This is a genomic window from Streptosporangium sp. NPDC002607 (genome assembly GCF_053592655.1).
In genome coordinates, this window is sequence record NZ_JBSFWD010000031.1 from 57,672 (window position 1) to 112,962 (window position 55,291).

A 55,291-nucleotide genomic window follows, 5' to 3' on the forward strand; every position below is an offset into this window, starting at 1 on the left:
GGGCTGATCGGCCTGGTCACCCCGGAACTGGACAACCCGATCTTCCCGGCGTTCGCCCAGGCCATCGAGAAGGCGCTCACCCAGCACGGCTACACCCCGGTGCTCTGCACCCAGCTGCCCGGCGGCGCTCCCGAGGACGAGTTCACCGAGCTGCTGATGGACCGCGGGGTCAGCGGCATCGTCTTCGTCTCCGGGCTGCACGCCGACACCACGGCCAAAATGGATCGTTACACCCGGTTGACCGAGCGCGGACTGCCGATCGTCCTGCTGGACGGCTACAGCGAGCGGATCGATGCCCCCTTCATCTCACCCGACGACCGGGCCGCGGCGCGGCTGGCCGTTCAGCACCTGGTCGACCTGGGACACGAGCGGATCGGCCTGGCCGTGGGGCCACGCCGGTTCGTGCCGGTGATCAGGAAGATCGAGGGGTACCGGCGGGCGATGGCGCAGTTGCTGGGGGCGACGGAGGTCGATGAGCTGATCTCGCATTCGCTGTTCTCGGTGGAGGGCGGGCAGGCGGCGGCGGCGCAGCTGCTGGCGCGTGGCTGTACGGGGATCGTGTGCGCGTCGGATCTGATGGCGCTGGGGGCGATCCGGGCCTGCCGTGACCGGGGGCTCTCGGTGCCGGGGGAGGTGTCGGTGGTGGGGTTCGACGACTCGCCGTTGATCGCGTTCACCGACCCGCCGCTGACCACCGTGCGCAAACCCATCGGCGCCATGGCCTCGGCGGCGGTGGCCACCCTCCTGGAGGAGATCAACGGGGTCCGCGCCAAGCACGTCGAGCTGATGTTCCAGCCCGAGCTCGTCGTGCGCCGCTCGACCGGTTCAGGCCCGCTGGTCAACCGCTAGGCACGCTTGTCGTGAAAGGTCCGAGATGAACAGCGGTCACGACGTCGTCGTCATCGGCGGCACCGGGGTCGACATCACCGCCTACGTGCCCTCGCTGCCCCTGCCGTACGCCGACACCTACGCGGTCCCTCCGGTGGTGGACCGGATCGGCAACACCGGCAGCGGGGTCGCCCTCGGCTGCCACGCGCTCGGGTTGAGGGTCAGGCTGGTCGACCTGATCGGCGACGATCCGCAGGGCCGCTTCATCCGGGCCCATTTCGAGGCCAGGGGTGTGGAGGCCAGCTGGGCGCTCGCCCCGCAGGGGACCCGGCGCAGCATCCTGCTCGTCGGCCCCGACGGGCGGCGCACCTCGCTGTTCGACCCGCGCGCCGCGGCGGGCGAGCGGCTGCCCAGGGAGCTCTACCTGGACGCGGTCCGCGCGGCCCGGCACGTCCACGTGTCGATCACCGACTTCTCCCGGCACGTCTACCCCGACCTGGGCTCCGGGTCCGTCTCCACCGACCTGCACGACTGGGACGGCGAGAACGACCACCACAGAGACTTCGCCTACTCCTCCGACCTGGTCTTCCTGTCGGCCACCGCCCTCGGCCCGCGCCGCGACGAGGTCATGCGCGACATCCTGGCGCGCGGCCGGGCCAGGGCCGTGGTCTGCACCGAGGGTGCGGAGGGCTGCCACGTCCTCGACGAGAACGGCCTGCGAGGCTTCCCCGCGGCACCGCTGCCGGGGCCGGTGGCCGACAGCAACGGCGCCGGGGACGCGTTCGTCTCCGGCGTACTGTACGGCCTGCTCTCCGGGCGCTCCCTCGACGACTCCATCCCCCTCGGGGCCCTCGCCGGGGCCCACGCCTGCACGTCGGAGGGCACCCACGAGAACCCCATCAGCGAGCCGGACCTCCTCGATCGTGCCGGGTGACCCTTCTCCGACCGGGAGCTCCACGCGGGCCTGGTCGCCGCGCGGATCCCGGCGGCCGGCCTCCCCGTCGCGGCAGACGTCCGACTCGCCGGCACACCGTTCCGCGGACAGGGAAGGCTCTACGATCGACCCATGACGCTGACGGTGCTGACGGGCGCGGGGATCTCCACCGAGTCCGGGATTCCCGACTACCGAGGGCCGAACGGCGTGTGGCGTAAGGATCCCGATCACGAGAAGCTCGTCACCTACGACCACTACATGGCCGATCCGGAGATCCGGCGGCGCTCGTGGCTGATGCGCCGCGACAACCCCGCCTGGCGGGCCGAGCCGAACGCGGCACACCGCGCCCTGGCCGGCCTGCCCGACACGTGGATCATCACCCAGAACGTCGACGGCCTGCACCAGCGGGCCGGGTCGCCGCCCGAGCGGGTGCTGGAGCTGCACGGCAACATGTTCGGCGCCCTGTGCACCGCCTGCGGCGCCACCTCCACCACGCGGGAGGCGGTCGAGCGGATCCTCGCGGGCGAGAGCGACCCCGCCTGCCGCGACTGCGGTGGCATCCTCAAGACGGCCACCGTGATGTTCGGCCAGGCCCTTGACACGGCCACCCTCACCCGGGCGATCGAGGCGGCCGAGAAGTGCGAGGTGTTCGTCGCCGTCGGCACCTCGCTGCAGGTGCAGCCCGCCGCCTCCCTGGTGGGCATCGCCGTCGGAGCGGGCGCCCGGCTGGTCATCGTCAACGCCGAGCCGACCCCCTACGACCATCTGGCCGACGAGGTGATCAGCGACCCCATCGGCGTCGCGGTCCCCCGCCTCTGCTCGTCTCTCGCCTGACGGAGGGGGCCGGCGGACGACCCCCGGGCGGGGCGCCGTGTCCGGTGAACGGGAGCCGTCAGGATCGAACGGAGGAGGATGACGGCCATCCGCCGGGTATGCCCCGGGCAGGCCTCACACGGAGATGTTGACGACGCTGGTGAGGATGACCGCCGAATCCTCGGCGGCCTCAAGTGAGTGACGTCGCTGCGGGATCGGGGTGGCCTGGCCCGTGCTGACTTCGACGCTCTGCCCCTCCTCGACGATCCGTACCCGCCCGGACAGGACGTGCAGGCTCGCGGCCGGCGGGGCGTCGTGGTCCCCGAGGACGGTTCCGGCGATCAGCGCGATGACCGCCTGGCGTAGCGTGCCCTCGTTGAGGTAGGTGTGGGCGCTACGGCCGTGCGCGCTCTCCCTGGCGAGGGCGAGATGTTCCTCGGCGAGAGCCAGTACGTCGATCATTGAGGTTTCCTCCCGGTCGTTCTGAGCCTGCCCTGGGTGAGGAATGCGCAGCGCCAGGCGGAGGTAAAGTCATCCGTCCCGGGTGGGGGGCCGTTCGCCGAAGCGGATGGCCCGGAGCAGGTCCGCGGCGGGACGGTCGAGGATCGTGACGCCTGTGGCCGGGGGGAGCACGCCGCCGCGGGCGCGCTCGATGAGCACCCGCCAGCGGCGGCAGTGCCGGGCGAAGGTGGTGCCCGTGACGACCCGGCCGCGCGAGAGTTGTCCCTCGCGGGCCGCGCTCGGCTCCACGTCGAGCAGGATCAGATGGATCTCGCTGCCGACCCCGCGCGCCAGCCAGGCGAAGCCGTACAGGATGTGCGGCCAGGTGCCGCGGGTGTGCGCGACGACGCCGTGCCCCCGCAGCAGGGCGCGGGCGATCCGCGCCACATGGGTGGTGTGCACGATCGGGGTGCGGGCTCGCGGGGGGATCGGGCCGAGATAGCGGGCCCACCAGTTGCGGGACTGACGGGAGTCGATGACGCGGACCTCACCGGCGCGGACCGGTTCCCTCTCGTCGCCGCGCAGCCCGTACAGCCGGTCGAGCAGGGTGCTCTTGCCCGCACCGGGGAGCCCCGCGAGGAGCACCAGCGTCCCGGCCGGATAGTGCAGCTCCTCGACGGAGGACTGGCCGGCCGATGTGGTGGCCATCGGGTGCACCTCGCAGGAAAGGGGATTCCCCCCATCATGCGTCCCGGGGCACCGCCACGGTGGAATCCGGTTCGCCGCCGATTCGGCGGGCACCGGAGGGGACTGCGCCCGGGCGGAGGAACACCGGGAAGGCGGTACCTGCGGGAGACCGTCGGTGGGCATGCTCGCTCCTCGAATGCGCTCGGTCATTCGAGGTCTCCTTCACCCGCACCTCGCGGGCAACCGTCCGGGGACGCCACAGGGCGTCCGTACTGACCGGGGCGGTTCTTGGGAAGTACTCCCCTCGTTCGTTCAAGGGTAGGGGAATCCGGGCGGTGGCGCGGTCACCGGAAGGAGACTCTCCGGTAAACGCGCGGCGCCGGCACCTTTTGGCGGTGGGGTGCCGGCGCCGCCTGCGAGGCCCAGGGCCCTCGTGCCCGTCGGCCGTCCGTCAGTAGCCGGAGTTGCCGGAACCGGAGCCGTGGGAGCTTGAATGTGAGGGCGAGGGCGCGGGGGAGGCGCCGCCGGAGGGGGAGGCCGTCGGGGTGGCGGCGCCCGCGGGCCGGATCAGGCCGAGCAGGCCGTGGGTGCCACCGTCGCTGCCGGCGCTGAACCACAGGGAGCCGGCGCCGCCGACGGCGTCCGTGCCGGGTTCCAGGTCCCACAGGCCGCCCAGGGTGATGGGCCTGCCGTCGGCGGAGCGCAGCGGGCCGAGCGGGCGGCCGTTGCGCGGGTTGTAGGCGTTGATCCGGCCGTCGCCGAAGTTGCCGACGAGCAGGGCTCCGGAGTGGGCGCCGAACCCCTTCGGGGCCGGCGTCATCGCCCAGGGCGCGTTGAGTGCCCCCCGCGCGGCGAAGCGGCCGACGAACCGGCCGGAGCCGTTGAACTGGCTGATGAACCCCTTGCCCTGCCCGGCCACCGACTTGCCGGTCTCGGGGTCGCGCTTGGCGTACGCGACGAGGATGGAGCGGCCCACGACCTCCACGTTGAACGGCGCGTAGTCGTCAGGCAGGCCCGGGTCGCGGAACGCGCGACGGCTGGTCATGATCCGTTCGAAGTCGCCGTCGAAGACGTGGATCCGGTTGCCCGCGAAGTCGGCGGCCAGCAGCAGCGGCCCCTGGTTGGTCTGGGCCAGGGCCAGGCCCTTGAAGTCGGCGCCCTTCACGAACGCGCTGATGATCGCGTCATCGGGGTCGGCCTCGGCGTTCCAGCCGGTGATCGCCCCGCTGGGGCTGGCGAAGATGAACGTCGCGGGTCCCGAACCGCCGGGTCCTTTGACGACGAACTCCTCGCCCATGTTGACGACCTGCCCGGTGGGCCTGCCGCCGGGGACGCGGACCTGGGTCCTCTCCTGCTTCACGGTGCCCGCGCCGCCGGAGTAGACCGTGGCCAGGCCGCTGCCCGCGGCCGAGACCCAGAGGGTCTTGCCCATGGCCAGTCCCCACGGGTTGATCAGTGCGGGGTCGGTGACCGCCGCCCGTCCGCTGACGTCCGAGACCAGGTTGGTGACCGAGAAACGGCTCTGCGTGCGTTGCGTTCCGGCCTGCGCGTGGCCGGTCCAGGATTTCGCCTGACCGGTTCCGGCTCGGGCCTGTTTCGCTCCGTTCTGCGCCTGCTGGGTTCCGGCGGACGCCGTACCGGCGACGCCCACGACCAGAACCGTGGCGCAGATCGTGACGATGCGTACTCGCATTCATGGCTCCTCTGTGAGGGAGTGCCTTTCGCCGCGAGATACGCGCGGGGTCCGTACCCGGTTCAGCCCGTTTCCCGGTGGCCGGGACCGGCGAGGAGCCGGCCGAGCGGAAAAGGGATGGCCCATGGCCGCCGGGTAGGGCGGCCATGGGCCTGATCTCACGAGCGTCACACCGGGTCACGGCCGGCTCATGACCGCGGGCGAGCCAAGGGAGGACAGGCACGCCCGCGGAGTCCTGCCGGCGAGCTAGCGGCGGAGGGCGGCCGCCTCGGTGGCCAGCTTCTCGATCCGTGCGTAGTCACCGGTGGCGAGCGCGTCGGCGGGGGTGAGCCAGGTACCGCCCACGCAGCCCACGTTCGGCAGTGCCAGGTAGTCGGGGGCGGTCGCGAGCCTGATGCCGCCCGTCGGGCAGAACCTGATCTGCGGCAGCGGGCCGCCGAGCGCCTTCAGGTACGGCAGGCCGCCGGCGGCCTCGGCCGGGAAGAACTTCATCTCGGTCACCCCGCGCTCGGCCAGCGCCATGACCTCGGACGCGGTCGCCGCGCCGGGCAGGAACGGCACCCCGCCGGCCGCAAGGGCGTCGAGAAGTTTCGGGGTGGTTCCCGGGCTGACCAGGAAGGCGGAACCGGCCGCCACCGAGGCGGCCACGTCGGCCGGGGTGCGGACGGTGCCCGCGCCGACCACCGCCTCGGGGACCTCGGCGGCGATGCGCGCGATGGCGTCCAGGGCGGCGGCGGTGCGGAGGGTGACCTCGATGGCCGGCAGGCCGCCCGCTACCAGGGCACGGGCCAGGGGGACCGCGGTCTCCGGGTCGTCGATCACGACCACCGGGATGACGGGGGCGATGTCGAGCAGGCTACTCACACGTACTCCAGGTTGGACAGGTGTTGGTTCAGCCACGCCGCCGCGCCGACCAGGGCGGGCTGTGGGGCCACGATCAGCGTGGTGGCGATGCCGGAAAGGTAGTCGTTCAGGGTGGGGGTGGCTTCGAAGCGGCGGCGGAAGTCGCTGGAGCGGACCCGGTCCACGATACGTGGCAGCACGCCGCCGCCCAGGTAGACCCCGCCCCGGGCACCGAGGGTCAGGGCGACGTTGCCGGCGAAGGTGCCGAGCATGGCGCAGAAGACCTCGATGGTCTGCGCGCACAGCGAGTCGTCCATCCGGGCCACGATGTCGGAGGCCGACAGCCTCGGCGCGTCCACCCCGCGGACGAGGGCGAGCCCCCGGTGCAGGCGCGACAACCCCGGCCCGGAGAGCAGGTGCTCGGCCGCCACGTGCTCCATGCCGTCCGCGCGCAGCGCCCGGACGATCTCGTGGTCGCGCTCGTCGAGGAGCGGCATGGTGACGTGGCCGCCCTCCCCGGGGATCGGCACCCAGCCCTCGGCGGCGGGCACCAGGCCGCCCACGCCGAGGCCGGTTCCGGGCCCGAGCACGGCCTTGACGCCGCGCGAGGGCTCCGGGCCGCCCAGACAGACCAGGTCCTCGCCCCGCAGGTACGGCAGGGACGCGGCCAGGGCCTCGAAGTCGTTGAGCAGCCAGGCGTTCGGGATGCCCAGCTCGCTCACCGACCCCGTCCACCCGGCGTTGGTGAGCCGGTAGCGGTCACCGTCCACGGGTCCTGCGATCGCGATGCACGCGGCTCCCGGCCGAACTCCGCCCGCATGGTCTGCGAGATAAGCGGCTACGGCTTCGGGAAGGCCGTCGTGTTCCGCGCCCGCGAGCACGGCCACCGTATCGGGCTGACCACCGGCCTCGGTGACCAGTCCGAACCGGGCGTTGGTGCCGCCGACGTCCGCGACGAGCCAGGGAAGGCTCACATGATCTCCTTCGCGGGCCGTACGGGGGAGACGGTGTGCGCGGTCATGCCCGGCCGCCGTTCGCGACGGCCTCGGCGTGGCCGTTCAGGGGGAAGATGCCCGCGCCGCGCTCGGCCGGGCCCGCCGCGCGGCGGAAGGCGCCGAACAGCTCGCGGCCGGTGCCCACCCACTGGGCGTCGGTGAGCGGCGCGCCATGCGGGGACCGGGCGGCCAGCTCGTCGGCGGGGAGCAGCAGCTCCAGGGTGCCGGCGGCGGCGTCGAGGCGGATCGGGTCGCCGTCCAGCACCAGCGCGATGGGGCCGCCGTCGGCGGCCTCCGGCGACAGGTGGATGGCGGCGGGGACCTTGCCCGACGCGCCGGACATGCGGCCGTCGGTGACGATCGCCACCCGCTGTCCCCGGTCGAGCAGCACCGCCATCGGCGGGGTGAGCTTGTGCAGCTCGGGCATGCCGTTCGCGCTCGGTCCCTGGTATCGGATGACCGCGACGAAGTCCTGCCCGTCGAGCTCGCCCGCGTCGAAGGCGCGCAGCAGCTCCAGCTGGTCGTCGAAGACCTTGGCGGGGGCCTCGATGACCAGGTGCTCGTCCTTGACCGCGGAGACCTTGCTGACCGCGCGCCCCAGATTGCCGTTGAGCATGTGGATGCCGCCGTCGGCGGAGAACGCGTCGGAGACCGGGCGCAGCACGTCCAGGTCGGTGCTGCCCTCGGTGCGCTCCTCCCAGACCAGCTCGCCGTCCTTGAGCTCGACGGCCGAGCGATAGTGGTCCAGACCGCGCCCGGCGACGGTCAGCACGTCGCCGTGGAGCAGCCCGGCGTCCAGCAGGTCGCCGATGAGCACCTGCATGCCGCCCGCGGCCTGGAAGTGGTTCACGTCCGCCTGGCCGTTGGGGTACATGCGGGTCAGCAGCGGCACGACCTTCGACAGCGCGGCCAGGTCGTCCCAGAGGAGTTCGATGCCCGCCGCCGCGGCGATGGCGACGATGTGCATCGTGTGGTTGGTCGAGCCGCCGGTCGCCAGCAGCGCCACGCAGGCGTTGACTATCGCCTTCTCGTCGACGACCTCGCCCACCGGGGTGTACTCGTCGCCGTGCGCGGTCAGTTCCACCGCCCGCCTGCCCGCCGCCTTCGTCAGGGCCTCGCGCAGCTCGGTGCGCGGGTTGACGAAGGTCGAGCCCGGCAGGTGCAGGCCCATGACCTCGATCATGACCTGGTTGGAGTTGGCGGTGCCGTAGAAGGTGCAGGTGCCGGGGGAGTGGTAGGACTTCGCCTCGGCGTCGAGCAGCTCGTCCCTGCCGACCTTGCCCTCGGCGAACAGCTGCCGGGTGCGGGCCTTGACCTTGTTGGGCAGGCCGGAGGTCATCGGCCCGGCGGGGACGAACACCGCGGGCAGGTGGCCGAAGTGCAGCGCCCCGATCAGCAGGCCGGGAACGATCTTGTCGCAGACGCCGAGCATGAGGGAGGCGTCGAACATGTCGTGCGAGAGCGCGATCGCGGTGGCCATCGCGATGACCTCGCGGCTGTAGAGCGACAGCTCCATGCCCGCCCGGCCCTGGGTGATGCCGTCGCACATCGCGGGCACGCCGCCGGCGAACTGCGCGACGCCGCCGGCCTTCCGGACGGCCGCCTTGAGGATCGCCGGGTAGGTCTCGTAGGGCTGGTGTGCCGAGAGCATGTCGTTGTAGCTCGACACGATCGCCACACCGGGCTTGACGCCTGCCCGCAGGTCGCGCTTGTCGCCTTCTCCCACGCCGGCGAAGCCGTGGGCCAGGTTGGCGCAGCCCAGGCTCGCCCTGGCGGGACCGCGCCGGCGGGCCGCCTCGGCCTCGGAGCGCAGCCGGGCCAGGTACGCGGTACGGCTGGGGCGGCTCCGCTCGACCAGGCGGTCCGTCACTTCTTGGATCACGGGATGCATCCGGCCTCCTGCGTCACGGTCGGTTCGGTCTGTGTGCTGTTCCCGGCCGCTCAAGCCAGTCCCTCCCCGTGCCAGGTGCGGCCGCTGCGGCCGACGAGTTCGTGGGCCGAGGCGGGGCCCGCGCTGCCCGCCGGGTACGGCTCGGGGGCCGTGCCCCGCGACTCCCACTCGCTGATGATCGGATCGATCCACCGCCAGGCGGCCTCGACCTCGTCGCGCCGCATGAACAGGGTCGGGTTGCCCGCCAGGACGTCCATGAGGAGTCGCTCGTAGGCGTCGGGCACCCGGCCGGTGAAGGTCTCGGCGAAGCTGAGGCCGAGCGGGACCGGCTTGAGCGCCACCTCGCCCGCGCCGGGCTCCTTGGCCATGATGTTCAGCTGGATGCCCTCGCTCGGCTGCAGCCGCAGCACCAGCCGGTTGGGCGTGCTGCCCGGGAAGATCGAGTGGGGCACGTCCTTGAACTGCACGACGATCTCCGAGCAGCGGTACGGCATCCGCTTGCCGGTGCGCAGGTAGAACGGCACCCCCGCCCAGCGCCAGTTCTTCACCTCGGCGCGGATCGCGGCGAAGGTCTCCACCCGCCGGGAGGCCTCGGTGGGGGCGGTGCGGTCGGGCTCGTCGAGGTAGCCGGGGACCCGGGCGCCGCCGGACTCGCCCGCCGTGTACTGGCCGCGTACGGTGAAACGGTCGACCTCGCCGCCGGTGACGGCCCGCAGCGACTGGAGGACCTTGACCTTCTCGTCGCGGATCGACTCGCGGTCGTTGCGCGAGGGGGGCTCCATCGCGACCAGGCAGAGCAGCTGGAGCAGGTGGTTCTGCACCATGTCGCGGAGCGCGCCCGCGTGGTCGTAGTAGCCGCGCCGGCCAGGGGTGCCCACGGTCTCGGCGACGGTGATCTGGACGTGGTCGATCCAGAGGGAGTTCCAGATCGGCTCCAGGAACGCGTTGGCGAACCGGAGCACGAGGAGGTTCTGGACCGTCTCCTTACCCAGGTAGTGGTCGATGCGGTAGACCTGCCGCTCGTCGAAGATGGCGCCGACCTCGTCGTTGATGCGCAGCGCGCTGGTCAGGTCGCGCCCGAGGGGTTTCTCCAGCACCACTCGTGAGGCGGGGGTGACCAGACCCGCGCGGTGTGCCTCCCGACAGAACGGGCCGAACGTCATGGGCGGGCTGGCCAGGTAGAAGACCCGGGCGCGGTGCTCGTACCCGGCGAGCAGCCCGGTGAGCCTCGCCCACCCGGTCGGGTCCTGGCCGCCGATGTCGACGCTGACGTGGTGCAGGCGGCCGAGGAAGCGCTGCCAGGTGCCCGGGTCGTCCACCGGCACCGAGTCGCGCACCTCCGCGTCCACCTTGCCGCGGAAGTCGGCGTCGTCGAGCCCGCCGCGGGACATCGCGATGACGCGGGTCGCGGGGGCGAGGAGGCCGTCGCGGTCTGAGTGGTAGAGCGCCGGGAGGAGTTTCCGCATGGAGAGGTCGCCTGTGCCACCGAAGACGATGAGGTCGGCGGGTTGCGGGGTCTCGGACATGGGGGAGCGCTCCGTGATGATCTACCGAAATTAGGGATAGATCGGACAGTAGCCATATCTTGCGCTCTACACAAGCCGAGTTTTGTCATTTGAGATGAGAAAGTACGACGTTTTCATTTCCTAAGCAGGTGTGGTTCACTTAGCCGATGCCTCGACGTCCCGCTGCCGCGCTGGCCACCAGCGGTGAGGTGCTACGCCTCATCCGCTCCGGTGAGGCGGTCACACGCGCCGACATAGGGCGCGTCACCGGCCTGTCCAGGCCGGCCGTGTCCCTGCGCGTCACCGAGCTGCTGGAGCAGGGCCTCGTCGTGGAGGACAGCGAGGGCCCCTCCACCGGAGGCCGTCCGCCCACCCGCCTGGTCCTGAACGCCTCGGGTGGCCTCGTCCTGGTCGGCTCGCTGGGCGCGAGCCGCGCGCAGGTCGCCGTCTGTGACCTGGCGGGCGAGGTGGTGGCCCGCGCCGGACTGTCCGTGGACGTGGAGGAGGGTCCTGACGTCGTCCTCCCACTGGTCATGCAGACCTGGAGTGAACTGCTCGGCGACCGCCCGGCCTCCCTGGTCCGCGGCGTCGGCCTGGGTGTCCCGGCCACCGTCGAGTTCGCGGCCGGGCGCACCGAGAGTGCCCGGATCATGGCCAGCTGGACGGGGGTGGCCATCCCGCCGATCATCGCCGAGTGCTTCCCCGTTCCCGTCCTCCTCGACAACGACGTGAACGTCATCGCCATCGGCGAGCACCGCGCGATCTACGCGGGTGAGGCCGACGACCTGCTGTTCATCAAGGTCTCCACCCGGATCGGCTCCGGCGTCATCGCCGGCGGCGAGATCCTGCGGGGGGCGCTGGGCGCCGCCGGGGAGATCGGGCACATCCCGGTCCGCGACGGCGGGGGAGTGCTCTGCCGCTGCGGCAACATCGACTGCGTCGACTCGGTCGCCAGCGGCACCGCGATCCTGCGCGAGCTCCGTGCCCGGGGGTACGAGGTCAAGACCATGGCCGACGTGGTGAGCCTGGTCCGGGCCGGCGACGCGGAGACCATGACCGTGGTCCGCAACGCCGCCCGGATGCTCGGCGAGGTCGTCGCCAGCGCGGTCAACCTGCTCAACCCCGCGGTGGTCGTGCTCGGCGGCGACGTGGCGGAGACCTTCCAGCCGATGGTCTCAGGGGTTCGCGAGGTGATCCACCGCCGCTCGACGGCCCTGGCGACCCGTAACCTGCGCATCGAGCGCAGCCGTCTCGGCCCGGGCGCCGGGATCATCGGCTGCGCCCACATGGTCCTGGATCACATCCTCTCCCCCGAGGCCGTCGACTCCGCGGTCTGGCAGGCGGTCCGCCCCGTTCGCTCCCTGGCCTGACAGCCCTCGGCCTGACGAACCGCCCCGCCGGGCTCCGCCGCCTGGCGGTCAGGCCATCGGCGATCAGGTGCCGGCCAGGACGAGGCAGAAGTCACCGGTCGGGTCGGTGTAATGGCCGATCATCCCGAATCCGGCGGTGACCAGCTCTTGCCGCAGGCCCTCAGGGCGGAACTTGGCGCTGATCTCGGTGCGCATCTCCTCCCCGGCCACGAAGGAGACCCGCAGGCCGAGATCGGGAATCCGCACGCGCATGGCGCGGCTCGCGCGCAGCCGCATCTCGATCCACTCGTGCCGCGCGTCGTACAGCGCGACGTGCTCGAAGGCGTCCGGGTCGAAGTCGGCGCCCAGCTCCCTGTTGATCACGTGCAGGACGTTCCGGTTGAAGGCGGCGGTCACCCCGCTCACGTCGTCGTAGGCCGCGACCAGCCGGTCGGTGTCCTTGACCAGGTCCGCGCCGAGCAGGAAGGTGTCGCCGGGGCGTAGCGTGGCGCGCAGCTCCTTCAGGAAGACCTCGCGTGCCGCCGGGGCGAGGTTGCCGACGGTGCCGCCGAGGAAGGCCACCAACCGCCGTCCGGTACGGGGCAGCAACGCCAGGTGCGCCTCGAAGTCGGCGCAGATCGCGCGGACGGTCAGGCCGCGGTAGCGCCAGGCGAGCCACCGCGCGGCGTCGCCCAGGGTCGCCCCGTCGACGTCCACCGGGGTGTAGACGCGCAGCGTCCCCGTCGCGGAGAGGGCGTCGAGCAGCAGCACGGTCTTCTCGCTGGTCCCCGAGCCGAGCTCGACCAGGGTGTCGGCGCCGGAGCGCGTGGCGATGTCGAGGGCGTGCCGGCGCAGGATGGCCAGCTCGCGGCGGGTGGGGTAGTACTCGGGCAACCGGGTGATCCGGGAGAACAGCTCGCTGCCGGCCTCGTCGTAGAACCACTTGGGCGGCAGCCACTTGGGCGTGGACGTCAGCCCGGTGCGGACGTCGTGTTCGAGTGCCTGGTGAAGGTGGTCGCGGCCGAGATGGTCCACCAGGTGTACGGCTGACTGGCTGACTGACACGGGGCCTCCTGGGGCTGTGGGTCACGGGTCCCGCTCGCCGGTCCGTGACCGGGGTGCTGTGCTTTCCTGTGGTCCGGCTCCTTCCTGTCGTGGTGCTGCCGCGGTGCTGTCGCGGCCCTGCCACGGCTCTGTCACAGTGGCTGGACGCGCACGCCGTCCGCGGAGGCGAGGACCAGGGTCCGATCCGGTACGGCCTGCCAGCCGGGCCGGTCGTCCAGCGGTTCGCTCGCCACGAGCACGCCGTCGCGCGGGTGGTCCCCGAGGTGGAGGAAGAGCGTGTCGCCCCAGGCGGTCGCGGCGATCGACCGGCCGTCGCAGGCGAGCAGGTTCAGCCGGGCGTCGGGATCCTTCACCCCGGCGTGGGTGACGACCTCCATCAGGGCCTCGCCGAGCGGGTCGCCCGCGCGCCGCCGGGTGAACACCGCGGCGGCGAGCCACGCCGAGTCGCAGGAGCTCTCCGCGTCCTCGGCGAGTTCCCTGACCGCCTCCCGCGCCACGCGGCCGTTGTGGCTGAGCAGCCACGGCCCGTCGGCGAAGGGCGCGGTCGCGCTCTCCTCGATCGGCATCCCGGCGGTGGCCGACCGTACGGCGGCCAGCAGGCAGCCGGAGCGGGCGACCCGTGCGAGGTCCGTCAGGTTGGCGTCCGCCCAGATGGGGACCGTACGGCGGTAGCGGACCGGCTCGGCGCGGGAGGCGTCGTACCAGCCCATGCCGAAGCCGTCGGCGTTGACGGTGCCGTAGCGCTGCAGGCGCGGGGCGTGGGACTGCCGGAGCAGGCCGTGGCCGGGCTCGTGGATCAGCGAGGACAGCGGACGGGGAGCGCCCAGCCAGGCCGCGTGGCGGCACATCTACCGCTGCCCCGGTGAGCGCCCGGAGAAGTGCTCCGGGGAGTGGCCCGGGGATTCCCCTGGTGAGTCCTCGGGGAAGGCCGAGCGGGCACACCGGAAGCCGGAGAAGATCTGCCTGCGGGCAGGACGGTCCCAGTTCCTGAACGTGGTGCGGGCCACGGCCGGGTCGGACGCCCAGGATCCGCCGCGCAGCACCCGGTGTCGAGAGTCGAAGAACACCTCGCTGTACTCGGGGTAGGGGAAGCTGCGGAAGCCGGGATGGGGCAGGAACCACGAACCGGTCCACTCCCACACGTCCCCGATCATCTGCTCGGTGCCGTAGGCGCCCGCCCCCGCGGGGAAGGCACCGAGCGGTGCGGGCCGTGCCGCCCTGTGCCCGAGGTTCGCCGTGGCGGGCCCGGGATCGTCGTCCCCCCACGGATATCTCCGCGCCCGCCCGGCCTCGGGGTCCCAGCCGCAGGCCTTCTCCCACTCGGCCTCGGTGGGCAGCCGCCTGCCGGCCCACCGGGCGTAGGCGTCGGCCTCGTACCAGCACACGTGCTGGACGGGCTCGTCCATGGGGACGGGTTCGGTCCGGCCGAAGCGGGTGCGCCACCAGGTGCCGCCATCGGCGATCCAGAACAGCGGGGCGAAGGCGCGGCTCCGCTGCAGCCAGAGCCGGCCCTGCGGAGACCACCAGCGGGGGTCGTCGTAGCCGCCGTCGGCGATGAAGTCCGTGTAGGCGCGGTTGCCGACGGGGAGCCTGTCGATCCAGTAGCCGGGCAGGTCGAGCCGGTGGGCCGGGCGCTCGTTGTCGTAGGCCCACGACAGGGTGTCGGTGCCCATCGTGAAGGGACCCGCGGGAACGAACACCTCGTCGGTACCCGAGGGCCGGCCGGGGGGCAGTTCGCCGTCGCGGACCAGGCCGGGTGCACCGGACAGCTGCAGGGTGGCGAGCATCGTCTCGTCGTGCTGGTGCTCGTGCTGGATCACCAGGCCGAAGACGAAACCGTCCCGGTGCAGGGGGTCGGGACCGTGCGGGTCGATCGCGTCCAGGACGTCCAGCACCCGGCCGCGCACGCCCTCGATGTAGCGGCGCGCCTCCATCGGTCCCAGGATGGGCAGGGCCGTGCGGTTCGCGCGCGGATGCCGGAACGCGTCGTACAGGTCGTCGATCTCCGGGCGGAGCGGGGTGATCCCGCCGGCCTGCCGCAGCACCCACAGCTCCTCGTAGTTGCCGACGTGCGCCAGGTCCCACACCAGCGGCGACATCAGCGGCGAGTGCTGCCTGACCAGCAGGTCGTCCTCGGCGTCGGTGTAGGCGGTGGACCGGCTCCGCGCGGCGGTCAGCCCGGCGGCGATCCGTTCCTTGAGGTCGCTCATCAGATACCTCCGTGCTGGAGATTCCGCTCCCCGGTCCCGGGCAGGTCCCGAGCCGGCCTTGACGAGGGCGTCAGATCCGTCCTTCCTGGGCCAGCCAGTCGGGCAGGCGCCGTTCCGGCCCGCCGGCCAGGTTCAGCAGGTCGGCGGCCGGGGAGCGGCCGGGGCTCACGTGGCGGTTGGCGAACGCGGCGACCTCGCAGACCAGGGCCGGTGTCGCTCCCAGCCTCGGCAGCGCCGCGAGGGCGGCGCGGAAACAGGCGTCGGCGGCCCTGCGCAGCAGGGGGTCGGCCAGGCCGCGGCGTGCCGCCCGCAGCCACATCCCCGCGCACGGCTCGGCCGCGGCCAGCGCCGCGTCGGCCGCGCGGTCGTCCGTCACCAGGGCGTGGGTCACCGCCGCGCACACCGGCCAGCTCGCCGGGTGCTGGGCGTCGAGGTAGCGGATCTCCAGCCAGCCGCGTGGCCGTACGGGCGGGAAGAGCGTCGTGGCGTGGTAGGTCAGGTCCGCCAGGGTCGGCGGCCGCGCGGACGCGGTCAGCCGGTCGCGGAAGGTCGAGCCGTCACGGACCGGGCGGTACCGCGCGTCTTCGGGACTCTCCGGGTTCTCCGGGTTCTCCGGGTTCTCCGGGGCCTCGCGCACGGCCATGAGGCGGGCGTTGAGCAGGTACTCGGCCCAGTCGGCGGCGGGGTCGCCGCCTGTGGGGACAGCGGCCGTGCGAGTGCGGTCGAGCCGATCCCACACCGCCTGGCGGCCCGACATCCACCCGCACGGCCGGCTCCCGCTGAGCGGCGAGTTGGCGAAGGCCGCCACCAGGACGGGACCCAGCAGGTGGGCGCGCTCCCACCGGGTCGCGGGTCTGGTACCCAGGTCCAGATTGACCTGGATCGAGGCCGTCGAGCACATCATCAGCGCCCCGTACGGCATGCCGAGAAACTCCGCCATCGCCTCGTACCGGGGCAGGCGCAGCTGCCGCCACGCCGGCCGCAGCGGGTCGAGTCCCACCCCGGCCGGCACCAGGCCGGCGTCCCGCAGCGCTCCGCGCGCGGCGGCCACATCGGCGGTGAGGCGGGTGATCGCGTCGGGCAGCGAGCCCGGTGGCCCGGAGAGCTCCAGCTGGCCGCCCGGCTCGAAGGTCACCACACTCCCGCCGGGTAGCGGCGGCAGGACTTCGGCGATCCTGGTCCACGGAACCTGGCGGGCGGGAGCCGTGCGGTCGAAGACCAGGAACTCCAGCTCGACGCCCAGTTGCTCGCCGGGGGAGGCGAGAAAGCACTGTCGGGCGAAGGCCTCCACGTCCGAGGCGTTCCGGATCAGCGTGTTCTCGGTCGCCAGACCAGTCATCCCCGTCCCCTTTCAACATTTATCTGCGGATCTACAGACTTGTACGATGTTCAGGGGGTGGGCGGTGTCGGTGAGTGACGACGATGTGGCGCTCTGTTCCGGCTCCCGGGCGTCGCGGTGCCATGTCCGGTGAGACGTTCGGAGAAGCGGTTAGGTGCCTAGGGGGAAAGTTCCCGTTATGGGCGATTTCGACACATTTCTCGATCCGGCCGGTCGCCCGCCGCGGCGTCCGTGACCGGGCCGGAGGCCGTGTGCCGCCGGCCGCGCCGCTGTATCGCTGTGCCGCGCGGTGTCGTCAGCGGTCCCCGAATGGGTGGCCGCCGGGGAGAAGCGCCGAGACCTCCTCCGGGCCGGGCGGCTCGGGCCAGCCCGTGGCCGGTCCGGTGCCGGAGGGGGCGGGGCCGGAAGACCGCAGGCCGGAAGACCACAGGCCGGAGAGGCCGAGGACCGCGCAGGCCAGCCAGTGCTCGCCCGGCTCGTGTTCGCCGCGCAGTGTGGGGATGACCGTGCGCGGGACGATGACGTTGGTACCCGGCAGGGGGAGGACCAGCTCCCCGCTCCGGGTCCCGCGGAGATCCTCGATCACGCACAGCCCGGCGGGGGAGTCGAGGCGGGCGTGGCCGGGGCCCTCGGCGGTGCGGTGCGCGGCGGGGTCTCGGTCGACGGCGAACGCCCCCTCGGCCGACAGCAGCCCGCGCCCCGACCGCAGGCGGTGCACCCGTACGTGCCACGGAGGACGCGGGAGCAGCCAGGTGTCGACCTCCACGTCCGGCCATGGTGTCCAGCGGGCGTGGAGCAGGCCGCCGGGTGAGGAGAAGTCCTCGGGCACCTCGCAGGGCCGCCAGTGCGTCCCGTCGTCGCTCAGCGCCAGGGTGCTGTCGAAGGCGCCCTGCTCCAGCCCCCACGAGCCGCCCGGCACGCTGAACCCGAAGGACGTCGAGTAGGCGAACTTGGCGTACTTCGCCGCGCCGTGCCGCACCCACGTGTGGTGCTGCCCCGCGCTCAGCATGACGACCTGCCGTCCCCGCTCGCACCGCATCAGCGCGACCCCCGCCTCCGGCTGGACGCTGGTCGCGGCGAGTTCCCGCGCCGCCTCCTCATCGGCCGTCCAGAAGGGATGCCCGGCGGCGAGTGCCAGCGGCAGGAACGCCTTCAGCGCCCAGTACGGGGAACCGGGGGCGTTGTACTGCTCGGCGAGAGCGGGCTGGGCGTAGCCGTATCCCAGGGTGAGCAGGCCGCCGGAGTCGCGGATCGGCCGTCCAAGCCACCAGCGCAGATGCCGCATCAGATGCCCCTTCACCTCCCCCCACGGCAGGGCCTCGACTCCGGCGAAGGCGAGGGCGCCCCAGAAGGCTCCCTGCGCGAAGCGGTAGGTCAGACTCCGGCCGAAGGGCACGGCGGCTCCCCCGGAGGTGAACCAGTGCTGGAAGTCCAGCGCGAAGGCCGCCGCCCGCTCACGCAGGCGCCCGGCGCGGCCGGGATCGCGGTCGGCGGCCAGGGCGGCGTAGACCAGGCCGTAGTAGTGCATCGCGAAGGGGACGTAGTAGTCGCGCTGGGCGGTGGGGCCGTCGCTGTACCAGCCGCCGCCCAGCGCGAAGGACTCCAGCCGCTCCAGACGGGCGAGGTTGGGCCCGGGGTCGAAGCGCACCCCGACGCGGTCCAGGCCGAGCCCCACCATGACGGGGAAGAACTGCCAGTTGTTGTCGACGGCCTCGGCGTTCATCGAGTGGAGCAGCCAGGCCGCGAGGCCGTCGCGTTCCCGGCCGCTCAGCGGGTCCCACACGGCCTCGGGCGCGAGGGCCAGCGCCAGGCCGATCGCGGCGGTCTCCACCAGCCGTTGGTCGACGTCGGTCACCGCCCCCCAGAACTCCTCGTGCCCGGGATCCGTCCCGGTGGCGAGCCCTCGGCGCCAGAGCTCCCAGTGCTCGAAGGATCCCCCTCCGGCCGCCAGCGGCGCCAGCCCCCACAGCGGGCGGGCGAACGCCTCCAGTTCGGCGGCCGCGTCGCCGTAGTGGGCCGTGTTGCTCCCGAGCCGAAGTCGTGCCCGACCCGGACTGAGGTGGGGGACCAGTGGCAGGACGAGTTCGGTCACGAGCCGGCGCATGTCCTCACGGTCACGCGGTGTCCCGCTCCCGCCCGCCCCCGGCGCCGCCGATGACGTGGCTGATCGTTCCACTGTCGCGGAACCCTCCTCTGGTGATCGGCGACCGTGGCCGCCGGAGGCCCTGCCGTCCGGGCCGGACCCGCGCTGAGAGCGCGGTCAGCTCTTGAGCCCGGTGAACGCGATCCCCTGCATGATGCGGCGCTGGAAGATCAGCAGGACCACGATGACCGGGATGACCGCCAGGGCGGCGCCCGCCATGATGTAGTACGCCCGTCCGGACTCGCTGCTGGCCAGCTGCTGCAGGGCCAGCGGCAGCGTGTAGAGCTCGGGGTCGTTGAGCACCACCAGGGGCCAGACCAGGTCGTTCCAGTGGAAGATGAAGCTGGTGATCGTCACGACCGCGAGCACCGGCTTCGACAGCGGGATGATGATGCGCCAGAAGATCTGCATCCGTCCCGCGCCGTCGATGCGCGCCGCCTCCTCCAGCTCGCCGGGCAGCGACATGAAGAACTGGCGCAGCAGGAAGATGTCCAGGACCGAGGCAACGTTGGGCAGGATCAGGCCCCATCCGGAGTCGAACATGCCGAGCGCCTGGGTGACGTGGATGCGTGGCACCAGCAGCGTGATCGTGGGGACCATCATGCCCGCGAGCAGCACGACGAACAGCTTGTCCCTGCCGGGAAAGGGGATCCTGGCGAAGGCGTAGGCGGCCAGCGCGTCCACCAGGAGCTTGCCCGGAACCAGTATCAGGCAGACCCAGACGCTGTTGAGGAACGCCTGGCCCAGCCCGCCGACCTGCAGGACGTGCTCGTAGTTCTCCAGCGTGGGCGACCACTCACCGGTCTTGCGATCCAGCGGAAGCAGGCTGGGCACCTTGGTGTAGACGTCCGAGCCGTGTTTGAAAGAGGTCGCCAGCATCCACAGGAACGGGATCACCGATATGGCCGCCAGCAGCACCAGGGCGATGTAGACGGGCGCGAGCCGTGCTTTCCCGGCCGTCCTCACGACGCCTCCTGCTTGACGAACTTGAACTGCAGGGCAGTGATGATCATGATGAAGAGGAACAGGATGAACGACATCGCGCAGGCCGCGCCCATCGCGTCGTAGCGGAACGCGAACAGGTACAGGTGCAGGACGTAGGTCAGGCCCGACTGCTCGGGGCCGCCGGTGACGCTCCTGCCGCCGCCGCCCGAGAAGATCACATACACCAGGCCGAAGACCTGCAGCGCCGCGATCACGCCGGTGACCAGCAGGTAGAAGGTGGTGGGACGCAGCATCGGCACGACGATCTTCCGGAACCGCTGGACGGGGCCCGCACCGTCGATGATCGCGGCCTCGCGGATCGAGTCGGGGATGCCCTTGAGCCCGGCGAGGTAGATGATCATTGAGATGCCGCACTGCCAGGCGGCGATGAACGACAGGGCCGGGATGACCAGTTCGGGGGTGTTGAGCCAGTTCTGCCCGGGGATGCCGAACAGGCCGAGAAAGCTGTTGACCAGCCCGTACTGCGGGTCGTACAGCCAGCGCCAGATGGCGCCCACCGCGGCCTCGGCGGTCACGACCGGCAGGAACAGCAGCAGCCGGAAGAGGTTGGAACCGCGGCGGATCGTGTTGATCAGCAGCGCCTGGGCGAGCGCGGTGACCAGGGTCAGCGGTACGGCGATCAGCGTGTACTGCAGGGTGACCCGGATCGACTTCCAGAAGTGCGGATACCGCACGTCGTCGAAGAGCAGGTCGGAGTAGTTGGCCAGTCCCACCCAGTTGGGCGCCGACCGCAGGTTCCAGTCGGTGAAGCTGTAGTACAGCGCGGCCAGCGCGGGGTAGAGCAGGAAGATCACGAAATAAATCACCGCGGGGGCGATCAGGAGCCACCCGATGACGTGGTCGCGCCGCCCGAAACCCGGGCGGCGGCGCCGCCCGGGGAGGGGCGTCACGGCGGGCTTGTCAGCCAGCACCGGAGATGCCACGTTTGCCTCGCTTTCGCGTTAGCCGTTCCAGCCGAGCAGCGCGCGGGTCTTGGTCGCCGCCTCGGTCAGCGCCTGCTGGGAGGTGACCTTGCCGCTCAGCGCGGACTCGATCGCGGGGGCGATGATCTCGTCGTTGATCTGGATCCACTCCGGCAGGGCCGGCCTGGCATGGGCGACCTTGAGCTGCTCGAGGAAGGCCGCCTGGTCGGGCCCGAAGGTGGCCGCGTCCCTCTCCGCCGCCGCCACATTGGTCGGGAAGCCACCCAGCGCCTGAGCCAGCGTGGTGTTGTTGTCGGCGTTGGTCAGGAAGGTGAGCCACTTCCACGCCAGCTCGGGGTTCTTGCCCTTGCTGAAGACCACCGCGTTCTCGCCGCCGATGTTGCCGGCGGGCTCGGTCTTGTACGGCAGCGGGGCGGTGCCGAACTCCAGGTCGGGGAACTGCTCCTTGATGTTGGCCACGTCCCACGGGCCGGAGATCATCATGCCGGCCAGACCGTTCTCGAAGGCCTTGTCCGAGTCGGTGATCGCCCTGGGGGAGGACGGCAGCAGATCCACCCAGAGCTGGAGCGCGTCGACACCGGGCTGCTGGTCGAACAGGATCTTCTTGTCCTTCTCGTCGACGAGGGAGCCGCCGGCGCCCGCGAGGAAGCCCGGCCACATCCAGCCGCCGTAGCCGTCGCCCTTGGGCACCACCATGCCCGCGACCTTCGGATCGTCCTGGTGGACCTTCGCGGCCGTCTGCTTGAGCTCGTCCCAGGTCTTGGGCGGCGTCGGCACCAGCTTCTTGTTGTAGAAGAGCGCCACCGCGGTGTGGTCCAGCGGCAGGCCGTAGATCTTGTCGTTCACCTTGTTGGTGTTCAGGGCGCCCGCGTAGTACGTCTTCTCGTCGACGGTGCCGGCGGGCATCTCCCTGATGGTGCCGTCGAGCGCGTACCTGGCCACCAGCGGCTGGTCCAGGATGCCGACGTCGGGGACGGTGCCGGCGGCGACGGCGCTGCCCAGCTTGGTGTTGTAGTCGTCCTTGGGGATCTTGACGATCTTGACGGTGACCTTGTTGGCCTTCTCGAAGTCGGTGCGCAGCTTCTCGACGACCTCCCCCGCCTGCGGGGTGCGGTCCTGGAACATCCAGTAGGTCAGTGTGGTGGCCTCCGAGGCCGTCCCGTTGTCGCCGCCGCATGCGACAAGCCCGGCCAGCAGTGCCATACCCGCCGCGGCCCCTGTGACTCTCCTGATCATTTCTTCCTCCTGTTGGGGGGTGCAACGGAGGATAATGTAAGGTGTGAAAAAAGTTCAGTCCCCTTGAGAAACGCTTTGGTAACACGGAGGAGAGGGAGGTGTGGGTCATTCGTGAGGTGTGGTTCCCGGGGAGCGGGGCGCCGGGTGGACGCCCCGTCGCGACGGGGCGTCCACGGCCGGGCCGCCCGCTACGCGCGAGCCCCTGAGGTGCCGCGAAGACGGTACGGCGGGAATTCCGGGCGGTTCACGCCGGGGAGAACGTCACGACGTCTTGTACTTCAGGGTGTAGGAGCCGGAGCCGCTCGCGGAGGTCACCCGGTAGCGGTAGTAGCCGCGCGTGCCGGTGTAGTTGATCCGCTCGTGGGATCCGGGGCTGTCGGAGGTGGCGACGGTGACCCAGCTCGTGCCGCTCCACTTCTGGAGGAAGAGGTCGAAGTCGACGTTGTCGGCGCTGTCCAGGCAGGCGGACTGCTGGCCGGGGGCCGCCGTCTGGTAGTACCTGTTGTTCGGCTGGTAGGCGGACTGGCCGTTGTTCAGCCTGCCGGTGACCGTCTTCGGGTAGCCGCTGCAGGGGGACGTGCCCGGCGGGGTGGTGCCGGCGGTCGTCAGGGCCAGGCCGTAGGCGGTGAGAATCTCGTTGACCGGCTGGAAGTAGGTGACACCGCCCCTCAGGCAGTTACCGGAGCCGCCGGAGGTGACCCCCTGGGCCTGGTCCACCGAGATGAACGAGCCGCCCGAGTCGCCCGGCTCGGCACAGACGTCCGTGCGTACCAGTCCGTAGACGGTGCCCTGGGGGTAGGTGACGCTGGTGTCGCGTTGCTGGATGGTGCCGCAGTGCCAGCCGGTGGTGGAGCCGGACCGGCAGACCGAGGCGCCCTCGATGGCCGGCCTGGAGCCGGCGACGGGCACGGTGTTCCCGGTGCCGTTGTTCACCGTGGGGGTGGGTGTCCAGTTGGCGTTCACCGAGACCCATGCGTAGTCGCTGCCCGGAAAGACCGACCCCTGGAAGACCCCCTGGGGGAGCCGGTTGGAGCCGCTCGTGGTGTCGCCCTTCTTACCGCAGTGACCGGCGCTGACGAAACCGTTCTGGGGGCTATGGGTCACCGAGAAGCCGATCGAGCAGCGCTCCGTGGTGCCGATGTAGTAGGCGCTGCCGCCCACGAGGTCGTCGAGCAGGCGGGGGGTCTCGTCGGAGGGCTCGACCCTCACCGCGACCGGGTCCGTGCCGGAGTTCTCCAGGACGTCTGTGGCCACTGCGGCCTCCTTGGAGAGGACGACCACCTTGTTGGTCCGCACGTCGATGTAGCGCACGGCTCCCGTACTCTCGCGAGCGGCCAGAGTGCTGTCCACCTGTTCCCTGATGGCGTCCAGGTCCGACAGGGAGCGGGTGACGATCTCCGCTCGGGCGCCTGTGGCGACGATCTGGGGGATGTCGGCCTCGGAGGTGGTGGCGACCACGAGTCGCTGCGCGACGGTTCCGACGAACCAGGAACCGGCGAAGCGCTCGCCGAGTTTCCCGCGCAGGTCCGCCTCGACCGCCGTCAGGCGGGCCTCGTTGACCAGGCGGGTCTGGGCCTGCTCCTTGGTGAGGTGCAGGTCGCGCTGGAGTGCCTCGATCATGCCCGCCGGTGGTTTCCAGGAGCCCGGGGTGTTCGCCTTCCGAGGCTGGGCGGCGACCGGGGCGGGGGCCAGAGTGAGCGCGGCGATGACTAGGACGCATCCCGTGGTGATGGCGTGTCTGCGGGACATGGGTCTCTCCTCGACCTCGGCTTTCCGGGCGTGAGGGGGGAGAACACCACGTATCGCAGGTTGATCATGCGATGTGGGCGACGCCATGCTAATCCAGCCGTTGCCGGTCAAGGCCTCAACGCCGCACGCCACGCGGAGGGTGATTTCGGCTGAGGTCCGCCGCCGTGTTCCGCTCGCGGCCCGGTTGGTCGCCGGCTACGCCGAGGTGACGGTCGCCGGACACAGGGGCAGGCGATCGTTTCTTCCTCGGGGAACGCTTTCGCGGGTCACCTGTGAGGTGGGGTTTTCGGGAAGCGGGGCGCCGGGTGGACGCCCCGTCGCGACGGGGCGTCCACGGCCGGATCGTCCGCTACCCGGGAACCCTAGGACGTCTTGTACTTCAGGGTGTAGGAGCCGGAGCCGCTCGCGGAGGTCACGAGGTAGCGGTAGTAGCCGCGCGTGCCGGTGTAGTTGATCTGCTCGTCGGGTCCGGGGCTGTCGGAGGTGGCGACGGTGACCCAGCTCGTGCCGCTCCACTTCTGGAGGAAGAGGTCGAAGTCGACATTGTCAGCGCTGTCCAGGCAGGCGGACTGCTGGCCGGGGGCCACCGTCTGGTAGTACAGGTTGTTCGGCTGGTAGGCGGACTGGCCGTTGTTCAGCTGGCCGGTGGCGGTCTTCGGGTAGCCGCTGCAGGGGGATGCGCCCGGAGGGATGGTGCTCGGCGGGGTGGTGCCAGGAGGGGTGGTGCCAGGAGGGGTGGTGGTCGGCGGGGTGCCCGCGCCCACGGTCGTCAGGTTCAGGCCGTAGGCGGTGAGGATCTCGGCGACCGGCTGGAAGTAGGTGACGCCCCCGGCGGTGCAGTCGCCGGAGCCGCCGGAGGTGACCCCCTGGGCCTGGTCCACCGAGATGAACGAGCCGCCCGAGTCGCCCGGTTCGGCACAGACACTGGTGCGGGCCAACTGGTAGACGGTGCCCTGGGGGTAGGTGACGCTGGTGTCGCGTTGCTGGATGGTGCCGCAGTGCCAGCCGGTGGTGGAGCCGGACCGGCAGACCGAGGCGCCCTCGATGGCCGGCCTGGAGCCGGCGACGGGTACGGTGCCGCCGGCGCCGTTGTTGACCGCGGGTTTGGGGATCCAGTTGGCGTTCACCGAGACCCATGCGTAGTCGCTGTCAGGAAAGACCGACCCCTGGAAGACACCTTGGGCGCTCCAGTTGGAGCCGCTCGTGGTGTCGCCCTTCTTGCCGCAGTGACCGGCGCTGACGAAACCGTTCTGGGTCCCGCGGGTCACCGGGAAGCCGATCGAGCAGCGCTCCGTGGTGCCGATGTAGTAGGCGTTGCCGCCCACGAGGTCGTCGAGGAGTTTGGGGGTCTCGTCGGAGGGCTCGACCTTCACCGCGACCGGGTCCGCGCCGGAGGCCTCCAGGGCGTTCGAGGCTACCGCGACATCCTTGGAGAGGACGACCACCTTGTTGGTCCGCACGTCGATGTAGCGTACGGCTCCGGCGTCCTTGTGGGCGGCCGGAGTGCTGTCCACCTGGTTCTTGATGGCGGTCAGGTCCGACAGGGAGCGGGTGACGATCTCGGCCCGGGCGCCTGTGGCGACGATCTGGGGGATGTCGGCCTCGGAGGTGGTGGCGACCACGAGTCGCTGCGCGACGGTTCCGACGAACCAGGAACCGGCGAAGCGCTCGCCGAGTTTCCCGCGCAGGTCCGCCTCGACCGCCGCCAGGCGGGCCTCGTTGACCAGGCGGGTCTGGGCCTGCTCCTTGGTGAGGTGCAGGTCGCGCTGGAGTGCCTCGATCATGCCCGCCGGTGGTTTCCAGGCGCCCGGGGCGGCGGGGGCGTTCGCGGCCCGGCCCTGGGCGATGGCCGGGGCGGGCGCCAGAGTGAGCGCGGTGATCACTAGGACGCATCCCGTGGTGATGGCGTGTCTGCGGGACATGGGTCTCTCCTCGACCTCGGCTTTCCGGGCGTGAGGGGGGAGAACACCACGTATCGCAGGTTGATCATGCGATGTGGGCGACGCCATGCTAATCCAGCCGTTGCCGGTCAAGGCCTCAACGCCGCGCGCCACGCGGAGGGTGATTTCGGCTGAGGTCCACCGCCGTGTTCCGCTCGTGGCCCGGTTGATCGCCGGCTGCGCCGAGGTGACGGCCGTCCGCCGTCACCGGGACGCGGCCGATGCCGCCACCGCACATGGGGTTACCACGGCCTCGCGGGCCGGGAGCGGGTGGGGCCGCCGGATCGTGCGCGGCGGCTCAGCCCGCTTCCGTCGTCGTGTTCGGGGCGGTGCGTGACCGGCGGCGCACCGCGAGGGCGATGTCCACGATCGCCGTCACGGCCAGTACGGCCATCACGACGGTGAGCCAGGTGATACCGGCCTGATGTCCGTCCGGCGACATATTCGGACCCCGCCGGGGGAGAGGCTTGGCATGACCGACAACCCTGAGGTGAACGAGAACACGGTGGAGCGCGACGTCTCGGAACAGCCCCTGCCTCCCGCCGGTCCACGAGGCGCCGACGGCGAGACCCGGATCGTGGCGGAGCGGTCGGGGGCGGACACCACCTTCCCCGAGCGGCCGCTCCTGGCGGACCCGGACGACGTGCGCCGCATTCCGGGAGAGGAAGGTTCAAAGGGTGCGAGCCGGGCCGAGCAGGGCAGGGACAGGTCCGGGTTCCCCGAGCCGGAGGTCGGCCCCGCCTCCTGAGGCCCCGTCCGTCCCTTCGAGGCGAGCCCGGACATGGCGACGGGGGTCCCGGAAGGCCGGGACCCCCGCCGCAGGGTGGTCGTGAGTCAGCTCTTGAAGGCGTCCTTGACCTTCTTCGCGCTGTCCTTCGCCTTCTCTCCGGCCTGCTTGAGGCGGCTTCCGGCCTGGTCGCCCCTGCCCTTGGCCTCAAGGCGCTCGTCGCCGGTGGCGCGGCCCACGCCTTCCTTGATCTTGCCCTTGGCCTCTTGCGCCTTGTTGGAAAGCTTGTCGTCGGCACCCATGGTGTAGTTCCTCCCGTTTTGTGGAGTTTGGTCCACGCAGTCCCCTTCTCCGCTGTGGGAGGGAGTAAACATGCCCGGTCCCGGACCCGGCCGGATTCGGCGCCGATCGGCCGGTGGCAACGCCTCTGTGGCACGGGCAGGCCATCGGAATCCGGTCCAGGGCGTACCGCGCCGGACGCCGTGGCACGGGTCTGACGGAAGGGGCGGAGACGGTGTGGTGGGCATCACGTGTGGCGGGATCGCCCCCACCGCCGTACCACTGGACCAGGAGGTTTCTTCCGCCTTCGGGCGTCGCGCGACAAGGGTGAAACACCCATGCCTCGCGAGTGAAACCGTCGTCTCCGGCGTGAAAACGAAATGACCGATCCTCCGCTTTCAGCGGAAAGCGCTCACAGCGAACGAACGGAAATCATGCTTCCGGGCGGGGCTAAGGTCACGGGTATTCGTTATTCGCAAACCTCGGGTTCGGAGTAGGTGGAGAACATGAGCGGTCCCCAGGTCGTCCCCGAAGACCAGTTGTACCAGCGGCTGCTGCGCAAGCGGATCGTCGTGCTCGGCAGCGAGGTGAACGACGAGGTCGCCAACCGGATCTGCGGGGAGCTGCTCCTGCTCTCCGCCGACGACGAACAGCGCGACATCTGGCTCTACATCAACTCACCCGGCGGTTCGGTGTCGGCGGGCATGGCCATCTACGACGTGATGCAGTACATCCCCAACGACGTCGCCACCGTGGCCATGGGCATCGCCGGGTCGATGGGGCAGTTCCTGCTCTGTTCGGGTGCGCCCGGCAAGCGTTACGTCCTGCCGCACGCCAGAGTGATCATGCACCAGCCCTCGGGAGGCCTGGGCGGCACGGCCGCCGACATCGCCATCCAGGCCGAGCAGATGCTCTACACCAAGCAGATGATGCGCGAGCGGATCGCCTTCCACACCGGCCAGCCACTGGAGCGGATCGAGGAGGACTGGGACCGCGACCGCTGGTTCACCGCCACCGAGGCCAGGGACTACGGTTTCGTCGACCAGGTCATCAGGAACACCAGCGAGGTGGTGTCCGAGAACTGATATTCCGTTCCCGAGGCGATTTTCGCTCGGGATGGTTTTCGCGGAGAGCGCCCCTGCTCTCGGCGCGGTTTCGCCTGGAATAGCGTGGCTCCGTTTCCGGCCGCTGCCGGAAACGGAGCCACGGGGTAAAGCGGCGTCGGTCGTTCTCCGGCACTTCCTCCGCTCTTCCCCGGCCGTTCGGCCGGACTTTTCCAGCCGCTGCCCGGACGCACTCGGCCGCTCCGTCAGCGGTGGCAGAGCAGGCAGCGTACGGCGTGCTCGAGAGACTCGGCGTCGGTCATGGGCGAGGGCCAGGGGAGCCGGATCAGGGTCGGGTCCTCGACGCCGCAGCGGACCGTCGCCCCGAAGCGGTCGAGTTCCCAGAGCCAGGCCCCCGGCACCGGCTCGGCGAGCAGGGAGCCCAGGGCGGCTTCCAGTTGCCTGCGATGGGCGCCGTTGACGTGGTGGAGCATGCGCTCGGCCTCGCCCATCAGCGGGTCGGGGGCGGCGCCGAGATACTCCTCGGCGTCCAGCACACCCGACTCGGGGCCGGTCAGATAGATCACCCTGCCGACGTCGACCCGTAGCAGCCTGGGGCCGTCCGTCCCCTCCAGCACCTCGAACAGCGCCTCGTCGGGGCAGCGCTCGGCGATCGCCACAGCGGTCCGCCGCACCTCGGCCACCGGCACGGCCTGCGCCCACCCCTGCACCTTGAGCAGGCCGCGCGAGAGCTCGTGCTCCCCCAGCGAGCGGTTCGACGTCAGGTCCACCGTCACCACGGGCTCGTCCCGGGCGCCATAGAGCGGGTCGCCCGGCAGGACGAGCAGCACCGGCCGGCCGGCGCCGTCCACACCACCTCTGGCGGGCATCGCGGGGCTGCTGCCTCCGGCGATGGACACGTGGGTGGGAGTGGCGCCGGCGGCGAGGGTGCGGACCCGCTCGGGGATCGGCGGAGCGGTGACTGGCTGCATGGACCGGCTCTCCTTGAGGTCGGGGAGAAACTGCTGTATAAGATTAGCCTTGCCTAACTAAGGTAAACCTAACCACAGAGGAGCGAGCGTGCGCTACACCGGACCGAAGGTGCGCCTGTCCCGCCGGGCGGGCGTGCCGCTGACCCGCAAGGCCGTCCGATACTTCGAGGAGCGCCCCTACCCGCCGGGTGAGCACGGTCGCAAGACCAACCGGCGGCAGACCGGTGACTACGGGCTGCGATTGATGGAGAAGCAGAAGCTGCGCTGGTACTACGACGTCTCCGAGCGCCAGATGCGTCGCTACTGGGACCTGGCGCTGCGCGGCGGTGGCCGTGCGGGCGCCGAGCTGGTGGTGCTGCTGGAGACGCGCCTGGCCTCCCTGGTGCTACGTTCCGGCCTCGCCCCGTCCATCTACGCGGCCCGCCAGTACGTCGCCCACGGTCACATCACCGTGGACGGCCGCAAGGTCGACATTCCCAGCTACCTGGTCAGGCCGGGCCAGGTCGTCGCGGTGCGCGAGAAGTCACGCCGGATGCAACCCTTCGTCGCCGCCTCCGAGGGCGTGTACGCGGACGAGAGGGTCGCCGCCTATCTCGGCGTCGACCACGCCGAGCTCCGCTTCACCCTGCTGAGCCGCCCGCTGCGCGAGCAGGTCGTGGTCCCGGTGGACGAACAGCTCGTGGTGGAGTTCTACTCGCGCTGACCTGACGCCTGTCAGCGGCGCCGGCCCGCCGCCTTCCGGGTGGCGGGCTTTTTCGCGCCGTTGCCTCCCGCCCCGTTGCCTCCCGCGCCGTTGCCTCCCGCGCCGTTGCCTCCCGTACCGTTGTTCCCCGTACCGTTGTTCCCCGTACCGTTGCTCCCCGCGCCGTTGTTCCCCGGCCCGCCGTTCGCGGCCGTACCCGGACCGCTGCCGCGCGTCGCGGGGACCCGGTCCCGCAGTTCCCGCACCTCGGCCCGGAGTGCGGCCAACTCGGCGAGCACCGTTCTCCCCAGCTCCGCGGTCGCCTGCACGGACTCCTCGGCGTGCTCCTCCTCCATCGCGCTGACCACCACCGCGATGAACAGGTTCAGCACCACGAACGTGCACACCAGCATGAACGCCACGAAGAACACCCACGCCTCCGGGTGCTCGTCCATCACCTCGCGGGTGATGTCGGACCAGGCGTCCCCGGTCATCATCTGGAACAGGGTGAACAGCGAGGTGGGCAGGTCGCCGAAATACTCAGGAGCGGTGGCGTGGTAGAGCTTCGTGCCCATCACCGCCGCGACGTAGAGCACAAGTCCCAGCAGCAGCACGATCGAGGTCATCCCCGGCACCGCGGTGAGCAGTGCGGTCACCACCTTGCGCAGGCTCGGCACCACGGAGATCAGCCGTAGCGCCCGCAGGATCCGCAGCGCCCGCAGGACCGAGAGCCCACCCGCGGTGGGCAGCAGCGAGGCCGTCACGATCGCGGCGTCGAACAGGTTCCACGGGTTGCGGAAGAACCGCCAGCCCTGGGCGTAGAGCTTGACGGCCAGTTCGGCGACGAAGATGTAGAGCGCCAGATGGTCGATCACGGTGAGCACCGTGCCGTACCGTTTGACGGCCTCGGCCGAGGTCTCCAGCCCGAGTGTGGCCGCGTTGATCACGATGACGGCGGTGATGAAGTGCTGGAAACGGGACGTTTCCAGCACGGCGCGGAGACGCTCGCGCGTCGGCACGGGTGGCTCCTGAGGGGGTCGGATGGGTCGGATGGCCGAGGACAAGCCAAGATCGTAACGCGTTGACGGCGGTCCGGTTCCGCCAGGGGAGTCGGGCCAGGTCAGTGCGGGGCGCTCGGTGACCTGACGCAGTAGCCGCCGATGCCCGACTCCAGGAGTTCGAAGGCGCACTCGGCCTGCCGGCGCAGGTCGGGGGCGATGGCGTCGAGGGTCTCGCCCGCGAGCATGCGCTGGACGGCGTGGACCATCAGTCCGCGCAGCACCGCGCAGATCTGGGCGGCGGCGAACGCGGGGGTGAGGTCGTCGGGGTCGGCGTCGGCCTCGTCGGCGAGCGTTCTGGCCAGGGCCTGCTCGCGCGCCTCGTTCATTTCTCTGATCCGGGCGTTGAGTGAAGGGCTCTCGGCGACCATCCGGGTGAAGGCGTCACTGCCCTCGTGAAAGCCATAGCGATGGTGCCGTGTGTCGAGCGCGTCGAGAAAGTCACGGCGCAGTGCCTCCAGCGCGCTCTCTCCCGGCCCGCGCTCCCGCACCACCCTGCTCGGCAGGTCCTCCACCTCCTGCCGCCGGTCGAAGAGCAGGTCCTCCTTGGTGCCGAAGTAGTTGAAGACCGTGTTGACCGACACGTCGGCGGCCCTGGCGACCTCGGCCACCGTCACGTTGTCGAAGCCTCGCATCATGAACAGCCCGGTGGCGACGTCGGAGATGCGCTCCCTGGTCTCCCGCTTCTTGCGCTCACGCAGGCCCTCACTCATGAGGTCATTCTATGGGGTCGGACAAATTTTGCAGTGACCCCAAATTTGGTGTTACTTTACGAATGGAGGCGATCAAATGATCAAGACATCAGCTCTGAGCAAGACCTTCCCCGGCGGTGTCGAGGCCGTTCGGGGCGTCGACCTGGCGGTGGAGGCCGGGGAGATCGTCGGGTTCCTCGGTCCCAACGGCGCGGGAAAGACGACCACGATGCGCATGCTGACCACACTGCTCCGTCCCACCGGGGGCAGTGCCACGGTCGCCGGGCACGACCTGATCACCGACCCGAAGGGCGTGCGGCGGAGCATCGGCTACGTGTCCCAGAGCGGCGGGATCGCCCCGGCGAACCCGGTGGGGGAGGAGTTGGAACTCCACGCGATGCTCTACGGCATGCGCCCGGCCGAGGCGCGGGAGCGGGTCGCCGAGGTGCTCGGCCGACTCGGGCTGACCGCGTTGCGGGAGCGGCCGGGCGGGGCTCTCTCCGGCGGCCAGCGCCGCCGGTTCGACCTCGCGTTCGGGCTGGTCCACAACCCGTCACTGCTCTTCCTCGACGAGCCCACCACGGGCCTGGACCCGCAGAGCCGGGCCGGCCTCTGGGACCAGATCAGGGACCTGCGCGACGGTGCCGGCCTCACGGTCTTCCTGACCACGCACTATCTCGAAGAGGCGGACACGCTCGCCGACCGCCTGTTCATCATCGACCACGGCGTGATCGTCGCCGAGGGTACCCCGGCCGAGCTCAAGGGCGGCACCGGCACCCTCGACGACGTCTTCCTGTCCATCACCGGCCGCTCCCTGAGAGACGATCCGCCAGGTGGTGAGCCGCCCGGCGCCTCCCAGGAGGAAGGCGAGCTTCACGCGCCCGGCGAGGTGCCCGGTGGTTCCCGTGAGGGAGGCGCGACGGCCTTCAAGGTCCGCGCCGCCGATGGAACGGCCGACGGCCAGGCGCTCACCGGTGGAACGGCAGGCGGGCGGCGAGAGGCCCGCGCGGCGGGTGAGGGGCGGTGAACGGCTCGATGGGCGTCGTCCGCGACACCTGGCTGATCTTCCGGCACAACGTCCGGATAGCCTTGCGGCAGAAGGCGGGGATCGTCTTCGGGGTACTGCAGCCTCTGCTCTATCTGGTGTTGTTCGGCCCGCTGTTCGCCACGATCGGTACCTGGGAGACGCTGATCCCCGGCCTGCTGGTCCAGGTCGGGCTGTTCAGCGCGGGTCTGTCCGGCTTCGGCATCGTCTTCGACGCCGGGGCCGGTGTGCTGGACCGGCTGCGGGTCACCCCGGCACACCGCGTCTCGCTGCTGCTCGGCCGGGTGCTGGCCAGCTCGCTCACCCTGCTGATCCAGTCGATCATGCTGATCGCGGTGGGTTACGCCTTCGGCCTGCGCGCGGCGCTCCCCGGCGTGCTGCTCGCGCTCGCCCTGATGACGCTGCTCGGGGTCAGCCTGGCCGCGCTCTCCAACGCGATCGCGCTCGTCATGGACCCCGACGCGTTCGCGCCGGTCATGAGCACGGCGGTGGTCCCGCTGGTCCTGCTGTCCGGTGCGTTCCTGCCGATGTCGATGGCGCCCGGCTGGCTGGACGCGCTGTCACGCCTCACACCGTTCCGCTACGTGCTGGAGGCCATACGTGAGCTGTTCGTCGGCCACTACGCGACGATGACCGTGGTCGTGGGCGTCGCCGTGACCGCGGTCCTCTCCGTGGTCTGTGTCTCGGTGGGCACCCGCGTCTTCAACCGCGAGAACGCCTGACCGTCGAGGCCGCCGGATGCCGCGTCGACCGCGCCTTTCGGTCCTCCGCCACGAACCCGGCCTGCCGGTGCGCGTTCAGCGGGCCAGGTCGCGGGGGTGTCCCGTCAGCGCGCCGTGCCGGCTGAGAAGCCGCGCGATGACCGACGCCAGCCGATCCCTGTCGGCGTCCGGCAGTTCACCCGCCAGGGCGTCCAGCCGCACGGTCACGTCGCGGTGCGCCTCGACGGCGAGCCGCGTGCCCTCGTCGGTCAACGTGACCTGGGCTGTACCCGGCGCGGATCGTCAGCTGGGGCCTGGAGAGTGGCCTGGCCATCGAGGACACCTACCGTGCCCGCGACGTCAAAGGGGCGGCCGATGCCTGACTACGGACATGATCCCAAGGTGGCCGAGCCGGTCCGGCGGCGCGCGCCGCGACCCCGGTCGGCTCTGACGCACGACGACCTCCGGGGACCTCAGGCCGGGGGGCCGTACGGCTCGATCCTCGGGTCGGCGTAGGGGCCCTCGCCCGCCGCGGGGTCGACACGGCGGGCCGCGGCCTCGGTCACCCGCAGCCCGTACAGGCCCTGATCGGGGTCGATGAGCACCAGGCCGTAGCCGGTGTCGACCTCCTCCTTGGGCAGTCCCAGATGCCGCATGGCCTGCGCGAGCGTCGCGTCGGGCGGGAGCCGTACGGTGATCAGGAGCATGACCTCACGGTACGCGTTCGGCGCGGCGGCGCAACGAGGCGAGGATCCCGGGAGTGTCGACGGCGCCGTGGGCGTGGCCGGTCAGAGTCGAGGAGAGAGGCGGAAGACGCGCAGTTCGCGGTCGGCCGCCCGCTCGGTGTAGCGGTCGTAGACCGGCCAGGCCCCGACCAGCCGTGCCCAGGCGTCGGCCCGTTCGTCGCCGGTCAGCAGGCGACCGGTGACCGGTGACACCCGGCCCCGGAAGCTCACCGTGGCCTCCGGGGTCGCGATGAGGTTGCCGCTCCAGGCGGGGTGGTTGGGGCGGCCGAAGTTGGAGCCGACCAGCAGGAAGCCGCCGTCGTCCTCGGGCAGGCAGGAGACCGGCGCGACGCGGGGCTCGCCGCTTTTGCTGCCGGTCGTGGTGAGGATGAGGGTGGGCAGCATCTGGTCGCTCAGCACGACCCTGCCCCGGGTCAGGCGGTGCGCGGCCCGGTCCATCCTGGGCACGATCCCGGGGGCGATCCTGGCGAAGGCGTCGGTCGCCGACAGCCACTGGACGAACGGCCTGAGCATCCCGATGAGGCGTCGACCCACAGCGATCTCGCAATCTCTCGCCCCGATCCGGCGTGCGCCCCACCGTAAGACGTAGCAAGCGCTAGGTCAACCCCGGGGCGCGGGCGTCCGGCACCAGGACGCCCGAGCCCGGCGTCCACGACTTCTTCATGGATCGGGGCTCGCCGCGCGGGGCGCCGGGGTCCTGACGAGTCAGGCGTGGCTCGGCCGCCTGTGCGGCGGCCCCCGGGCGAAAGGCCGGCCGGGGGCCGTACGGCTCGATTCTCGGGTTCTCCTTCTCCGGCGGCCTCAGGTGCCGCTCGGCCCGCGCGAGCGTCGCGTCGGGCGGGAGCCGTACGGTCATCAGGAGCATGACCTCACGGCACGCGTTCGGCGCGGCGGCGCAGCGAGGCGAGGATCCCGGCGGCGTCGACGACTCCGTAGCCGTGGTCGTGGTCGAAGCCGATGTCGCTCCGGTCGTCGGCGGTACGCCGGAGCAGGGTGCGCAGCTGGGCGGGGGACAGGCGGGAGGAGGACCACCGGGTGCGCACGGCCGCGACCAGGCCGGCGGTGACGGGGCACGCGGCCGAGGTGCCCGAGTCCGCCTCGTCGTCGCCGAAGGCCCGGGAGCCGGAGAAGTGGGTGTAGGCGCACAGGTCCGGCTTACGGGCGACGAGACGGCCCGGCCCCTGAGAGGAGTAGCCGACCCGCTCGCCACGGGTGTCGACGCCGCCGATCGACAGGACGCGCGGGTGGGAGTTGGCGCCGGTGATCGGCCGGTCCGGGTACGCGCACCGGCCGTCGGGGCAGTCGCGCCCGCAGTTTCCCGCGGCGAACAGCACGTCGGCGCCCGCCCGCTCCAGGCTGGAGACGATCAGGTTGAACGGGTGGGCCGGGTTGTCGGAGTAGTTGCCGGGGTGGCCGACGGGGAAGTCCCAGCTGGGAGAGAAGGAGCCCCAGCTGTTGCTGACGACCAGGGACCGCGAAGCGGCGGGCTGGGCTTCCAGGACGGTGCGCAGGTGGGCGAAGGCCGCCACCGCGTCCGACAGCAGGCCGTCCAGGGCCGAGCCGCCGGGGCGCCGGGAGAGCAGCACCGGCATGTCGATCAGTGACGCCCTCGGGGCGGCGATGAGCGCGTCGAAGGCGCACATCGTGCCGTGGTCGACGGGGAACTCACCCGCCCTGCCCTGCACCCCCGACGGTTTCCAGCTGCGCCGCTCGTCGACGGTGACATCGCGGCCGAGGTGCCGGGCGACGTGCGCGGAGTTGATTCCGGTGTCGAGCACCGCGAGCGCGACGCCCGAGCCGTCGAGGCCGTCACCGGCCAGCTCGGTGACGTGGAGCAGTCGCTCCACGTCACGCCAGTCGCCCACCGGGGGCGTGCCGCCGCAGGTGAGGCCCCGCTCGATCACCGGGTCGGCGAAGACCCCCACGACGTCGGGGCGGAGCGTGGGCAGCAGGGTGATCCGGGTGGATGTCTCGTCGTCGGAGATCTCCCCGCGGACCAGGACGGAGGCCTCGTCGGCGGCGAAGGAGAACGTCAGCGGCTGGTTGAGCGAGAGCGGGTCGCCTCCGGCGCCGGGCACCGGGCGGGGTACGACGACGGGCGAGAAGGAGGGGTCCACGACGACCCCGGGCAGCGGGTCGGCGACGTCGGCCGCCGCCGTGCTCACCGAGGGGTCGGCCACGGCCGCGACGACGTCGGGAGAGGGGCGGAGCTGGAGCAGGACTCGCATGTGCACCACCGGTACTCGGGGGGATCGGACTTCACCACATTCCTGCATTCACCTCGAGCGCGTCCAGCCGTTGAAACCGTCCCCTATCAGGTTTCAAGTGTCCAATCGGTGCAAATGGTGGGCGTGGATTTCCTTCCCTGAGCGAGTACCGGTCACTAGCGTTGGGCGGCATGACCGCAGCGGCGGAGACGACGCCAACCTCCCATTCCGATGTCCGGCACACGCACTGGCTGGGCACCCGTCCCAGGCTGATCGTGGCCAGTGGTTTCATGCTCTTCCTGGAACTGGCCCTGATCCGGTGGACCGGGTCGAACATCGTTCACCTCAGTTACTTCACCAACTTCGTCCTGCTGGGATCCTTCCTCGGCATCGGGCTCGGCTTCCTGCGGGTGGGGCGCAGCACCCGGCAGCCCTACTACTCGCCGATCGTGCTGGCGGTCCTGGTCCTGGTCGTGCTGTTCTTCCCGGTGACCGTGGACCGCCAGACCGAGGGCGTCCTGTACTGGACGAGCCTGAGCGAGAGCGGGCCGCCCGCCTGGCTGATCCTGCCGGTGATCTTCGCCGCGGCGGCGATCGTGCTGATGGGCCCGGCCGAGCTGGTCGGGCGGTGCTTCCCCGAACTCGAACGGCTGGAGGCCTACCGCTACGACCTGATCGGCAGCCTCAGCGGCATCGGGCTGTTCACCGCGCTGTCGTTCCTCAGCGCGCCCCCGGTGGTGTGGGGCACGATCGCCGCGATCGCCTACGCGGTGCTGCTCTGGCCCCGCAGGGTCTGGGCCCGCGTGGCGCTGCTGGTCCCGTCGCTGGTCATCGTCGGCGCCCTCGCGATGGAGACGCTGACGGCCGGGGCGCTGTGGTCGCCCTACTACAAGGTGACCTACGTGCGCGGCCACTGGAACGACGTGCCGCTGATGGACATCAAGGTCAACGGCATCCCGCACCAGCAGGCCACCCCGGCCAAGAGCCGCCTGGAGTGGGAGCGCCAGTACGCCCTGCCGTACGAGCGGGCGGCCTCCGGCAAGCTGGACGACGTGCTGATCGTGGGCGCGGGCAGCGGCACCGACGTGTCGATCGCGCTGTCCAAGGGCGCCAAGCACGTGGACGCCGTGGAGATCGACCCCAAGCTGCTCGAACTCGGGCGCTCCTACCACCCGGACAGGCCCTACGACGACCCCCGGGTCACCACTCACGTCACCGACGGCCGCGCCTTCCTGGAGAGGACCTCCGGCAAGTACGACCTGATCCTCTTCGCGCTGCCCGACTCGCTCACCCTGGTCTCCGGGGCGAGTTCGCTGCGGCTGGAGAGCTACCTGTTCACCCAGCAGGCGATGGAGGCCGCCAGGGACCACCTCAAGCCCGGCGGCGCCTTCTCGATGTACAACTACTACCGCGAGACCTGGCTGGTGGACCGCCTCGGCTCCACCATGCAGGCCGCCTTCGGCCACAAGCCCTGCGTCGACATCGTCAGCGAGACCGGCCAGCAGGCGGTGATCACCGCGGGTCTCACCACCGAGGCGCAGCGGTGCGGCTCCGAGTGGGCGGGGGCGACCGCCGACACCCCGCCGCCGACCGGTGACGACCGGCCCTTCCTCTACCTGAAGGACCAGACGATCCCGCAGATCTACATCATCACCCTCGGGCTGATCCTCCTCGTCAGCCTGCTCGCCGTCCGCGCCGTCGCCGGCCCGTACCGCCGGATGCGCCCGTACGCCGACCTCTTCCTGCTCGGCGTGGCGTTCCTGCTGCTGGAGACCAAGAGCGTCACCGGGTTCGCGCTGCTGTTCGGCACCACCTGGGTGGTGAACGCGATCGTGTTCGGCGGGGTGCTGGTCGCCGTGCTCGCCGCGGTGGAGGTGACCCGCCGCTTCCGGGTGCCGTCTCTACCCGTGATGTACGGCGTGCTGCTCGCCGGGCTGGTCCTGGCCTGGCTGGTGCCCAACTCCTGGCTGCTGGGCCTGCCGCTGCCGCTGCGCGCGGTGGTCGCCGTGGTCGTGGCGTTCCTGCCGATCTTCGCGGCCAACGTGGTGTTCGCCAAGCGCTTCGCCGACTCCGCCGACGCCACCGTGTCCTTCGGCGCCAACCTGCTGGGCGCGATGGTCGGCGGCTGCCTGGAGTATCTGGCGCTGGTCATCGGCTACCAGGCACTGCTGATCGTGGCGGGCCTGATCTATCTCGGCGCCTTCGCCCTGCTGCCCAGGAGCGCCAGGACCGTCGGGACCGGCTGAGCCGGGGACGCGACGGTCCCGGCGGGCGCCGGTTCGACAGAGAAGTACGGCCGGCCCTCCCCGGGGAGGACCGGCCGTACCGCGCGGGGTGATCTGCGGTCAGAACCCGCAGGCCTCGTCCAGGGACTGGGCGGACTTGCCGTTCTGGGTGGGGGTCTGGCTCGGCTGGACCGCCGTGCTCCTGGAGGGCTTGGGCGTGGCGGCGGGCGTCGCGCCGCTCGCGCCGGGGGAGGCGGTCACCCCCGCGGCCTGGGGGCGGCGGGCGGGCCGCACCGACTGGCGCAGCGTCCTGGCGGTCGCGGCACGGATCTTCTGCCAGTCCGGCGAGCCGGTGTAGAACTCCGGCGGTACGAACTGGAGGCTGACGATCCTGGCGTCCTTGACCTTCAGCCCCAGTTCGGTGATGTGCTCAAGCAACTCGCGGGGAATGTCGGTCTTGGCGGACTTCTTGGCCACATTTGCGATCTTGGCGAAGTTGGTGAGCACCACCGAGGGGGTGGCCTGCTGGGCGAAGGCGCCGATGACGCAGCGCTGGCGGGCCATCCGGGAGAAGTCGTCACTGCCGACGCGGGAACGCCCGTACCAGAGCGCCTCCTCGCCGGTGAGCTTCTGGTATCCGGCCTTGATGGTCCCGGCGGTGCCGTAGAGGCCGCCCCACGGGACGTCGCGCTCCACCTTGATCTTCAGGCCGCCGATGGCGTCGACCAGGTGGGCGAAGCCGTACATGTTCACCAGGGCGTAGTGGTCGATCTTCAGGTTGAGCGTGTAGCCGATGGCGTCCATGAGCGCCGCGGGGCCTCGCTGCCCCGTCTTCTTGCCGGGCATGACCTCGGGGTGGTCCTCGGCGTACTGCCAGACCTCGTTGAGCAGGCCGCCGTTGGGCAACTCGCGCATGAAGCCGTTGGGGAACTGCTTGGCGAGCGCGGTGCCCGGTGTGAAGCGGACGTGCTGGAGGTTACGGGGAAGGCTGAACATGGCGGTGTTGCCGGTCGCGACGTGCACGCTGGCCACGTTCATGCTGTCGGTCCGCACGCCTTCCCGGTTCCCGGCCCCGTCGCCGCCGATGAGCAGGAAGTTCACCCGATCGCGCCCGCCCCACGGATCCTCGTGCTTGACGGGGGCGGCGCTGGGATTGCCCGCGTTGCTCTCGAAGATGCTGTTGGCCGCCTCCTTGAGGGTCAGCACGGTGCTCGCGGTCAGCGCGAACGGCGCCATCACCGACACGCACAGCACGCCCACCGCGATGCCCGACACGATCTGTCCCCTGCCGCTGAGCCTTTGCGGTCCCAGGGAGATGTAGGAGAAGAGCACCAGCAGGAACCAGGCGATCGCGCCGGCGATGGCCAGGGCCGCCCCGGTCATCAGCGTGCTGTCCCGGGCGACGAAGCCCGCGTTCCCTTCGCCGCTGAGGATGAGCGCGCCGACCAGGACGGCGAGCAGTAACGCGCCGAAGATCGTTAGCAGAATGTATCCGACGCGGCGGCGTCCCGATCGCAGGTGCGCCGCGCCGGGGAGGATCACCGACAGCGCGGTCCAGCCGATGAGCGCGCCGACCGTCAGCGGCCTGGCGAAGCGGGGCCGTCCCCCGGCCGGGCGGGACGGTCCGGCGGGCCCCGGACCCGCCCCGGCGTGCGAGAGGGGTGTCCCCTGCCCGTCGCGCGTGCCCTGTGGAGGAAGCGTCTCCTGTCCGTCGGAGAGACCCCGCGTGCCGGGCTGAGCCTGCGGGGGGAGCGTCCCCCGCCCGCCGGGGGCACCCTGGGCGCCGTCGGACACGTTGTGGACCTGAGGCGCGGGAGGGGGGGGCTGCGTTTCGGCCGGACCCTGCGCGCCGCCGTGGCTCGCACCGGAGCCCCCGCCGCGGCTCCCGCGGCGCCGGGGGCGCCGTTTCCCGCTTTCGCCGGCGAGATCCCCCGAGTCTTGCCCAAGGTGCATCGTCACACCGCTTCCTACTACGTTTTGCCCCGGTCCACCTGGCAAAACAGCCAAGGCTCCCCGATTGAACGGAATTTGCCAGGATTCTAGTCCCCATACCTGGACATGACAGACAGATGACCAATCTACGGTAAATGGTCTCTTAACCTATGACGCCAGTACGGGGTCGGTGCCGGCCGGATGTCGCACCGCCATGCCCCGTTCTTCTCGCGGCCGGTACGGACACCGGTCGTCGCTAACCGGAAACCCCTGGTCACGGGGGTGCCGCGAGGCGGGGGCGGGGTTTCCCCGGCCGGTGCGGTGCAGGCCGAGGGCGGCCCTGAGTCGCTCTTACGGGTGGTGCCGGATGTGGTCTGTCCCCGCGGTGGAGGGTGTCGTTCGTTGGCTGCCAAGTTGTCTCCCCGCGAACCCGAGCCCCCGGTCTGCGCTACAGGTCCGGACCTTTGCCAAATTTGGGGCGTAAGCATACTGATTTATCATCCGTCACGGATGTCGCTGCGTTCGATTACATTCCGAAATCAGCCGAGGTGATCTCCGCGATGTGCCGGACCGATCCGGGGCTCGTGACCTAGCTTCAAGTCATGAATCTGCAGCAGCTCCGCTATGTGGTCGCGACGGCGGAGCATCGCACCATGACCGACGCGGCCAGATCGCTGTACATCGCACAACCCGCGCTCTCCCGTGCGATCAGGGATCTGGAACGAGAGCTCGGGATGACATTGTTCGCGCGTTCCGGACGTGGCGTGGTCGTCACGGCACAGGGGCGCCGGGTGGTCAAGCTGGCCAGGGAGGCACTCGATGCCGTTCGCGAGATCGAGGCACTGTCCACGCACGGCCACACCTCCGAGGCGGAGCTCCGCATCGCCTCGATACCCAGCCTCGAACCAGGGCTGGCCGGACGCCTTCTCCCCGCGTACACCGCGGAACATCCCGGGGTACGCATTCAGATTGTCCGCTGTGACGGGCGGGACGGCGTGGTGAGCGCCATCAGGGACCAGCGGGCCGACCTCGGCCTGACGGACCTGCCCGTCCCCACCGATCTGGTCAGCCACCCGCTGGAGCGCCAGGAGATCGTGCTGATCTCCCCGCCCGGCGTGGACCTGCCCGACCCGGTGCCGGTGAGGAGACTCAACGGCATGCGCCTGGTACTGCCGGTTCCCGGCAGCTCCCGGCGCAGGGAGTTCGACGCGCTCTTCGCCAAGCACGGTGTGGCCCCCGTGGTGGCGACGCAGCTCGACGAGCGCGGCAACTGGCTGAGCACCGTCCGTTCGGGTACGGCCTCGATGCTCTGGTACCGGGGGATGGCCGAGCAGGCCGCCCGCGCCGGACTCGTGGTCCGCACCCTCGATCCCTCGGTCCGCCGGGTGATCGCCATCGTTCACGCGCGGCGGCGGCTGCCCGCCATCGCCCAGGAGTTCCTGTCCGTGGCCGAAAGTGGGTCGGCCGCGTAGGAGCCCCGAGGCTCGTCAGTTTTCCCCAGGTTTCCCCCAGAGGCGGCGCAGGTGGGAGCGCCGTCCTCTCCGACACCGGGCTATAGGCTCGGTCTCGATGACTACTCTGCACCTGCGAGGCCGTGAGTTCCGGCCCGGTGAGTTCGCGATCATGGCGGTGGTCAACCGCACCCCCGACTCCTTCTTCGACCGGGGAAGGACCTACGGTTTCGCGGCGGCCCTGGAGGCGGTGGACGGTGCCGTCGCCGGAGGCGCGGACATCGTCGACATCGGCGGCGTCAAGGCGGGTCCCGGTGACGAGGTCGACCCCGCGGAGGAGATCCGCAGGGTGGCCGACCTGGTCGCCGAGGTCAGGCGGCGCCACCCCCGGCTCATCATCAGCGTCGACACCTGGCGTGCGGAGGTCGGCGAGGTCGTCGCGGAGGCGGGCGCCGACCTGCTCAACGACACCTGGGGCGGGGTCGACCCCAACCTGGCATCCGTCGCGGCCAAGCACGGCATCGGCCTGGTCTGCGCGCACGCTGGACGGGTCGCCCCCCGCACCCGCCCGCACCGCATCGCCTACGCCGACGTGGTCGCCGACGTCATCGGCTACACCGTCGACCTCGCCGAACGCGCCGTCGCCGCGGGAGTGTCCAGGGAGTCGATCCTCATCGACCCGGCGCACGACTTCGGCAAGAACACCTGGCACTCCCTGGAGATCAGCCGCCGCCTGGACGAGATGGTCGGCACCGGCTGGCCGGTGCTCGTCGCGGTCTCCAACAAGGACTTCGTCGGTGAGACCCTCGGCGGGCTCCCGGTGGACGAGCGCCACGCGGGAACCATGGCCACGCTGGCGGTCTCCGCCTGGCAGGGCGCCCGGGTGTTCCGGGTCCACGACGCCGCGTCCGCCCGCGCCGCCCTGGCGACCGTCGCCAGGCTCCGGCGATGACGCGGCGCGTCAGGAGTAGATGACCGACAGGAAGCGGATCAGGATCGCCTCCCGGCGGTCGGCGGGAAGGGCGTCCAGGACGGCGTTGACCACGGCCATCTCCGGCTGGCCGGAACCGCCCAGATCCACCCCGACCGAGGCCGCCAGCTCGCCGAAGGTCTCGTCGTCCAGCGTGTCCAGGTCCAGTTCCGCGATCAGTTCCACCAGCCCCTCGGGCAACCGCGCGGGGCCGCGCCCGCGGGCCGCCTCCGCCGCCTCCGCGATCACCTCCAGCATCGCCTCGACACCCCGCAGGGTCACCCCGGTCACCGTGATGTGGATGTTGGCCGGGATACCCGCGTACGACAGCTGCGGCTGCAGGAACCACCCCCGCTTCCTGGCCTCGTCGGACAGTACGAACACGTCCACCTCGTCCGAGCCGAAGGCGACCAGCGCGGACTCGGGGTCGCCGAGCACCCGCAGCCCCGGGATCTTCGCGATGCCCTCGCGGAGCATGCGGGCCGCCGCCAGGGTGGTGCGGCCGAGTTCCAGGTAGCCCTCCCTGCCCAGGGCCTGGAAGGTGGCCCACGCGCCGCCCAGCGGGCCGGCGGACTTCGAGCTCTGCACCGTGGCGTTGATCACCGTGTAGCCGGGCCACGACGCCGAGGCGAAGTACGCCCGGCGCCGCAGCGCCGGGTCGGCGAACAGCACGACCGACGCACCCTTGGGGGAGTAGCCGAACTTGTGCAGGTCGCACGAGAGGGACGTGACCCCGGGAACCGACAGGTCGAAGGGCGGAACACTCGCCCCGGCCTCGCGCAGCCACGGCAGCAGCCACCCGCCCACGCAGGCGTCCACGTGACACGGCACGCCGCGCGCGGCGGCGATCGCGGCTATCTCGGAGATCGGATCGATCACGCCCTGGGGGTAGGACGGAGCCGAGGCGACCACCAGGACGGTGTCCTCGCTGATCGCGGCCTCGACGGCCGCGGGGGAGGCCCGGAAGGTCACCGGGTCCACCGGCACCGGGTCCACCACGACCCCCAGGTAGTGCGCGGCCTTGTGGAAGGCCGGGTGCGCGGTCACCGGGACCGCCATCCGGGGGCGGCCCTCGGTCTTCCCGGAGTCCCGGGCCGCCTTCACCGCCAGCATGATCGACTCGGTGCCGCCGCTGGTGAAGATGCCCCACCCTCCGCCGAGCAGCTCGGCGACCGCGCCGACGACCTGCTTCTCCATCTCCACGACGCTGGGGAACGCCGTCGGGTCGAGGGTGTTGACCTCAAGCATCTCGAAGTAGGCCCTGGCGGCGGCCTCGTGCACCTCGGGGCGCCCGGTGTCGTAGACGTACGCGGTCACCTTGCCGCCGCGCACCGGCAGGTCGTCCCGCTTGAGGCGGGTGATCTCGGCGAGCAGTTCCTCGGTGCTGCGGCCCTTGTCAGGCAGGCTCATCGGTCTCCTCGGGGGGACGGCTCGCACGGCTCGCGTGCCGGAAGGGACGCGGCCCGCAGAGGCCGCAGGGGAGTACCCCAGGATCATACGGATCGTGGCGCCGGGGAATCCGGTGGCAAGGAGACGGTTGACAGGCCCCGCTCAGGACAGGGGAAGCCGTACGACCGCCCGGAGACCGGGTGAGGCGTCCTTCAGGTGGACCGCGCCGCCGTGGGCGTGCACCGTCTCGCGCACGATCGCCAGGCCAAGACCGGCCCCGCCCTCGTCGCGGCTGCGCGCGCTGTCCAGCCGGGTGAACCGGTCGAACACCCGCTCCCGGTCGGGCTCGGGAATGCCGGGCCCGTCGTCGGTGACGGTCAGCACGGCGTCGGCTCCCTCGTCCCGCAACTCGACCAGCACAACGGTGCGGGTGTGCCGCAGCGCGTTGTCGACCAGGTTGACCAGCACCCGTCCCAGATCCAGCGCGTCCCCCGTCGTCACCATCGGGCCGTCGGCGATCTTCGCAGTGACGGCCTGGCCGTACCGCTCGACGGTCTGCTGGACCAGCTGGTCCAGTTCCACCGGCTCCCTGCGCGCCGGTGTGCCGCCGCGCTCGTCCAGGCGGGCCAGCGCGAGCAGGTCCTCGGCCAGCCGGGACAGGCGCATGGTGTCCTCCAGCACGCCCTCGGCCGTCTCCTGCCAGTCCTGCCCTCCGGGATGGCCGAGCGCCACCTCCAGCTGGAGCCGGATGCTCGCCAGCGGGCTGCGCAGCTCGTGCGCCGCGTCCGAGACCAGGGCCCGCTGCCGGATGTCCGCCTTCTCCAGCCGGGCCAGCATCGCGTTCAGCGTCGTGGCCAGGCTGTGCACCTCGTCGCGCGCCTCGGGCACCGGCAGGCGATGGGAGCGAGCGGTGTCGGTGATCTCCTCCGCGCCCCGGCGCAGTGCCGTGATCGGCCGCAGGGTCCCGCCGATGATCACCCAGCTGACCCCGGCGAGCAGGATCAGCAGCAGCGGCGTGCCGACGAGCAGCACGTGCCCGGCCGTGGAGATGCTGGTCTGCACCTCGCTGAAGGGGCGCGCCGCGATCACCGTCCTTCCCCCGTCGGCGCTGAGCACCCGGACTCGCAGCACGTGCGGGATGCCGTACGGCTTCCCGTCCAGGAAGCGCGCCTCGGCCGCGCCGATCGCCTCGGCCCGGTCGGCGGCGTTCAGCAGCGGCACCAGCCGGTCGGTGCCGGCGGTGGTGTGGGTGATCCGCCCCGCGCCGTCGATCACCTGCAGGAGCGTGCCGTCCGGCGAGGTCACCTCGTTGGGCAGCCGCTCGGCGTCGGCCAGCGAGACCGTCTCCCTGGCCCGCTGGTAGATCGAGTCGTCGATGGTGCTCAGCAGCGCGTTGCGGAGCACGCCGATCATCACGTACGCCGAGACCACGAGTGCCACCGCCAGCACGGCCGAGGCGACCGCGGTCAGCCGGAAGCGCAGGCTCCGGCGCCGCCACAGGCCGACCGCGCGACGCCTTCCCCCCGGTGTCGCGCCGGTCGCCGGGGGCGGGGCGGCCGGAGGAGCCTGGCGGGGCCGGGGCGCGGGAGCAGCCGCCATCTCAGCCACCATCGCCGGCCAGCCGGTATCCCGCTCCCCGCACCGTCTGCAGCGCGTTCCTGGAGAACGGCACGTCGATCTTGCGCCGCAGATAGCCGACGTAGACCTCGACCACGTTGGGGTCGGTGTCGAAGGTGTCCCAGACGTGCTCCAGGATCTCCGTCTTGGAGACCACCTCGTCGTGGTGGCGGATCAGGAACTCCAGCAGCGCGAACTCCCTGGGCGTCAGCTCCACCGGCGTCTCGCCCCTGGTGACGCGCCGCCGCGCCGGATCCAGTGCCAGGTCCCCGGCCCTCAGCACGGACGGGCGCCGGTGCGCGCCGCGCCGCAGCAGCGCCCTCAGCCTGGCCACCAGCACCACGTACGAGAACGGCTTGGTCAGGTAGTCGTCGGCGCCGAGGTCGAGCCCGTCGGCCATGTCGTACTCGCCGTCCTTGGCCGACAGCATCAGGATCGGCACCCAGTTCTCCTCCGCCCGCAGCTGCTTGCAGACGTTGTAGCCGGAGATCCTGGGCAACATGATGTCCAGCACCATCACGTCGTACTCGCCGTGCCTGGCCTGGTGGAGGCCGTCCTCCCCATCGTGCGCGAGGTCGACCACGAACCCCTCGGCCTGCAACCCCCGCCGCAGGGCCGCGGCCATCCGCCGCTCGTCCTCCACGACGAGAACCCGCATGATCCACCTCTTCTCTCACCTTGGACGTTCCCATCCTCGACCACCCGGCCTGAGAGGTGGCTGAGAATCCTGTGAGCCCTCTCAGTCTGTCTCAGCCTCGGCACAGGAGCCGTCCCGCAGGCTGCTGTTCACAGGCACTGACGGCATAGCGTGGAGGAATGAGATGTCAGAACGAGCGAGACGTGGACGCGCAGTGAGGTGGGCCGTGCCGGCCGCCGCGGTCGCGGTGATCGCCGGAGCCATCGGAGCCGGGCCGGTCATCGCCGCCGTCCAGGGGGATCCCGTCCTGCCCGAGCGTACCGCCGAGCAGCTGCTCGCGAGCGCGGCCCAGGCCGGCCGGGCCGGGTTGAAACCCATGTCGGGCACCGTCATGCAGACCGCCTCACTCGGGCTGCCGGGACTGCCGGAGGTGCCGGGCATGGGCGGGTCCTCGCCCATCGCCCTGCTCTCGGGCTCGCACGAGCTCAAGGTCTGGTACGGAGGGGCGGACAAGGTCCGCTTCGCCCTTCCCGGCCGGATGAGCGAGACCGACCTGATCACCAACGGCGACCAGATCTGGCTGTGGCAGAGCGACGAGAACAAGGCCACCCGGGTCAAGGCCGGGAGCGGGGAACAGGGCGAGGAAGCGGCCCGCGCCCACGAGGCACTGCCCACGGCGACCACGCCGCAGCAGCTCGCCCAGCAGTTGCTGCAGCGGGTCGGCGCCGACACGGTGGTCAGCGTGAGCAACACCGAGAAGGTCGCCGACCGTGCGGCCTACCAGCTCGCGTTCGCGCCCAAGGACACCTCGTCCCTGGTCAAGGAGGTCAAGCTGGCGCTGGACGGGGAGACCCTGGTCCCGCTGCGGGTGCAGGTCTACGCCAGGAGCGCGGCCGAGCCCGCCTTCGAGGTCGGTTTCACCTCGGTCACCTTCTCCCCGCCCGCCGCGGAGAACTTCACCTTCACCCCGCCCGCGGGCGCCAAGGTCGAGGAGACGTCGATCGCCGAGATCCTCAAGGAGCGGCGGCCGGAGCAGGACAAGAACCTCGAGGACGCGGAGAAGCTCAGGGGCGAGATCAGCGCCGTCGGCGACGGCTGGACCACGGTCGCGGTGATCCCCGTCTCCGAGCAGGAACTCACCGGCCAGGGATCGGGCCAGGGCGAGGAATCCGCGGGAGCGGGCGTCGGCGCGATCGGCGACGCCCTGCTGAAGTCGGCCAAGCCGATCAGCGGGACCTGGGGCAGCGGCAAGGTCATCCAGACCAAGCTGGTCTCCGCGCTGCTGACCGACGACGGCCGCCTGCTGGTCGGCGCCGTCACCCCGGAGAAACTGTCCGAGGCGGCCGGTCGGAAATGAGCCGGATGCCGACAGACGCCGGGCTCGCGGTGGACGTCCCCGGATCCCGTGTCGGGGATCCGGGGGGCGGTGCCCGGAGAGAGGCGCCCGGCGCGGAGCTCTCCATCGTCACCAGCGGGCTGACCAAGCGGTTCGGGAGCGGGCAGGTGGCCGTGGACGCCCTCGACCTCGCCGTGCCCAGCGGGTCGGTGTTCGGCTTCCTGGGCCCCAACGGCTCGGGCAAGACCACCACCATCCGCATGCTGCTCGGCCTGGTGGCGCCGACGGCGGGCGAGTGGCGGCTGCTCGGCACGCCGATGCCCGGCGGGGTGGGCGGCGTGCTGTCGAGGGTGGGAGCGCTGGTCGAAGGGCCGGCCTTCTACCCCTACCTGTCGGGCGAGGCGAACCTGCGCCGCTATGACGCCGCCGACCCGTCGGCCGACCCGCGCACCGTCTCGGCCAGGATCGGACTCGCGCTGGAACGGGTGGGCCTGGCCGCCGCGGCGGGCAAGCGCTACCGGGCCTACTCGCTCGGCATGCGCCAGCGGCTGGCCATCGCCGCCGCCCTGCTCGGCCCCAGGGAGTTGCTGATCCTCGACGAGCCGACCAACGGGCTGGACCCGCAGGGCACCCGTGAGGTGCGCGGCCTGGTCAAGGAGATCGCCGCCGAGGGGACCACCGTCTTCGTCTCCTCCCACCTGCTGGCGGAGGTGGAGCAGATGTGCTCCCACGTCGCGGTCATGCGGGCCGGACGGCTGGTCGCGCAGGGACCCATCGCCGACCTGCGGGCATCGGAGACGGTCAGGATCCGGGTGGAGACCCCCGACGTCGAGGCGGCGGCGGCGGTGCTCGCCGGACTCGGCCTGCCGGAGATCCGTCTCGGTGACGGCGACGTCAGCGCGGCACTGGGAGCCGGCCTGCCGGAACAGGTATGCGCCGCGCTGGTCACCGGTGGCGTCGCCGTCCGCGGCCTGGCCGTCCAGCGCCCCACTCTTGAGGACGTGTTCATGGGCCTGACCGGGGAGGGATTCGATGTCGACGGTTAGCGGAAAGGAAGCCGTGTCCACCGAGAACGTCACACGCGCCACCCCTGACCAGGACCCGCCCCAGGGGAGGGACCCGGTCATGACGGCGGGTCAGGTCGCCGGTGGGCGCCCGATTCCCCCGCCGCGGGCGGTGAGCGCCCCCAGGGCGTGGCTGCGGCTGCTCGGCTCGGAGGTCGGCCTGACGTTCCGGCGGCCCAGAAACCTCGCCATGCTCGGGGTGCTCACCGTGATCCCGATGCTGATCGGCATCGCGCTGCGGATGTTCGCCGGGACCGGCGGGGACGGGACCGGTGCTCCGGCGATCTTCGAGCAGATCACCGGGAACGGGTTGTTCCTCACCTTCGCCGCGCTCTCGCTGCTGGTGCAGCTGATGCTGCCGGTCTCCGTCGCGATCGTCGCGGGGGACTCGATCGCGGGGGAGGCGGGCATCGGCACGTTGCGCTACCTGCTCGCGGCCCCGGCGGGCCGGACCCGCCTGCTGGCGGTCAAGTACGCCACCGTGGTCCTCTTCTGCCTGGCCGCCGTCACCGCGGTGGCGCTGTCCGCGCTCCTGGTCGGCCTGGTGCTGTTCCCGGCGGGCCCGATCACGCTGCTGTCGGGAGGGACGATCCCGTTCCTCGACGGGGTGCTGCGGATCGGCGTCGTCGTGCTGTACGTCACCGCCGGCATGGCGGCCCTGGCCGCCATCGCACTGGCCCTGTCGACCCTGACCGAGGTGTCCGTCGGAGCCATCGCCTCGACAGTGGTCATCGTCATCGTGGCCCAGGTCCTGCGAGCCGTTCCGCAGCTGTCCGCGCTCCAGCCGTACCTGCTCACCGAGTGGTGGAGCGGCTTCGACGGCGTTCTGCGGGACCCGGTGGCCACCGGAGACATGGGGCAGGGCCTGCTGGTCTTCGCCGCCTACGCCGCGGTCTTCTGCTCCATCGCCTGGGCACGCTTCACCGGCAAGGACATCACCGCCTGAGCTCAGGCGCAGCCGGGCACGCTCCCGGAGGCCACGTCGCGGCCACGCCCGCCCGCCACAGGCTTTCATGCCAGACCGGGGCGAGCTCGCGGTAGCGCAGGTCGCTCGGGTGCGAGTGGAGTACGGTGGCGTACTCGACTCGCCCGTTCCGCCGGAGAACACGAGACGGCCCCGGAGAGCTGCTCTCCGGGGCCGTCTCGCGCCGGATCAGGAGGCGCGGCCGCCGCGGCGCAGGCCGAGGGCGCCGACCACGGTCCCGACGAGCCCGAGCACCAGGCCGGCCCCGCCGAGCAGGCGGGCGGTTCCGTCCGAGCCCTCGGACGCGGAGGCGGCGGGGGCCACCGAGGGCGCGGCCGGTACGGCCACGGCCGACGGCGTCGCGGAGGCGGCGGCACCGTGACCGTCACCCTCGGCGGAGGCGGGGGTGAGCTTCAGCACCGGGGCCGGACGCTCGGCCTCGGAACCGTCGGCCTTGGGCTCGTCCGCCCACTTGACGACCTCGCCACCGGTGTAGGTCTGGGTGGTGGGGAAGATGAGCTGGTCGGTGTCGGTGGGCAGCTTGCCCATGGACACCTCGAACTCCTGGAACTGGCCGGGTTCGATCTTTCCGCCCGACCAGATGACCTTCGTGACCGCCTCGGTGAGCTCGCCGTACTCGGTGGTGACCGGCTTGGGCAGCTTGCCCTCGACCACCTTGACCTTCCAGCCGGGTACCGGCTTGACCGAGACGAACGCCAGCGGGTGGTCGACGGGGAAGGTCACCTCCAGCTTGTTCGTGGAGGCGTCGTCACGCTCGTTCGGGACCCGGAAGGCGACCTTGGTGAAGCCGCCCTGCTGGGCGCTGTTGGGATTGATGGTGACGTGCGCGAGGACGGGCAGGGCGAGACCGAGGGTGAGGGCGGTGACACCGGCGGTGACGGTGGCCAGGCGGCGGGCATGGGAAAGCGGCATGGGGGTTCTCCACTTCGGGATTTCAGGATTTCGGGGGGCGGGTCAGGCGGCGGGGAGTGGAGGACCACGCCGGCTGACGGAGTGACGGAGAACGGCGCGCGCGAAGACGGGCGTGACCGGGGTGCGGGCGGGACGCGGCGGAGCCGCGGCCACGGCCGGGAGCCGCAGCAGCCGGAACATCGCGCCGAGGCGGTGCCGGGCCGAGCGGAGCAGCGCCCACAGGGCGGTCTCGCCGCGGGCCAGCCACCATCCGGTGACCAGCGTCGCGGTGAGGTGCGCGACGAGCATGCCGAGACTCTCGCCCAGCCCCCTGACGTGCGGGTGCGGGGCCACTGGAATCCCGGTGGCGTCACCGAGGAGGAACAACTCGTGCAAGGACAGTTGCAGGACGGACAGCACGGTGCTGATCGCCACGGTGGACCGCTCGCGCCCGGCGAGCAGCACGCTCACCGCCATGACCGCGGCTGCGCCGCTCGCCACCGCCCACGGCTCCGGCCCGGAACCGCCCGCGACCACGTGGCCGAGGACGGCGAGCGTCACGCAGACGGCCGAGAAGGCGGCCGCGCGCGTGAGGCGTAATGGGAGACGGGCGCGCATGGTGCCCCATATGCTCTCACGCCTCTGAGATGTCTGCCGTTTTAAGATTTTTGTCGCTATGGTGGCCGCGATCCTGACAGATCCTTCAATCCAAGGTGGTAGGGATGCGGCACGTTTTTGGGGTGCTTGTCGGGTTGGTTATGGCGGCGGTGCTGCTCTTCGGCGCCGGTTGGGCGGTGCAGGAGGCGGGGGCGAGCCTGGCGCCCCTTCCCGTTCCCGCGGAGAACGGCTCGAAGGTCTGGATCGCCCTCGGGGTGATGGCCGCGATCGGTCTCCTGGTCGGCCTGGTGGTCGCCAGCCGGGTCTCCCCGCTGGCCACCTTCGTTCCGTCGATGGTGCTGCTGGCCTGGACCGTGGTCTACGCCCTGGACGTCCGCCGCGCCATGGGGCTGGTTCCCGACGAGCCCACCTTCCACCCATTGCTCCTGCAGGCGGGTCGCGGCATGGGCCTGCTGCTGACCACCGGTGTCTACGCCCTTCTCGGCGTCCTGCTGTTCCTGCCGGTGCTGATGCCCTCCCGCTGGGCGCCGCGGTTCCGGGACGAGGAGGAGTACGAGGAGTCCGGCGAGCAGGACTACCGCTGAGCTTCCGGCCACCGGCCTTCCCGGGGATCAGGCGGAGTAGAGGCGGGCGACCACGTCCTCCATGGAGGCCTCCCCGGGGGCGGTGGCGCGCAGGTCGTCGAGGGTGCCGTCGAAGGCCAGGCTGCCGCGGTCGATCAGCATGACGCGGCGGCAGAGCTTCTCTATGTCGCCCAGGTCGTGGGTGGTGAGCAGGACGGTGGTGCCGCGCTCGGCGTTGAGGCGGAGCAGGAAGTCGCGCATGGCGGCCTTGCTGACCACGTCCAGGCCGATCGTGGGCTCGTCGAGCACCAGCACGGCGGGGTCGTGCAGGAGCGCGGCGGTGATGTCGCCGCGCATGCGCTGGCCGAGGCTGAGCTGGCGGACCGGAGTGCCCATGAAGCCGGCGAGGCCGAGGAGTTCGGTCAGCTCGGTCAGCCGTCGCCGGAAGTCTTTTTGATCTACTTTGTAGAGGTGTCGGACCAGTTCAAAACTGTCCCGCAGCGGCAGGTCCCACCACAGGGTCGTCCGCTGGCCGAACACCACCCCGATCCTGCGTGCCAGCGCGGTGCGGCGGCGCGTCGGATCGAGCCCGGCCACCCGGATGCTGCCGGAGGTCGGCGCCAGGATGCCGGTGAGCATCTTGATGGTCGTGGACTTGCCCGCGCCGTTGGGGCCGAGGTAGCCGACGAACTCCCCTGCTTCCACGCTGAACGACAGATCCCGTACGGCGTGCACGGTCTTTTTGGCCCTGCGGCGGCCCACGGTGAACGAGCGGCCGACCCGGTCGAGTTCGATCATGTGTCAACTTCCCGTCGAGCGGTAGCGGCGGATGCCCGCCCGCCAGGCCAGGGCGGCGACGGCGGCCAGGGCGACGGCCGCTGGGGGCGAGGCGAAACGGAGCCAGTACGGCAGGCCGAAGGGGTCCTCGCGGTCGAGCACGAACAGCGCGGGCTGCCAGTTCACGAACGCCAGCGGCACGACGAAGGTGACGCCCTTGACGAGCTCGGAGCCGTAGACGCTCAGCGGGTACTGGGTGAGGGTGCTGCCGCCGTAGGTGAAGGCGTTGGCCACCTCGGGGGCGTTGGTCAGCAGGAACTGCATGGCGCCGCCGAGGGTGAAGACCGAGGCGAAGATGACGACCCCGCACAGGACCATCAGCGGGATCATCCAGATTCTGCTCCAGGCGAGGCCGAGCTGGGGCAGGGCGACGGCGAGCACGACGGCGGCCTGTGCCGTCCTGCCGAAGCGGTGCACGCTGAAGCGGTCGACGGCCATCTGGGTGAAGGCGCTCGCCGGGCGGATCAGCATGGTGTCGAAGCTGCCGCTCCTGATGTGCTGGCTGAGCCGGTCGACGTTGCCGAAGAGCATGTCGGCCAGGGCGAAGGACAGGCCGGAGGTGCCGTACAGGAACATCACCTCGGCCAGGCCGAAGCCGCCCAGCGACCCGGTGTGCTCGAAGATCACCAAGATCGCCGCCACGTCCAGCGCGTTGACCGCGAACGAGCCCAGCATCATCATGATCAGCGGCCCCGGGTACTGTGCCGAGGCTCTCAGCCAGGTCCAGGCCAGCAGGAGGTAGGTCCTCACCATCGGCCGCTCGTTCCGGTGGTCCTCCGCGCGCCGTCAACCACCCTGGATCACGACCTTCCTGCGGGCGGCGCCCGTGGCCAGGGCTCCCAGGGCCAGTAGTGCCACCGCCCAGGCGAGCTGGAACCCCAGGGCTTCCAGGACGTCTCGCTTGCCGAGGTAGAGGTCGGCGGGTACCTGCACCATGGCCGACCACGGGAGTGCCTCGGCCAGGGCGCCGAGCCAGCCGGGGAAGAGGTTCAGCGGCAGGACCATGCCACTGAAGAAGAGCGTTGTCACCAGTGACAGCGACTGCACGCCCCGGTCGTCGACCACCCAGCAGGCGGACAGCGCCACCAGGTAGCGCAGGGCGAAGCTGACGACCACTCCCAGGATGAGGCCGGCTGTGAAGGAGAGGCAGGTCACCGGGTCGGCCGGCGCGACGAGGCCGAACAGCGCGGCGCCGACGGCCGTCGGCGGCAGGCTGCGGAGCAGGAGGAGGTATGCGGCCCTGCCGAGATCGTCGGCGAGGCTCCACATCTGCAGGGAGGCGGGGCGGACCAGGTCCAGGGCCACGTCTCCGCTGCGCACGCGTTCGGAGAGTTCCAGGCCGCCGCCGAAGACCTGCATGGGGCCGATGAACGCCTGGCTGAGGAAGCAGAAGGTGACGGCGTCGGCGAGGTCGTAGCCGGCGAGGCCGGGGCGGGCCTGCCAGAGGGCGATCAGGACGTAGGCGCGGAGGATGCCGAAGACGGTGTTGGTGAAGGCTCCGGCGACGGCGGCGGCGCGGTAGGTGGAGTGGCGGCGGAAGCCGTATCCGGCGATACGCGCGTAGAGCAGGAAGGCTGCCTCCCGGTGGGCGTCAGAACGGCCCTCCCATCCTCCTGGGTGGTCTGGGGAGGGGCAATGGATTTTTGGCGATGAGCGGGTGCTAGCCGGTCACGGGATCCGGGCGGCGCGTGGTGGCCCGGTCCGATGTCGGGCTTTCACCGGGATTCGGTCATGCCCCTAGCGTGTTGTATACCGATGCGATACATAGTTGCAATCTGCTCGATATGTAGAATCGCCGATAAAAGTATGTTATGAGGGGAATGTCCTTTTGTGGAGGTCCCCCATGCGCCATGAGATAGATATGGACGTCAGTCCGGCCTACCCCTTCAGCTGGCAGGCCGCGACCCTCAACGCGATCATGCGCGGCACCTTCAAACCCGCCTCCCAGCTGCTGCTGAGAACCGACATCGGTTTCGTCGCGGCCTCGCGCATCGTGGCTCTGGCGGGCAGGGTTCCGCTCCGCCTGCCCGTCCATGTGCGTGTGACACCCGATGAGGCCGGGCCGTGTCCGGGAGAGTGGGTCCGCGCGGGCGAGGAGCTCGACGAGCGCAAGGTCCTGCTCTACTTCCACGGCGGGGGCTACTTCGCCTGCTCCCCGGTCACCCACCGGCCGATCACCTGGCGCCTGTCGGCCGCGGCCCGGCGGCCGGTGCTGGCGGTCGACTACCGCCAGGGCCCGGTGCACAGGCCGGCCGAGGCGCTCGCGGACGCGATCGACGCCTACCGGTGCCTGCTGGAGCAGGACTACGACCCCGCCGACATCGTCTTCGGCGGGGACTCGGCCGGCGGCCACCTCACCCTGGCCACGCTCCTGGCGCTTCGCGACCAGGGCATGCCGCTGCCGGCCGCCGCCGTGTGCCTGTCGCCGTGGACGGATCTCACCGGTGCGCCCCGCAGGGTCAACCGGATGCTCGACCCGCTGATCCCGGCCGGCCGCGTCGACTGGCTCGCCCGCCGCTGGACGGCCGGTCTCGACCCCCATGACCCCCTGCTCTCCCCGGTCCTCGGTGACTACACCGGTCTGCCGCCGCTGATGGTCGTCACCGGCTCCACCGAGGTCCTGCGCGACGAGGGCCGCCGGGTGGCCGAGCGGGCCCGCGCGGCCGGGGTGCCGGTCACGTACGAGGAGTGGCCCCGTATGCCGCACGTCTTCGCCATTCTCGCCGACGTCGTCCCCGAGGCCCGCAAGGTCTACTCGCACATCGCCCGCTTCCTCGCCGCCGCGCAGGACCTCCCGCCCGCCGGCGAGGTCTCCGCGCGGGACCTGCTCGCCCAGGACGTACCCGACCAGGGCCTCGCCGCGCAGGATCTCCTGGCCTCGGATCTTTCCGCGTCCGGCCTTCCCGCCGGGGACGCCCCCGCTCTCGGGACCCCGCCCGCGCAGTCCGGTTCCGCGGCGGCCTGAGCGCGCGGGGGCGGCGGACCCGCCGCGGTCCGGGTTTTCGATGTCCGGCG

The 55,291-nt window shown here is 71.1% G+C and carries 53 protein-coding genes (1 of these 53 running past the window's edge); 17 read left to right on the plus strand and 36 right to left on the minus strand.

Features of this window, described 5'->3' with window-relative positions; translation table 11 throughout:
• The 3 genes from ACWD3H_RS30045 to ACWD3H_RS30055 form a co-directional block, all read left to right on the plus strand.
• On the plus strand, positions 1–849 hold the 3' portion of the coding sequence (locus tag ACWD3H_RS30045) for a LacI family DNA-binding transcriptional regulator (protein WP_451957390.1). 216 nt of this gene lie to the left of the window's left edge; only the last 849 of its 1,065 coding nucleotides appear in the window; the start codon falls outside the window, past its left edge; the stop codon is at positions 847–849.
• A 25-nt stretch (positions 850–874) separates the two neighbouring features.
• Positions 875–1,762 (plus strand): carbohydrate kinase family protein, encoded by an 888-nt coding sequence (locus ACWD3H_RS30050; RefSeq protein ID WP_451957391.1) that lies wholly within the window; start codon positions 875–877, stop codon positions 1,760–1,762.
• 132 nt (positions 1,763–1,894) lie between these two features.
• Positions 1,895–2,596 (plus strand): SIR2 family NAD-dependent protein deacylase, encoded by a 702-nt coding sequence (locus ACWD3H_RS30055; RefSeq protein ID WP_451957392.1) that lies wholly within the window; start codon positions 1,895–1,897, stop codon positions 2,594–2,596.
• 114 nt (positions 2,597–2,710) lie between these two features.
• Here ACWD3H_RS30055 and ACWD3H_RS30060 read toward each other — a convergent pair whose 3' ends face one another.
• The 7 genes from ACWD3H_RS30060 to zwf form a co-directional block, all read right to left on the minus strand.
• Positions 2,711–3,037, minus strand: coding sequence for a cupin domain-containing protein (locus ACWD3H_RS30060; protein ID WP_350920514.1), 327 nt, complete (start codon positions 3,035–3,037; stop codon positions 2,711–2,713).
• A gap of 69 nt (positions 3,038–3,106) precedes the next feature.
• Positions 3,107–3,724: an AAA family ATPase gene (locus ACWD3H_RS30065; protein ID WP_355564751.1), complete on the minus strand. Its 618-nt coding sequence runs from the start codon at positions 3,722–3,724 to the stop codon at positions 3,107–3,109.
• 430 nt (positions 3,725–4,154) lie between these two features.
• The gene (locus ACWD3H_RS30070; RefSeq protein ID WP_451957393.1) at positions 4,155–5,396 is read right to left on the minus strand and encodes a TIGR03118 family protein; all 1,242 of its coding nucleotides are present in this window, start codon (positions 5,394–5,396) and stop codon (positions 4,155–4,157) included.
• Positions 5,397–5,642: 246 nt separating this feature from the next.
• On the minus strand, positions 5,643–6,260 hold the full coding sequence (gene eda / locus ACWD3H_RS30075) for a bifunctional 4-hydroxy-2-oxoglutarate aldolase/2-dehydro-3-deoxy-phosphogluconate aldolase (RefSeq protein WP_350920505.1): 618 nt from the start codon (positions 6,258–6,260) through the stop codon (positions 5,643–5,645).
• A complete protein-coding gene (glk, locus tag ACWD3H_RS30080; protein WP_451957394.1) occupies positions 6,257–7,213 on the minus strand; it encodes a glucokinase in 957 nt (318 codons plus the stop codon). The genes eda and glk overlap by 4 nt, the downstream gene beginning before the upstream one ends.
• A 43-nt stretch (positions 7,214–7,256) precedes the next feature.
• Positions 7,257–9,125 (minus strand): phosphogluconate dehydratase, encoded by a 1,869-nt coding sequence (edd, locus tag ACWD3H_RS30085; RefSeq protein ID WP_451957395.1) that lies wholly within the window; start codon positions 9,123–9,125, stop codon positions 7,257–7,259.
• 50 nt (positions 9,126–9,175) lie between these two features.
• On the minus strand, positions 9,176–10,651 hold the full coding sequence (gene zwf, locus ACWD3H_RS30090) for a glucose-6-phosphate dehydrogenase (RefSeq protein WP_355564766.1): 1,476 nt from the start codon (positions 10,649–10,651) through the stop codon (positions 9,176–9,178).
• 146 nt (positions 10,652–10,797) lie between these two features.
• On the opposite strand from zwf, the gene ACWD3H_RS30095 reads away from it, so the two are divergent.
• Entirely contained in the window at positions 10,798–12,000 is a 1,203-nt protein-coding gene (locus ACWD3H_RS30095; protein ID WP_451957396.1) for an ROK family protein, read from the plus strand.
• Between the two features lie 63 nt (positions 12,001–12,063).
• Here the strand turns inward: ACWD3H_RS30095 and egtD are convergent, their stop codons facing one another.
• The 11 genes from egtD to ACWD3H_RS30150 all read right to left on the minus strand — a co-directional run bounded on the left by egtD (position 12,064) and on the right by ACWD3H_RS30150 (position 26,031).
• Positions 12,064–13,044 carry an L-histidine N(alpha)-methyltransferase gene (gene egtD / locus ACWD3H_RS30100; RefSeq protein WP_355564770.1) on the minus strand — a complete coding sequence of 327 codons (981 nt, stop codon included), beginning with the start codon at positions 13,042–13,044 and terminating at the stop codon, positions 12,064–12,066.
• A gap of 131 nt (positions 13,045–13,175) precedes the next feature.
• Positions 13,176–13,892: an ergothioneine biosynthesis protein EgtC gene (gene egtC, locus ACWD3H_RS30105; RefSeq protein ID WP_350920487.1), complete on the minus strand. Its 717-nt coding sequence runs from the start codon at positions 13,890–13,892 to the stop codon at positions 13,176–13,178.
• Complete coding sequence (gene egtB / locus ACWD3H_RS30110; protein WP_451957397.1) at positions 13,893–15,254, minus strand: ergothioneine biosynthesis protein EgtB; 1,362 nt, start codon at positions 15,252–15,254, stop codon at positions 13,893–13,895.
• 70 nt (positions 15,255–15,324) lie between these two features.
• Positions 15,325–16,593 carry an ergothioneine biosynthesis glutamate--cysteine ligase EgtA gene (gene egtA, locus ACWD3H_RS30115; RefSeq protein ID WP_451957398.1) on the minus strand — a complete coding sequence of 423 codons (1,269 nt, stop codon included), beginning with the start codon at positions 16,591–16,593 and terminating at the stop codon, positions 15,325–15,327.
• A 295-nt stretch (positions 16,594–16,888) separates the two neighbouring features.
• Positions 16,889–18,697 (minus strand): DUF2264 domain-containing protein, encoded by a 1,809-nt coding sequence (locus ACWD3H_RS30120; protein ID WP_451957399.1) that lies wholly within the window; start codon positions 18,695–18,697, stop codon positions 16,889–16,891.
• A 156-nt stretch (positions 18,698–18,853) separates the two neighbouring features.
• The gene (locus ACWD3H_RS30125; protein ID WP_030909114.1) at positions 18,854–19,702 is read right to left on the minus strand and encodes a carbohydrate ABC transporter permease; all 849 of its coding nucleotides are present in this window, start codon (positions 19,700–19,702) and stop codon (positions 18,854–18,856) included.
• Complete coding sequence (locus ACWD3H_RS30130) at positions 19,699–20,664, minus strand: carbohydrate ABC transporter permease (RefSeq protein ID WP_355564786.1); 966 nt, start codon at positions 20,662–20,664, stop codon at positions 19,699–19,701. Before ACWD3H_RS30130 ends, ACWD3H_RS30125 begins: the two co-directional genes overlap by 4 nt.
• An 18-nt stretch (positions 20,665–20,682) precedes the next feature.
• Positions 20,683–21,900 carry an ABC transporter substrate-binding protein gene (locus ACWD3H_RS30135; protein WP_451957400.1) on the minus strand — a complete coding sequence of 406 codons (1,218 nt, stop codon included), beginning with the start codon at positions 21,898–21,900 and terminating at the stop codon, positions 20,683–20,685.
• A gap of 261 nt (positions 21,901–22,161) precedes the next feature.
• Entirely contained in the window at positions 22,162–23,649 is a 1,488-nt protein-coding gene (locus ACWD3H_RS30140) for a S1 family peptidase (protein WP_451957401.1), read from the minus strand.
• 362 nt (positions 23,650–24,011) lie between these two features.
• On the minus strand, positions 24,012–25,571 hold the full coding sequence (locus ACWD3H_RS30145) for a S1 family peptidase (protein WP_451957402.1): 1,560 nt from the start codon (positions 25,569–25,571) through the stop codon (positions 24,012–24,014).
• Between the two features lie 316 nt (positions 25,572–25,887).
• The gene (locus tag ACWD3H_RS30150) at positions 25,888–26,031 is read right to left on the minus strand and encodes a hypothetical protein (protein ID WP_451957403.1); all 144 of its coding nucleotides are present in this window, start codon (positions 26,029–26,031) and stop codon (positions 25,888–25,890) included.
• Between the two features lie 30 nt (positions 26,032–26,061).
• On the opposite strand from ACWD3H_RS30150, the gene ACWD3H_RS30155 reads away from it, so the two are divergent.
• A complete protein-coding gene (locus tag ACWD3H_RS30155) occupies positions 26,062–26,337 on the plus strand; it encodes a hypothetical protein (protein ID WP_451957404.1) in 276 nt (91 codons plus the stop codon).
• 86 nt (positions 26,338–26,423) lie between these two features.
• Here ACWD3H_RS30155 and ACWD3H_RS30160 read toward each other — a convergent pair whose 3' ends face one another.
• On the minus strand, positions 26,424–26,618 hold the full coding sequence (locus ACWD3H_RS30160; RefSeq protein ID WP_451957405.1) for a CsbD family protein: 195 nt from the start codon (positions 26,616–26,618) through the stop codon (positions 26,424–26,426).
• A 483-nt stretch (positions 26,619–27,101) separates the two neighbouring features.
• Between ACWD3H_RS30160 and ACWD3H_RS30165 the strand changes: the two genes are divergently transcribed.
• Positions 27,102–27,680, plus strand: a complete 579-nt coding sequence (locus tag ACWD3H_RS30165) for a ClpP family protease (RefSeq protein WP_451957406.1) — start codon at positions 27,102–27,104, stop codon at positions 27,678–27,680.
• 224 nt (positions 27,681–27,904) lie between these two features.
• Here ACWD3H_RS30165 and ACWD3H_RS30170 read toward each other — a convergent pair whose 3' ends face one another.
• Complete coding sequence (locus ACWD3H_RS30170; RefSeq protein ID WP_451957407.1) at positions 27,905–28,630, minus strand: DUF2470 domain-containing protein; 726 nt, start codon at positions 28,628–28,630, stop codon at positions 27,905–27,907.
• Between the two features lie 88 nt (positions 28,631–28,718).
• On the opposite strand from ACWD3H_RS30170, the gene rpsD reads away from it, so the two are divergent.
• Positions 28,719–29,333 carry a 30S ribosomal protein S4 gene (rpsD, locus tag ACWD3H_RS30175; RefSeq protein ID WP_350920454.1) on the plus strand — a complete coding sequence of 205 codons (615 nt, stop codon included), beginning with the start codon at positions 28,719–28,721 and terminating at the stop codon, positions 29,331–29,333.
• Between the two features lie 11 nt (positions 29,334–29,344).
• On the opposite strand, the gene ACWD3H_RS30180 is transcribed toward rpsD, so the two are convergent.
• Positions 29,345–30,331, minus strand: coding sequence for an ion transporter (locus ACWD3H_RS30180; protein WP_451957408.1), 987 nt, complete (start codon positions 30,329–30,331; stop codon positions 29,345–29,347).
• A 101-nt stretch (positions 30,332–30,432) separates the two neighbouring features.
• Positions 30,433–31,083, minus strand: coding sequence for a TetR/AcrR family transcriptional regulator (locus tag ACWD3H_RS30185; RefSeq protein ID WP_355562289.1), 651 nt, complete (start codon positions 31,081–31,083; stop codon positions 30,433–30,435).
• Positions 31,084–31,159: 76 nt separating this feature from the next.
• Between ACWD3H_RS30185 and ACWD3H_RS30190 the strand changes: the two genes are divergently transcribed.
• Both ACWD3H_RS30190 and ACWD3H_RS30195 read left to right on the plus strand, forming a co-directional pair.
• Positions 31,160–32,089 carry an ABC transporter ATP-binding protein gene (locus ACWD3H_RS30190; protein WP_451957409.1) on the plus strand — a complete coding sequence of 310 codons (930 nt, stop codon included), beginning with the start codon at positions 31,160–31,162 and terminating at the stop codon, positions 32,087–32,089.
• Positions 32,086–32,829, plus strand: coding sequence for an ABC transporter permease (locus ACWD3H_RS30195; RefSeq protein ID WP_355632405.1), 744 nt, complete (start codon positions 32,086–32,088; stop codon positions 32,827–32,829). Before ACWD3H_RS30190 ends, ACWD3H_RS30195 begins: the two co-directional genes overlap by 4 nt.
• A gap of 75 nt (positions 32,830–32,904) precedes the next feature.
• Here ACWD3H_RS30195 and ACWD3H_RS30200 read toward each other — a convergent pair whose 3' ends face one another.
• From ACWD3H_RS30200 to ACWD3H_RS30220, 5 genes are all read right to left on the minus strand, one after another.
• Entirely contained in the window at positions 32,905–33,081 is a 177-nt protein-coding gene (locus ACWD3H_RS30200; protein WP_451957410.1) for a hypothetical protein, read from the minus strand.
• Between the two features lie 200 nt (positions 33,082–33,281).
• A complete protein-coding gene (locus tag ACWD3H_RS30205) occupies positions 33,282–33,515 on the minus strand; it encodes a hypothetical protein (protein ID WP_350920441.1) in 234 nt (77 codons plus the stop codon).
• A gap of 81 nt (positions 33,516–33,596) precedes the next feature.
• On the minus strand, positions 33,597–34,088 hold the full coding sequence (locus tag ACWD3H_RS30210; protein ID WP_350920438.1) for a nitroreductase family deazaflavin-dependent oxidoreductase: 492 nt from the start codon (positions 34,086–34,088) through the stop codon (positions 33,597–33,599).
• A gap of 61 nt (positions 34,089–34,149) precedes the next feature.
• Complete coding sequence (locus ACWD3H_RS30215) at positions 34,150–34,419, minus strand: hypothetical protein (protein ID WP_451957411.1); 270 nt, start codon at positions 34,417–34,419, stop codon at positions 34,150–34,152.
• A 4-nt stretch (positions 34,420–34,423) separates the two neighbouring features.
• Complete coding sequence (locus ACWD3H_RS30220) at positions 34,424–35,782, minus strand: S8 family peptidase (RefSeq protein ID WP_451957412.1); 1,359 nt, start codon at positions 35,780–35,782, stop codon at positions 34,424–34,426.
• 170 nt (positions 35,783–35,952) lie between these two features.
• Here ACWD3H_RS30220 and ACWD3H_RS30225 point away from each other — a divergent pair, with 170 nt between their 5' ends.
• On the plus strand, positions 35,953–38,007 hold the full coding sequence (locus tag ACWD3H_RS30225; protein ID WP_451957413.1) for a spermidine synthase: 2,055 nt from the start codon (positions 35,953–35,955) through the stop codon (positions 38,005–38,007).
• A 99-nt stretch (positions 38,008–38,106) separates the two neighbouring features.
• Here the strand turns inward: ACWD3H_RS30225 and ACWD3H_RS30230 are convergent, their stop codons facing one another.
• The gene (locus ACWD3H_RS30230) at positions 38,107–39,780 is read right to left on the minus strand and encodes an LCP family protein (protein ID WP_355562267.1); all 1,674 of its coding nucleotides are present in this window, start codon (positions 39,778–39,780) and stop codon (positions 38,107–38,109) included.
• A gap of 740 nt (positions 39,781–40,520) precedes the next feature.
• On the opposite strand from ACWD3H_RS30230, the gene ACWD3H_RS30235 reads away from it, so the two are divergent.
• Positions 40,521–41,390 (plus strand): LysR family transcriptional regulator, encoded by an 870-nt coding sequence (locus ACWD3H_RS30235; RefSeq protein WP_030909189.1) that lies wholly within the window; start codon positions 40,521–40,523, stop codon positions 41,388–41,390.
• Between the two features lie 97 nt (positions 41,391–41,487).
• Positions 41,488–42,321 carry a dihydropteroate synthase gene (folP, locus tag ACWD3H_RS30240; RefSeq protein WP_350920427.1) on the plus strand — a complete coding sequence of 278 codons (834 nt, stop codon included), beginning with the start codon at positions 41,488–41,490 and terminating at the stop codon, positions 42,319–42,321.
• A 9-nt stretch (positions 42,322–42,330) separates the two neighbouring features.
• Here the strand turns inward: folP and ACWD3H_RS30245 are convergent, their stop codons facing one another.
• From ACWD3H_RS30245 to ACWD3H_RS30255, 3 genes are all read right to left on the minus strand, one after another.
• The gene (locus tag ACWD3H_RS30245) at positions 42,331–43,749 is read right to left on the minus strand and encodes a pyridoxal phosphate-dependent decarboxylase family protein (RefSeq protein WP_350963427.1); all 1,419 of its coding nucleotides are present in this window, start codon (positions 43,747–43,749) and stop codon (positions 42,331–42,333) included.
• A gap of 141 nt (positions 43,750–43,890) precedes the next feature.
• Complete coding sequence (locus tag ACWD3H_RS30250; RefSeq protein ID WP_451957414.1) at positions 43,891–45,327, minus strand: ATP-binding protein; 1,437 nt, start codon at positions 45,325–45,327, stop codon at positions 43,891–43,893.
• A gap of 1 nt (position 45,328) precedes the next feature.
• Positions 45,329–46,003 (minus strand): response regulator transcription factor, encoded by a 675-nt coding sequence (locus ACWD3H_RS30255; protein WP_326640903.1) that lies wholly within the window; start codon positions 46,001–46,003, stop codon positions 45,329–45,331.
• A 193-nt stretch (positions 46,004–46,196) separates the two neighbouring features.
• Here ACWD3H_RS30255 and ACWD3H_RS30260 point away from each other — a divergent pair, with 193 nt between their 5' ends.
• The 3 genes from ACWD3H_RS30260 to ACWD3H_RS30270 are packed head-to-tail and all read left to right on the plus strand — an operon-like array spanning position 46,197 to position 49,328.
• A complete protein-coding gene (locus ACWD3H_RS30260; RefSeq protein WP_451957415.1) occupies positions 46,197–47,339 on the plus strand; it encodes a LolA family protein in 1,143 nt (380 codons plus the stop codon).
• Between the two features lie 5 nt (positions 47,340–47,344).
• Positions 47,345–48,364: an ABC transporter ATP-binding protein gene (locus ACWD3H_RS30265; protein ID WP_355562250.1), complete on the plus strand. Its 1,020-nt coding sequence runs from the start codon at positions 47,345–47,347 to the stop codon at positions 48,362–48,364.
• Positions 48,351–49,328, plus strand: coding sequence for an ABC transporter permease (locus ACWD3H_RS30270; protein ID WP_451957416.1), 978 nt, complete (start codon positions 48,351–48,353; stop codon positions 49,326–49,328). Before ACWD3H_RS30265 ends, ACWD3H_RS30270 begins: the two co-directional genes overlap by 14 nt.
• A gap of 207 nt (positions 49,329–49,535) precedes the next feature.
• On the opposite strand, the gene ACWD3H_RS30275 is transcribed toward ACWD3H_RS30270, so the two are convergent.
• Positions 49,536–50,279, minus strand: coding sequence for a YcnI family copper-binding membrane protein (locus ACWD3H_RS30275; RefSeq protein ID WP_350963440.1), 744 nt, complete (start codon positions 50,277–50,279; stop codon positions 49,536–49,538).
• A gap of 42 nt (positions 50,280–50,321) precedes the next feature.
• Positions 50,322–50,876, minus strand: coding sequence for an MFS transporter (locus tag ACWD3H_RS30280; RefSeq protein WP_355626220.1), 555 nt, complete (start codon positions 50,874–50,876; stop codon positions 50,322–50,324).
• Between the two features lie 104 nt (positions 50,877–50,980).
• Here ACWD3H_RS30280 and ACWD3H_RS30285 point away from each other — a divergent pair, with 104 nt between their 5' ends.
• Positions 50,981–51,460 carry a hypothetical protein gene (locus ACWD3H_RS30285; protein WP_451957417.1) on the plus strand — a complete coding sequence of 160 codons (480 nt, stop codon included), beginning with the start codon at positions 50,981–50,983 and terminating at the stop codon, positions 51,458–51,460.
• A 27-nt stretch (positions 51,461–51,487) separates the two neighbouring features.
• Here ACWD3H_RS30285 and ACWD3H_RS30290 read toward each other — a convergent pair whose 3' ends face one another.
• From ACWD3H_RS30290 to ACWD3H_RS30300, 3 genes are read right to left on the minus strand one after another with little or no spacing between them, the layout of a single operon-like run.
• Positions 51,488–52,237: an ABC transporter ATP-binding protein gene (locus ACWD3H_RS30290; protein ID WP_355562236.1), complete on the minus strand. Its 750-nt coding sequence runs from the start codon at positions 52,235–52,237 to the stop codon at positions 51,488–51,490.
• A gap of 3 nt (positions 52,238–52,240) precedes the next feature.
• A complete protein-coding gene (locus tag ACWD3H_RS30295) occupies positions 52,241–53,029 on the minus strand; it encodes an ABC transporter permease (RefSeq protein ID WP_355562234.1) in 789 nt (262 codons plus the stop codon).
• A 33-nt stretch (positions 53,030–53,062) separates the two neighbouring features.
• Positions 53,063–53,917 (minus strand): ABC transporter permease, encoded by an 855-nt coding sequence (locus ACWD3H_RS30300; RefSeq protein WP_451957421.1) that lies wholly within the window; start codon positions 53,915–53,917, stop codon positions 53,063–53,065.
• 220 nt (positions 53,918–54,137) lie between these two features.
• On the opposite strand from ACWD3H_RS30300, the gene ACWD3H_RS30305 reads away from it, so the two are divergent.
• Positions 54,138–55,241, plus strand: a complete 1,104-nt coding sequence (locus tag ACWD3H_RS30305) for an alpha/beta hydrolase (RefSeq protein WP_451957418.1) — start codon at positions 54,138–54,140, stop codon at positions 55,239–55,241.
• The last annotated feature ends 50 nt before the right edge of the window (positions 55,242–55,291 follow it).

What these genes read in the sequence shown, in the direction of transcription:
- ACWD3H_RS30290 (WP_355562236.1), bottom strand. Translation starts at nt 52,237, where the DNA reads ATGATCGAACTCGACCGGGTCGGCCGCTCGTTCACCGTGGGCCGCCGC.
- ACWD3H_RS30170 (WP_451957407.1), bottom strand. Translation starts at nt 28,630, where the DNA reads ATGCAGCCAGTCACCGCTCCGCCGATCCCCGAGCGGGTCCGCACCCTC.
- ACWD3H_RS30135 (WP_451957400.1), bottom strand. Translation starts at nt 21,900, where the DNA reads ATGATCAGGAGAGTCACAGGGGCCGCGGCGGGTATGGCACTGCTGGCC.
- ACWD3H_RS30225 (WP_451957413.1), top strand. Translation starts at nt 35,953, where the DNA reads ATGACCGCAGCGGCGGAGACGACGCCAACCTCCCATTCCGATGTCCGG.
- ACWD3H_RS30280 (WP_355626220.1), bottom strand. Translation starts at nt 50,876, where the DNA reads ATGCGCGCCCGTCTCCCATTACGCCTCACGCGCGCGGCCGCCTTCTCG.
- egtB (WP_451957397.1), bottom strand. Translation starts at nt 15,254, where the DNA reads ATGAGCGACCTCAAGGAACGGATCGCCGCCGGGCTGACCGCCGCGCGG.
- ACWD3H_RS30065 (WP_355564751.1), bottom strand. Translation starts at nt 3,724, where the DNA reads ATGGCCACCACATCGGCCGGCCAGTCCTCCGTCGAGGAGCTGCACTAT.
- ACWD3H_RS30150 (WP_451957403.1), bottom strand. Translation starts at nt 26,031, where the DNA reads ATGTCGCCGGACGGACATCAGGCCGGTATCACCTGGCTCACCGTCGTG.
- ACWD3H_RS30235 (WP_030909189.1), top strand. Translation starts at nt 40,521, where the DNA reads ATGAATCTGCAGCAGCTCCGCTATGTGGTCGCGACGGCGGAGCATCGC.
- ACWD3H_RS30060 (WP_350920514.1), bottom strand. Translation starts at nt 3,037, where the DNA reads ATGATCGACGTACTGGCTCTCGCCGAGGAACATCTCGCCCTCGCCAGG.
- ACWD3H_RS30250 (WP_451957414.1), bottom strand. Translation starts at nt 45,327, where the DNA reads ATGGCGGCTGCTCCCGCGCCCCGGCCCCGCCAGGCTCCTCCGGCCGCC.
- edd (WP_451957395.1), bottom strand. Translation starts at nt 9,125, where the DNA reads ATGCATCCCGTGATCCAAGAAGTGACGGACCGCCTGGTCGAGCGGAGC.
- folP (WP_350920427.1), top strand. Translation starts at nt 41,488, where the DNA reads ATGACTACTCTGCACCTGCGAGGCCGTGAGTTCCGGCCCGGTGAGTTC.
- ACWD3H_RS30145 (WP_451957402.1), bottom strand. Translation starts at nt 25,571, where the DNA reads ATGTCCCGCAGACACGCCATCACCACGGGATGCGTCCTAGTGATCACC.
- ACWD3H_RS30255 (WP_326640903.1), bottom strand. Translation starts at nt 46,003, where the DNA reads ATGCGGGTTCTCGTCGTGGAGGACGAGCGGCGGATGGCCGCGGCCCTG.
- ACWD3H_RS30295 (WP_355562234.1), bottom strand. Translation starts at nt 53,029, where the DNA reads ATGGTGAGGACCTACCTCCTGCTGGCCTGGACCTGGCTGAGAGCCTCG.
- ACWD3H_RS30285 (WP_451957417.1), top strand. Translation starts at nt 50,981, where the DNA reads ATGCGGCACGTTTTTGGGGTGCTTGTCGGGTTGGTTATGGCGGCGGTG.
- ACWD3H_RS30190 (WP_451957409.1), top strand. Translation starts at nt 31,160, where the DNA reads ATGATCAAGACATCAGCTCTGAGCAAGACCTTCCCCGGCGGTGTCGAG.
- ACWD3H_RS30305 (WP_451957418.1), top strand. Translation starts at nt 54,138, where the DNA reads ATGGACGTCAGTCCGGCCTACCCCTTCAGCTGGCAGGCCGCGACCCTC.
- ACWD3H_RS30205 (WP_350920441.1), bottom strand. Translation starts at nt 33,515, where the DNA reads ATGCTCCTGATCACCGTACGGCTCCCGCCCGACGCGACGCTCGCGCAG.
- ACWD3H_RS30215 (WP_451957411.1), bottom strand. Translation starts at nt 34,419, where the DNA reads ATGCTCCTGATGACCGTACGGCTCCCGCCCGACGCGACGCTCGCGCGG.
- ACWD3H_RS30265 (WP_355562250.1), top strand. Translation starts at nt 47,345, where the DNA reads ATGCCGACAGACGCCGGGCTCGCGGTGGACGTCCCCGGATCCCGTGTC.
- ACWD3H_RS30165 (WP_451957406.1), top strand. Translation starts at nt 27,102, where the DNA reads ATGAGCGGTCCCCAGGTCGTCCCCGAAGACCAGTTGTACCAGCGGCTG.
- ACWD3H_RS30275 (WP_350963440.1), bottom strand. Translation starts at nt 50,279, where the DNA reads ATGCCGCTTTCCCATGCCCGCCGCCTGGCCACCGTCACCGCCGGTGTC.
- egtC (WP_350920487.1), bottom strand. Translation starts at nt 13,892, where the DNA reads ATGTGCCGCCACGCGGCCTGGCTGGGCGCTCCCCGTCCGCTGTCCTCG.
- ACWD3H_RS30220 (WP_451957412.1), bottom strand. Translation starts at nt 35,782, where the DNA reads ATGCGAGTCCTGCTCCAGCTCCGCCCCTCTCCCGACGTCGTCGCGGCC.
- egtA (WP_451957398.1), bottom strand. Translation starts at nt 16,593, where the DNA reads ATGACTGGTCTGGCGACCGAGAACACGCTGATCCGGAACGCCTCGGAC.
- ACWD3H_RS30140 (WP_451957401.1), bottom strand. Translation starts at nt 23,649, where the DNA reads ATGTCCCGCAGACACGCCATCACCACGGGATGCGTCCTAGTCATCGCC.
- ACWD3H_RS30095 (WP_451957396.1), top strand. Translation starts at nt 10,798, where the DNA reads ATGCCTCGACGTCCCGCTGCCGCGCTGGCCACCAGCGGTGAGGTGCTA.
- ACWD3H_RS30120 (WP_451957399.1), bottom strand. Translation starts at nt 18,697, where the DNA reads ATGCGCCGGCTCGTGACCGAACTCGTCCTGCCACTGGTCCCCCACCTC.
- ACWD3H_RS30270 (WP_451957416.1), top strand. Translation starts at nt 48,351, where the DNA reads ATGTCGACGGTTAGCGGAAAGGAAGCCGTGTCCACCGAGAACGTCACA.
- ACWD3H_RS30185 (WP_355562289.1), bottom strand. Translation starts at nt 31,083, where the DNA reads ATGAGTGAGGGCCTGCGTGAGCGCAAGAAGCGGGAGACCAGGGAGCGC.
- ACWD3H_RS30160 (WP_451957405.1), bottom strand. Translation starts at nt 26,618, where the DNA reads ATGGGTGCCGACGACAAGCTTTCCAACAAGGCGCAAGAGGCCAAGGGC.
- ACWD3H_RS30070 (WP_451957393.1), bottom strand. Translation starts at nt 5,396, where the DNA reads ATGCGAGTACGCATCGTCACGATCTGCGCCACGGTTCTGGTCGTGGGC.
- zwf (WP_355564766.1), bottom strand. Translation starts at nt 10,651, where the DNA reads ATGTCCGAGACCCCGCAACCCGCCGACCTCATCGTCTTCGGTGGCACA.
- ACWD3H_RS30055 (WP_451957392.1), top strand. Translation starts at nt 1,895, where the DNA reads ATGACGCTGACGGTGCTGACGGGCGCGGGGATCTCCACCGAGTCCGGG.
- ACWD3H_RS30245 (WP_350963427.1), bottom strand. Translation starts at nt 43,749, where the DNA reads ATGAGCCTGCCTGACAAGGGCCGCAGCACCGAGGAACTGCTCGCCGAG.
- ACWD3H_RS30050 (WP_451957391.1), top strand. Translation starts at nt 875, where the DNA reads ATGAACAGCGGTCACGACGTCGTCGTCATCGGCGGCACCGGGGTCGAC.
- ACWD3H_RS30155 (WP_451957404.1), top strand. Translation starts at nt 26,062, where the DNA reads ATGACCGACAACCCTGAGGTGAACGAGAACACGGTGGAGCGCGACGTC.